At 45.4% G+C, this 57283-nt stretch carries 58 protein-coding genes (1 of these 58 cut by a window edge); 36 read left to right on the top strand and 22 right to left on the bottom strand.

Translation table 11 applies throughout. The annotated features are described in order from the left end of the window. The first annotated feature begins 417 nt into the window (after window positions 1-417). The 3 genes from licT to AB1K91_RS11095 all read left to right on the top strand — a co-directional run bounded on the left by licT (window position 418) and on the right by AB1K91_RS11095 (window position 4842). A complete protein-coding gene (gene licT / locus AB1K91_RS11085) occupies window positions 418-1275 on the top strand; it encodes a BglG family transcription antiterminator LicT (RefSeq protein ID WP_413089900.1) in 858 nt (285 codons plus the stop codon). A gap of 183 nt (window positions 1276-1458) precedes the next feature. Then, a complete protein-coding gene (locus AB1K91_RS11090) occupies window positions 1459-3375 on the top strand; it encodes a beta-glucoside-specific PTS transporter subunit IIABC (protein ID WP_413089901.1) in 1917 nt (638 codons plus the stop codon). Window positions 3376-3411: 36 nt separating this feature from the next. Next, window positions 3412-4842, top strand: a complete 1431-nt coding sequence (locus tag AB1K91_RS11095) for a 6-phospho-beta-glucosidase (RefSeq protein WP_413089902.1) — start codon at window positions 3412-3414, stop codon at window positions 4840-4842. A gap of 183 nt (window positions 4843-5025) precedes the next feature. Here AB1K91_RS11095 and AB1K91_RS11100 read toward each other — a convergent pair whose 3' ends face one another. Further along, window positions 5026-5568 (bottom strand): PepSY domain-containing protein, encoded by a 543-nt coding sequence (locus AB1K91_RS11100; protein ID WP_413089903.1) that lies wholly within the window; start codon window positions 5566-5568, stop codon window positions 5026-5028. Window positions 5569-5748: 180 nt separating this feature from the next. On the opposite strand from AB1K91_RS11100, the gene AB1K91_RS11105 reads away from it, so the two are divergent. Together AB1K91_RS11105 and AB1K91_RS11110 are read left to right on the top strand one after the other, a co-directional pair. Further along, window positions 5749-7206, top strand: a complete 1458-nt coding sequence (locus AB1K91_RS11105; RefSeq protein ID WP_413089904.1) for an aldehyde dehydrogenase family protein — start codon at window positions 5749-5751, stop codon at window positions 7204-7206. A 19-nt stretch (window positions 7207-7225) separates the two neighbouring features. After that, the gene (locus AB1K91_RS11110) at window positions 7226-7870 is read left to right on the top strand and encodes an SDR family oxidoreductase (protein ID WP_413089905.1); all 645 of its coding nucleotides are present in this window, start codon (window positions 7226-7228) and stop codon (window positions 7868-7870) included. A 444-nt stretch (window positions 7871-8314) separates the two neighbouring features. Here AB1K91_RS11110 and AB1K91_RS11115 read toward each other — a convergent pair whose 3' ends face one another. The 4 genes from AB1K91_RS11115 to AB1K91_RS11130 form a co-directional block, all read right to left on the bottom strand. Next, window positions 8315-9301: an LLM class flavin-dependent oxidoreductase gene (locus tag AB1K91_RS11115; protein ID WP_413089906.1), complete on the bottom strand. Its 987-nt coding sequence runs from the start codon at window positions 9299-9301 to the stop codon at window positions 8315-8317. Window positions 9302-9328: 27 nt separating this feature from the next. Further along, window positions 9329-10075 (bottom strand): NADPH-dependent oxidoreductase, encoded by a 747-nt coding sequence (locus AB1K91_RS11120; protein ID WP_413089907.1) that lies wholly within the window; start codon window positions 10073-10075, stop codon window positions 9329-9331. Between the two features lie 124 nt (window positions 10076-10199). Next, window positions 10200-10499 carry a spore coat protein gene (locus AB1K91_RS11125; protein WP_413089908.1) on the bottom strand — a complete coding sequence of 100 codons (300 nt, stop codon included), beginning with the start codon at window positions 10497-10499 and terminating at the stop codon, window positions 10200-10202. Further along, entirely contained in the window at window positions 10492-10695 is a 204-nt protein-coding gene (locus tag AB1K91_RS11130; RefSeq protein ID WP_413089909.1) for a hypothetical protein, read from the bottom strand. The genes AB1K91_RS11125 and AB1K91_RS11130 overlap by 8 nt, the downstream gene beginning before the upstream one ends. 104 nt (window positions 10696-10799) lie before the next feature. Here AB1K91_RS11130 and AB1K91_RS11135 point away from each other — a divergent pair, with 104 nt between their 5' ends. From AB1K91_RS11135 to AB1K91_RS11145, 3 genes are read left to right on the top strand one after another with little or no spacing between them, the layout of a single operon-like run. After that, window positions 10800-11030 (top strand): spore coat protein, encoded by a 231-nt coding sequence (locus tag AB1K91_RS11135; RefSeq protein ID WP_413089910.1) that lies wholly within the window; start codon window positions 10800-10802, stop codon window positions 11028-11030. Continuing rightward, window positions 11023-11406: a spore coat protein gene (locus AB1K91_RS11140; protein ID WP_413089911.1), complete on the top strand. Its 384-nt coding sequence runs from the start codon at window positions 11023-11025 to the stop codon at window positions 11404-11406. The genes AB1K91_RS11135 and AB1K91_RS11140 overlap by 8 nt, the downstream gene beginning before the upstream one ends. Beyond that, on the top strand, window positions 11403-12539 hold the full coding sequence (locus tag AB1K91_RS11145; RefSeq protein WP_413089912.1) for a zinc-dependent alcohol dehydrogenase: 1137 nt from the start codon (window positions 11403-11405) through the stop codon (window positions 12537-12539). Before AB1K91_RS11140 ends, AB1K91_RS11145 begins: the two co-directional genes overlap by 4 nt. 26 nt (window positions 12540-12565) lie before the next feature. Here AB1K91_RS11145 and AB1K91_RS11150 read toward each other — a convergent pair whose 3' ends face one another. Beyond that, window positions 12566-14290 (bottom strand): ABC transporter substrate-binding protein, encoded by a 1725-nt coding sequence (locus AB1K91_RS11150; RefSeq protein ID WP_413089913.1) that lies wholly within the window; start codon window positions 14288-14290, stop codon window positions 12566-12568. A gap of 99 nt (window positions 14291-14389) precedes the next feature. Here AB1K91_RS11150 and AB1K91_RS11155 point away from each other — a divergent pair, with 99 nt between their 5' ends. The 4 genes from AB1K91_RS11155 to AB1K91_RS11170 all read left to right on the top strand — a co-directional run bounded on the left by AB1K91_RS11155 (window position 14390) and on the right by AB1K91_RS11170 (window position 17836). After that, window positions 14390-15661, top strand: a complete 1272-nt coding sequence (locus tag AB1K91_RS11155) for an MDR family MFS transporter (protein WP_413089914.1) — start codon at window positions 14390-14392, stop codon at window positions 15659-15661. Window positions 15662-15728: 67 nt separating this feature from the next. Beyond that, the gene (locus tag AB1K91_RS11160; RefSeq protein WP_413089915.1) at window positions 15729-16235 is read left to right on the top strand and encodes an LURP-one-related/scramblase family protein; all 507 of its coding nucleotides are present in this window, start codon (window positions 15729-15731) and stop codon (window positions 16233-16235) included. An 82-nt stretch (window positions 16236-16317) separates the two neighbouring features. Beyond that, window positions 16318-17235, top strand: coding sequence for a helix-turn-helix transcriptional regulator (locus tag AB1K91_RS11165; RefSeq protein ID WP_413089916.1), 918 nt, complete (start codon window positions 16318-16320; stop codon window positions 17233-17235). Between the two features lie 79 nt (window positions 17236-17314). After that, a complete protein-coding gene (locus AB1K91_RS11170; protein WP_413089917.1) occupies window positions 17315-17836 on the top strand; it encodes a DinB family protein in 522 nt (173 codons plus the stop codon). A 59-nt stretch (window positions 17837-17895) separates the two neighbouring features. Here AB1K91_RS11170 and AB1K91_RS11175 read toward each other — a convergent pair whose 3' ends face one another. Further along, entirely contained in the window at window positions 17896-19353 is a 1458-nt protein-coding gene (locus AB1K91_RS11175) for an NAD(P)H-binding protein (protein WP_413089918.1), read from the bottom strand. Between the two features lie 93 nt (window positions 19354-19446). Further along, window positions 19447-21333 (bottom strand): FUSC family protein, encoded by a 1887-nt coding sequence (locus tag AB1K91_RS11180; protein WP_413089919.1) that lies wholly within the window; start codon window positions 21331-21333, stop codon window positions 19447-19449. A gap of 209 nt (window positions 21334-21542) precedes the next feature. Between AB1K91_RS11180 and AB1K91_RS11185 the strand changes: the two genes are divergently transcribed. Both AB1K91_RS11185 and AB1K91_RS11190 read left to right on the top strand, forming a co-directional pair. Further along, the gene (locus AB1K91_RS11185; protein WP_413089920.1) at window positions 21543-22226 is read left to right on the top strand and encodes a DsbA family protein; all 684 of its coding nucleotides are present in this window, start codon (window positions 21543-21545) and stop codon (window positions 22224-22226) included. Further along, complete coding sequence (locus tag AB1K91_RS11190) at window positions 22226-22630, top strand: disulfide oxidoreductase (protein ID WP_413089921.1); 405 nt, start codon at window positions 22226-22228, stop codon at window positions 22628-22630. Before AB1K91_RS11185 ends, AB1K91_RS11190 begins: the two co-directional genes overlap by 1 nt. 35 nt (window positions 22631-22665) lie before the next feature. Here AB1K91_RS11190 and AB1K91_RS11195 read toward each other — a convergent pair whose 3' ends face one another. From AB1K91_RS11195 to AB1K91_RS11205, 3 genes are all read right to left on the bottom strand, one after another. Further along, window positions 22666-23370, bottom strand: a complete 705-nt coding sequence (locus tag AB1K91_RS11195; RefSeq protein WP_413089922.1) for an LrgB family protein — start codon at window positions 23368-23370, stop codon at window positions 22666-22668. Beyond that, the gene (locus AB1K91_RS11200) at window positions 23367-23747 is read right to left on the bottom strand and encodes a CidA/LrgA family protein (RefSeq protein ID WP_170829670.1); all 381 of its coding nucleotides are present in this window, start codon (window positions 23745-23747) and stop codon (window positions 23367-23369) included. Before AB1K91_RS11200 ends, AB1K91_RS11195 begins: the two co-directional genes overlap by 4 nt. 116 nt (window positions 23748-23863) lie before the next feature. Beyond that, window positions 23864-24730 carry a LysR family transcriptional regulator gene (locus AB1K91_RS11205; RefSeq protein ID WP_413089923.1) on the bottom strand — a complete coding sequence of 289 codons (867 nt, stop codon included), beginning with the start codon at window positions 24728-24730 and terminating at the stop codon, window positions 23864-23866. Window positions 24731-24827: 97 nt separating this feature from the next. Here AB1K91_RS11205 and AB1K91_RS11210 point away from each other — a divergent pair, with 97 nt between their 5' ends. Beyond that, a complete protein-coding gene (locus tag AB1K91_RS11210) occupies window positions 24828-25298 on the top strand; it encodes a GNAT family N-acetyltransferase (RefSeq protein ID WP_413089924.1) in 471 nt (156 codons plus the stop codon). Between the two features lie 13 nt (window positions 25299-25311). Here AB1K91_RS11210 and AB1K91_RS11215 read toward each other — a convergent pair whose 3' ends face one another. Further along, complete coding sequence (locus tag AB1K91_RS11215) at window positions 25312-26421, bottom strand: NAD(P)/FAD-dependent oxidoreductase (protein ID WP_413089925.1); 1110 nt, start codon at window positions 26419-26421, stop codon at window positions 25312-25314. A gap of 132 nt (window positions 26422-26553) precedes the next feature. Here AB1K91_RS11215 and AB1K91_RS11220 point away from each other — a divergent pair, with 132 nt between their 5' ends. From AB1K91_RS11220 to AB1K91_RS11230, 3 genes are all read left to right on the top strand, one after another. Then, window positions 26554-27912 carry a TrkH family potassium uptake protein gene (locus AB1K91_RS11220; protein ID WP_413089926.1) on the top strand — a complete coding sequence of 453 codons (1359 nt, stop codon included), beginning with the start codon at window positions 26554-26556 and terminating at the stop codon, window positions 27910-27912. An 89-nt stretch (window positions 27913-28001) separates the two neighbouring features. Continuing rightward, complete coding sequence (locus tag AB1K91_RS11225) at window positions 28002-28499, top strand: Lrp/AsnC family transcriptional regulator (protein WP_413089927.1); 498 nt, start codon at window positions 28002-28004, stop codon at window positions 28497-28499. Next, window positions 28496-29671, top strand: coding sequence for an aminotransferase (locus tag AB1K91_RS11230; protein WP_413089928.1), 1176 nt, complete (start codon window positions 28496-28498; stop codon window positions 29669-29671). The genes AB1K91_RS11225 and AB1K91_RS11230 overlap by 4 nt, the downstream gene beginning before the upstream one ends. A gap of 32 nt (window positions 29672-29703) precedes the next feature. Here AB1K91_RS11230 and AB1K91_RS11235 read toward each other — a convergent pair whose 3' ends face one another. Both AB1K91_RS11235 and AB1K91_RS11240 read right to left on the bottom strand, forming a co-directional pair. Beyond that, window positions 29704-30054, bottom strand: coding sequence for a DUF3846 domain-containing protein (locus AB1K91_RS11235; protein WP_413089929.1), 351 nt, complete (start codon window positions 30052-30054; stop codon window positions 29704-29706). Window positions 30055-30113: 59 nt separating this feature from the next. Continuing rightward, window positions 30114-31223, bottom strand: a complete 1110-nt coding sequence (locus tag AB1K91_RS11240; protein WP_413089930.1) for an NADH-dependent flavin oxidoreductase — start codon at window positions 31221-31223, stop codon at window positions 30114-30116. 167 nt (window positions 31224-31390) lie between these two features. On the opposite strand from AB1K91_RS11240, the gene AB1K91_RS11245 reads away from it, so the two are divergent. The 3 genes from AB1K91_RS11245 to ptsG all read left to right on the top strand — a co-directional run bounded on the left by AB1K91_RS11245 (window position 31391) and on the right by ptsG (window position 35104). Next, the gene (locus AB1K91_RS11245; RefSeq protein WP_413089931.1) at window positions 31391-31885 is read left to right on the top strand and encodes a hypothetical protein; all 495 of its coding nucleotides are present in this window, start codon (window positions 31391-31393) and stop codon (window positions 31883-31885) included. A 125-nt stretch (window positions 31886-32010) separates the two neighbouring features. After that, the gene (gene glcT / locus AB1K91_RS11250) at window positions 32011-32853 is read left to right on the top strand and encodes a glucose PTS transporter transcription antiterminator GlcT (protein WP_413089932.1); all 843 of its coding nucleotides are present in this window, start codon (window positions 32011-32013) and stop codon (window positions 32851-32853) included. 160 nt (window positions 32854-33013) lie between these two features. Beyond that, the gene (gene ptsG, locus AB1K91_RS11255) at window positions 33014-35104 is read left to right on the top strand and encodes a glucose-specific PTS transporter subunit IIBC (protein ID WP_413089933.1); all 2091 of its coding nucleotides are present in this window, start codon (window positions 33014-33016) and stop codon (window positions 35102-35104) included. 36 nt (window positions 35105-35140) lie between these two features. Here the strand turns inward: ptsG and AB1K91_RS11260 are convergent, their stop codons facing one another. Continuing rightward, window positions 35141-35500 carry a winged helix-turn-helix transcriptional regulator gene (locus AB1K91_RS11260; protein WP_413089934.1) on the bottom strand — a complete coding sequence of 120 codons (360 nt, stop codon included), beginning with the start codon at window positions 35498-35500 and terminating at the stop codon, window positions 35141-35143. Window positions 35501-35635: 135 nt separating this feature from the next. Between AB1K91_RS11260 and AB1K91_RS11265 the strand changes: the two genes are divergently transcribed. Together AB1K91_RS11265 and AB1K91_RS11270 are read left to right on the top strand one after the other, a co-directional pair. Continuing rightward, a complete protein-coding gene (locus tag AB1K91_RS11265; protein ID WP_413089935.1) occupies window positions 35636-36832 on the top strand; it encodes an MFS transporter in 1197 nt (398 codons plus the stop codon). Then, window positions 36813-37640, top strand: a complete 828-nt coding sequence (locus AB1K91_RS11270; RefSeq protein WP_413089936.1) for an aldo/keto reductase — start codon at window positions 36813-36815, stop codon at window positions 37638-37640. The genes AB1K91_RS11265 and AB1K91_RS11270 overlap by 20 nt, the downstream gene beginning before the upstream one ends. A gap of 42 nt (window positions 37641-37682) precedes the next feature. Here AB1K91_RS11270 and AB1K91_RS11275 read toward each other — a convergent pair whose 3' ends face one another. Next, entirely contained in the window at window positions 37683-41126 is a 3444-nt protein-coding gene (locus tag AB1K91_RS11275) for a hypothetical protein (RefSeq protein WP_413089937.1), read from the bottom strand. Window positions 41127-41283: 157 nt separating this feature from the next. Here AB1K91_RS11275 and fabI point away from each other — a divergent pair, with 157 nt between their 5' ends. The 10 genes from fabI (at window position 41284) to AB1K91_RS11325 (ending at window position 50509) form a co-directional block, all read left to right on the top strand. Then, the gene (fabI, locus tag AB1K91_RS11280) at window positions 41284-42066 is read left to right on the top strand and encodes an enoyl-ACP reductase FabI (RefSeq protein ID WP_413089938.1); all 783 of its coding nucleotides are present in this window, start codon (window positions 41284-41286) and stop codon (window positions 42064-42066) included. A gap of 242 nt (window positions 42067-42308) precedes the next feature. Then, window positions 42309-42692, top strand: a complete 384-nt coding sequence (locus AB1K91_RS11285) for a GntR family transcriptional regulator (protein ID WP_413089939.1) — start codon at window positions 42309-42311, stop codon at window positions 42690-42692. Next, a complete protein-coding gene (locus AB1K91_RS11290) occupies window positions 42689-43585 on the top strand; it encodes an ABC transporter ATP-binding protein (protein ID WP_413089940.1) in 897 nt (298 codons plus the stop codon). Before AB1K91_RS11285 ends, AB1K91_RS11290 begins: the two co-directional genes overlap by 4 nt. Continuing rightward, window positions 43560-45491, top strand: coding sequence for a DUF6449 domain-containing protein (locus AB1K91_RS11295; protein WP_413089941.1), 1932 nt, complete (start codon window positions 43560-43562; stop codon window positions 45489-45491). Before AB1K91_RS11290 ends, AB1K91_RS11295 begins: the two co-directional genes overlap by 26 nt. A 3-nt stretch (window positions 45492-45494) precedes the next feature. Next, complete coding sequence (locus tag AB1K91_RS11300; protein WP_093727439.1) at window positions 45495-46040, top strand: RNA polymerase sigma factor; 546 nt, start codon at window positions 45495-45497, stop codon at window positions 46038-46040. Between the two features lie 129 nt (window positions 46041-46169). After that, window positions 46170-47102 carry a nucleoside hydrolase gene (locus tag AB1K91_RS11305; protein WP_413089942.1) on the top strand — a complete coding sequence of 311 codons (933 nt, stop codon included), beginning with the start codon at window positions 46170-46172 and terminating at the stop codon, window positions 47100-47102. Window positions 47103-47256: 154 nt separating this feature from the next. After that, window positions 47257-48102: an STAS domain-containing protein gene (locus AB1K91_RS11310; RefSeq protein WP_413089943.1), complete on the top strand. Its 846-nt coding sequence runs from the start codon at window positions 47257-47259 to the stop codon at window positions 48100-48102. A 21-nt stretch (window positions 48103-48123) separates the two neighbouring features. Beyond that, the gene (locus AB1K91_RS11315) at window positions 48124-49023 is read left to right on the top strand and encodes an alpha/beta fold hydrolase (protein ID WP_413089944.1); all 900 of its coding nucleotides are present in this window, start codon (window positions 48124-48126) and stop codon (window positions 49021-49023) included. Beyond that, window positions 49020-49829 carry a histidinol-phosphatase gene (locus AB1K91_RS11320; protein ID WP_413089945.1) on the top strand — a complete coding sequence of 270 codons (810 nt, stop codon included), beginning with the start codon at window positions 49020-49022 and terminating at the stop codon, window positions 49827-49829. The genes AB1K91_RS11315 and AB1K91_RS11320 overlap by 4 nt, the downstream gene beginning before the upstream one ends. Window positions 49830-49912: 83 nt before the next feature. Next, entirely contained in the window at window positions 49913-50509 is a 597-nt protein-coding gene (locus tag AB1K91_RS11325) for a hypothetical protein (RefSeq protein WP_413089946.1), read from the top strand. A 30-nt stretch (window positions 50510-50539) separates the two neighbouring features. Here AB1K91_RS11325 and AB1K91_RS11330 read toward each other — a convergent pair whose 3' ends face one another. Together AB1K91_RS11330 and AB1K91_RS11335 are read right to left on the bottom strand one after the other, a co-directional pair. Beyond that, window positions 50540-51367, bottom strand: coding sequence for a methyl-accepting chemotaxis protein (locus AB1K91_RS11330; RefSeq protein WP_413089947.1), 828 nt, complete (start codon window positions 51365-51367; stop codon window positions 50540-50542). 16 nt (window positions 51368-51383) lie between these two features. After that, window positions 51384-52223: a methyl-accepting chemotaxis protein gene (locus tag AB1K91_RS11335; protein WP_413089948.1), complete on the bottom strand. Its 840-nt coding sequence runs from the start codon at window positions 52221-52223 to the stop codon at window positions 51384-51386. A gap of 165 nt (window positions 52224-52388) precedes the next feature. On the opposite strand from AB1K91_RS11335, the gene AB1K91_RS11340 reads away from it, so the two are divergent. Together AB1K91_RS11340 and AB1K91_RS11345 are read left to right on the top strand one after the other, a co-directional pair. Beyond that, on the top strand, window positions 52389-53162 hold the full coding sequence (locus AB1K91_RS11340) for a glucose 1-dehydrogenase (RefSeq protein ID WP_413089949.1): 774 nt from the start codon (window positions 52389-52391) through the stop codon (window positions 53160-53162). Window positions 53163-53271: 109 nt separating this feature from the next. Further along, entirely contained in the window at window positions 53272-53460 is a 189-nt protein-coding gene (locus AB1K91_RS11345) for a hypothetical protein (protein WP_413089950.1), read from the top strand. Between the two features lie 35 nt (window positions 53461-53495). Here the strand turns inward: AB1K91_RS11345 and AB1K91_RS11350 are convergent, their stop codons facing one another. The 3 genes from AB1K91_RS11350 to AB1K91_RS11360 form a co-directional block, all read right to left on the bottom strand. Next, window positions 53496-53762, bottom strand: a complete 267-nt coding sequence (locus tag AB1K91_RS11350) for a hypothetical protein (protein WP_413089951.1) — start codon at window positions 53760-53762, stop codon at window positions 53496-53498. A 279-nt stretch (window positions 53763-54041) separates the two neighbouring features. Then, window positions 54042-54563 carry a M15 family metallopeptidase gene (locus tag AB1K91_RS11355; protein WP_413089952.1) on the bottom strand — a complete coding sequence of 174 codons (522 nt, stop codon included), beginning with the start codon at window positions 54561-54563 and terminating at the stop codon, window positions 54042-54044. A 134-nt stretch (window positions 54564-54697) separates the two neighbouring features. Next, window positions 54698-55228 carry an HD domain-containing protein gene (locus AB1K91_RS11360; RefSeq protein ID WP_413089953.1) on the bottom strand — a complete coding sequence of 177 codons (531 nt, stop codon included), beginning with the start codon at window positions 55226-55228 and terminating at the stop codon, window positions 54698-54700. Window positions 55229-55469: 241 nt separating this feature from the next. On the opposite strand from AB1K91_RS11360, the gene AB1K91_RS11365 reads away from it, so the two are divergent. Further along, complete coding sequence (locus tag AB1K91_RS11365) at window positions 55470-56429, top strand: cation diffusion facilitator family transporter (RefSeq protein WP_413089954.1); 960 nt, start codon at window positions 55470-55472, stop codon at window positions 56427-56429. A 31-nt stretch (window positions 56430-56460) separates the two neighbouring features. On the opposite strand, the gene AB1K91_RS11370 is transcribed toward AB1K91_RS11365, so the two are convergent. Beyond that, window positions 56461-57283, bottom strand: the 3' portion of a protein-coding gene (locus AB1K91_RS11370; RefSeq protein WP_413089955.1) for an SDR family oxidoreductase. 47 nt of this gene lie beyond the right edge of the window; the window shows 823 of its 870 coding nt (coding positions 48-870); its start codon lies off the right edge, out of view; the stop codon is at window positions 56461-56463.

Consider the following 57283-nt stretch of genomic DNA (forward strand, 5'->3'; position numbering starts at 1 on the left):
GAACGGGGATCTTCGACTTCATTGTCAGTTTCCCTTTATTTTCACGGTGTATTTTCAATGCATCTTCTCGTAGATTGCTCATCCTCTTACATCCCTTCTGTATATGTAAATATCTAATAGTAGATTTCTATACCAGCTTTGATTATACCTTTCTGCAGAGTAGGAAAGCGATTAATTGGCTTGTAATTCCCATTTTATAATTAAAATAATCGTTAGTTTAAATAAAGAAAGTGAAGCCGGACTTTACTTCCTTAGATTGACAGGGAAATTCTGCTGTGATATTTTCAGTGTAAAGCGTTTACAAACTGAGCGAGGATTGTTACCGCATTGCGGGCAAAACCTGAATTTGCACAAGCAGACAGCTGTTATGTGTAAATTTGGGTTTTTTTCATTCTGCTATGGAAATGGGGGAAATCGATGAAGATCGATAAGATTTTGAACAATAGTGTTGTGGTTACAAGGAATGATGCTAATCAAGAGCTGGTTGTGATGGGAAAAGGTTTGGCTTTCAAGAAGAAAATCGGGGATTCCATCGATGTATACCAGATTGAGAAAAAATTCATCTTGGAAAAGTCAGGTATGACCGATAAATTAGAGACATTATTGCGGGATGTTTCTCCAGTTTATCTTAATATTGCTGCCAAAATAGTGGAATATGCACGTGGCCATCTCCCGTACGACTTGGATGAATATCTTTATGTCGCATTGACTGATCACCTCAGTTTTGCCATCAGCAGAGAGAAACAAGGAATCACCTTGAAGAACCCGCTTGTTTGGGAGATACGGAAATATTATAAACAAGAATATAAGATTGCATGGAAAGCGCTGGACATAATCGAGGAGGATACAGGCCATCATCTGGGAGAGGATGAAGCCGCATCCATCGCATTGCATTTGGTCAACAGTCAGCTGACAGGCGAGCACGTGATGACAGCCGTACAAGTGACGGAAATGGTCAGTAACCTGCTGAATATTGTTACGTATCATGTAAAAGGAAACCTGGATGAGAGTTCGGTCAATTATGAGCGGTTCCTGACACACTTGCGATTTTTTGCTGTGCGTTTCCTGCGTGATGAAAGATTGCCTGAATTAGCAGAATCATTCCTTTATGATCAAGTACGGCTGAAGTACAAGCATGCATTTCAATGTACAGAAAGAATGGACTTCTATTTGAGGGAAAAATTTGATTCTGGACTTACGCAGGATGAACAATTGTATCTTACTGTTCATATACATCGTCTGACTAAACAATCGAATCAGCATAAAAGTAAATGAATTGTAAATGTAAGCGTTGACATTTTGGAGTGAAGGTGATACATTTTAACCATCAGCTGAATATCCTTCGAAGGAATGTTACCTTAATAGGGCATAACCTGATTAGTTTGGCCGCACAGCATTTGTGCGCCAGAACTAATCAGGTTTTTTATTTGCCAAATTCCAATAAAAGGTGGGATTAAGATGAAGTATGAACAATTGGCCAAAGATATCATCGAGCATGTCGGCGGCCGGGAGAATGTCAACAGTGTTGTCCATTGTATCACCCGTTTGAGGTTCAAATTGAAAGATGAAGATAAAGCAAACACCGATGCACTCAAGAACATGGACGATGTCGTCACCGTCCTGAAAAGCGGAGGGCAGTATCAGGTTGTCATTGGTAACCATGTGCCTGACGTCTATAAAGCAGTAACGCATGTCGGGGGCTTTACCGGCAACGAACAATCAGCACAGGAAGACGATAAAGATGCGAATCCTTTCAATAAATTCATCGATATCATCTCAAGCATTTTTACGCCAGTACTTGGGGTTTTGGCTGCAACAGGTATGATCAAAGGTTTCAATGCCATGTTCCTGGCCTTTAAATGGATTGAAGAAGATTCCGGAACCTATCAAATCCTTAATGCTATTGGCGATTCCTTGTTCTACTTCTTTCCTATTTTCTTAGGTTATACCGCAATGAAGAAATTTGGCGGCAGTCATTTTATCGGAATGGCTATCGGTGCGGCACTTGTTTATCCGACATTATCGGGACTTACAACGGGCGATCCGCTGTATACATTATTCAGTGGTACGCTGTTTGAATCTCCTGTGCATATTACTTTCTTAGGGATGCCGGTAATCTTGATGACGTATTCATCGTCCGTTATACCGATTATTTTGGCAACGTTCTTTGCAGCGAAAGTGGAAAGAGGCTTTGCTAGGATTGTACCTAGCGTCATCAAAACCTTTGTTGTACCGTTTTTGACACTGCTGGTGGTTGTGCCATTGACATTCTTGATCATTGGTCCGATTGCTACGTGGGCAGGACAGCTTATCGGGCAAGCAACCCTTAGCATCTATGACTTAAGTCCAATCATTGCTGGTTTGTTCCTTGGTGCCTTCTGGCAGATATTCGTTATCTTCGGATTGCATTGGGGACTTGTACCGATCTCGATAAATAACTTATCTGTTTACGGAGGAGACCCTATACTAGCACTTATCTTTGGTGCTTCCTTCGCACAGATTGGTGCGGTATTGGCTGTTTGGATCCGCATCAAACAAAGAAAACTTAAGACATTAAGCATCCCTGCCTTTATCTCTGGAATTTTTGGTGTAACGGAGCCGGCAATTTACGGTATTACATTGCCACTTAAACGCCCATTTATCATTAGTTGTATCGGCGGAGCATTAGGAGGTGTCGTTTTAGGTATAACGAAAACAACAGGATATATGACAGGTGGGCTTGGCATCTTCGCAATTCCTACATTCATCGGGCCAAACGGTTTTGATTTGGGATTCTGGGGATCATTCATCTCGATAGGGGTGGCGTTTGCGAGTGCATTCGTACTGACAATGCTATTTGGATTCACAAAGGAAAACAATAAGCCGGATACTGTAGGAGAGCCTGCAACTCCGATTCAAAAGGAAGAGAAGCTGGCTATTGGCAATGATGTTATTGCTAGCCCATTCCAAGGTTCTGTAGTTCCTTTATCTGAAATCAAGGATGAAGCATTTGCGACAGGCGCACTCGGCAAGGGTGTGGCAATCATTCCATCAGAAGGAAAACTGTACGCTCCTGCTTCTGGCGTTGTGTCGGTTTTATTCCCAACAAAACATGCCATCGGAATCACAACGGATAACGGAGCCGAAATTCTCATCCATATCGGTATGGATACAGTTCAGCTGGATGGGAAATTCTTTGAGGCTCAAGTAAAGCAAGGGGACCGTGTGGAAAAAGGGCAGCTGTTAATAGAGTTCGATTTGGAAAGTGTCCAGAATGCGGGCTTCGATATCACGACACCAGTTGTAGTCACGGATGTAAAGGGTTACAATCTGGTTGCGGCAACAGAGGAAAAGCAAGTGAAATGGGGCGAGCCGTTGCTTACCCTGAATATCTAATGCTTGATAGTGGATTGAATGAGAGGAGCAGTGTACATGAGTATTTTTCCGAAAGGATTTTTATGGGGCGGTGCTGTTGCAGCCAACCAAGTAGAAGGTGCCTATCGTGAGGGCGGGAAAGGACTGACGACAGTCGATCTGCTGCCGATAGGTGCGAATAGATTTTCCATCATGCAAGGTAATATTGAAACACTTGAGCCAGTTGCCGGGGCGTATTACCCATCACATGAGGCGATTGATTTTTACCACAGCTACAAAGAGGATATTGCTTTATTTGCAGAGATGGGGTTCAAGGCACTGCGGGTTTCCATTGCTTGGGCCCGTATCTTCCCGCAGGGGGATGACGAACAGCCGAATGAAGAAGGATTGCAGTTCTATGATGATTTGTTTGATGAATTGCTTAAATATGAAATTGAGCCAGTGGTTACAATGGCGCATTTCGATGTACCAGTCCATCTTGTACAGAAATATGGAAGCTGGCGGAACCGGGCACTTGTCTCCTTCTTTGAAAACTATGCCAGAACCATTTTCACCAGATACAAAGATAAAGTGAAGTACTGGATGACATTCAATGAAATCAATATGCTTTTGCATCTGCCATTTGTCGGTGCTGGACTGGTCTTCCGTGAGGGAGATGACAAAAAGCAAATCCAGTACCAGGCAGCTCATCACCAGTTGATTGCAAGTGCACTGGCAGTGAAGCTGTGCCACGAAATCATTCCTGGAGCAAAGATTGGCTGTATGCTGGCTGCCGGTACAACTTATCCGTATTCGGCAAATCCGGCTGATTATCTTGATGCGATGGAGCGGGACAGAGATTCCTTTTTCTTTATCGACGTACAGGCTCGCGGTGCCTACCCAGGGTATGCGAAACGCTTTTTCAAAGATAATGATATTGTCATCGATATGGAACCAGGCGATGAAGAAATACTGCGCCATACTGTCGATTATATTGGTTTCAGCTACTACGCCAGCCGCACGACAAGCACGGATCCGGAAGTGCTCGGCAAGACCACTGCCGGAAATGTATTTGGATCGGTGGAAAATCCATATTTGCCAAAATCGGAATGGGGTTGGACAATAGACCCGACAGGCTTCCGTATTACAGCGAATCAGCTTTATGATCGCTACCAAAAACCGTTGTTTGTAGTGGAAAATGGCTTGGGTGCAGTGGATACGGTCAATGAAGAGGGGAAAGTGGAAGATTCCTATCGGATTGACTATCTTCAAAAACATTTGGAACAATTGCGCGAAGCAATTGAGGATGGCGTGGAAATCCTTGGCTACACAAGCTGGGGACCGATCGATCTCGTCAGCGCGAGTACTGGGGAAATGAAGAAGCGATATGGCTATATCTACGTGGATAAGGATAACGATGGAAATGGTTCTCTTAAAAGAATGAAAAAGAGCAGCTTCCATTGGTATAAAAAGGTCATCGAAACAAATGGCGGAAGCTTGAGCGATTAACGAAAATAGCACCTCCCGGAATCAGCCGGAGAGGTGCTGTTCCATTGTTATCCGCTTTTCTGTTTTGTCGGACGGATGAGCAGTTCATTGGCTGCTTCGGATATCAGATTCCACCTACTAATAACCTGTTTGGAGAATATGAAACATAAAAAAAGAGCCTCCTTAAGGAGACTCGGGTTTTGATCAGTCATCATCACCATCATCATTGATGGATTCTTTTTCTGTATATGTCACGTCGCCGGATTCTGCGTCAACAGTCACTTCGATTTCATCCTTATCTGTACGAAGTTCCACATCATATTCCAGTCTGCCATCGTCTTCATCTAGGGAGATATCAGTCAGTACAGCACCTTTTTCTTGTGCCAGAGCTGTTTTGGCTGCTGCTTTGATATCTACTTTTGGCTGCGTTACTTGATTATCATCATCATCGTCATCTTTCCGAGACTCGACTGATCCATCATCTGCATTTACGCGAAGATCATATTCTGCTTTATCATCATTAATATCCACTTCGTAATAAGCCTGCCCATTTCGTGCAGTATCCAGCTCGACGCTAGTGACTGTTCCTGCTTGTTCTTTGCTTGCATTATCAATTGCTTGATCCAAATTCACTTTCGCATCAGTTGGAACTTTATCATCGTCCGCACTTACGTGGTGGAAACCGAAGCCTAATCCTGCTGCCAAAGTCACTGCTAAACCGCTTGCTATTAGATTTTTTCTTTTCATAGTAATCCATCTCCTTGTTCGTTGTTATGGTACTACTATATCCAACGCATCTTAGAGCAGCATGAAGTGAAAATTAGAAAACGCTGAGAAAAAGGGAAGGTGTTTCACAGATGTTTTGTTTAATCCCATTCAGAGCGGGAACTATCTCTAAGTCGAGGCAATTCCTAAGGAGGCGTTATCATGCAAAAGCAGTTCGATGTACTTTATATAGACGGTGAATGGCGTAAAGGAAACAGTGAAGAGTCATTTGAGAATATCAATCCATATACAGGCGAGACTTTGCTTACGATTCAAGGAGCAAATGAAGAGGACTTGGATGAAGCATACAAAGCAGCAGCCAGAGCGCAGAAAGAATGGGCAAAGCAGCCGCCGCAAGTGAAGCGGGAGCTGACCGAGAAGGCAATTCAGATCATCGAGCGGGACAAAGATCTGTTCATCGAATGGCTGATCAAGGAAGCAGGCAGTACGTATCGGAAGGCTTTGGGTGAAATCGCGACTGCGGTCAATTTCATGAAGGAAGCTGCTTCCTATCCGAATCGGATGAAAGGGGAAGTATTCCTTTCCCATGTTCCCGGCAAGGTGAATAAAGTTTACCAGGAACCGCTTGGGGTAGTCGGTGTCATCAGTCCATGGAACTTCCCGCTTCATTTGACGATGCGTTCTGTTGCAGCGGCCTTGGCTACAGGTAACAGCGTGGTCATCAAACCTTCCAAGGATACTACTGTGACTGCGGGTTCGCTCGTGGCAGCATTGTACGAGGAGGCCGGTGCGCCGAAAGGCCTGATCAACCTTGTCAGCGGTAAGAGCTCCGAAATCGGTGATAGTTTTGTGACGCATCCGATCCCGCGGCTGATATCCTTTACTGGATCCACAGGAGTCGGTAAGCATATCGCATCCCTTGCTGCTGGCGAACTGAAAAGTACAGCTTTGGAACTGGGCGGGAATAATGTCCTTATCGTGATGGAAGATGCCAATATCGATGCGGCAGTGGAATCTGCTGTTTATGGCAAATTCTATCACCAAGGTCAGGTTTGTATCGCACTGAACCGCATCCTCGTCCAAGCCTCCGTGGCAGAGGAATTCACGAGCAAGTTCGTTGCAAAAGTCAAAGAATTGCGATACGGTGACCCTGCAGATAAAAACACACAAGTAGGCCCGATTATAAATGAGCAGCAAGTGGACAGCATAAAAGAGCAGCTGCAGCGTGCAATTGATGCTGGTGCAAACATTTTGACTGGCGGCAATTGGAATGGCAATGTGCTGGAACCTACTGTCGTCAACCAAGTGGACAACCAGTCACCGCTTGCAGCCGAAGAGATTTTTGGACCAATCGCACCGATCATTACATTTGAAACAGAGGATGAAGCAGTCGGGATGGCGAATGAGCATCCATACGGTCTTTCCGGTGCCGTACATTCTACAGTGGGGCATGGTGAGTTGATTGCCAAACGGATTGAAACAGGAATGGTACATGTCAACGATCAGAGTATCAATGATGAGCCGCAAGCCCCATTCGGCGGTGTGAAGCAATCCGGGCTTGGCCGTTTCAATGGCAAATGGGCATTGGAGGAATTCACCGAAACGAAATGGATCGGTGTCCAGAATGAGCGCACGGATTATGACAGCTTTTTGAAATAAACAGAAATGAGGGATGAACATGAGCAAAGTATTCATTATCGGAGCAAACGGTAAAGTAGGGAAAAACCTGGTTAACGAACTGAATGAGAAGAAAGAGCACGAAGTATCCGTCGGATTGCGGAAGGAAGAACAATTCGGATATTTCGAAGAGAAAGGCGTAAAACCGGTCTTCTTGAACTTGGAGGATAATGTGGACGCGATTACAGACGCAATTCAAGGCTCCGATGTTGTTGTATTTACAGCAGGATCAGGCGGCAGCACTGGAGCAGATAAGACACTTGCCATCGACTTGGATGGAGCGGCAAAATCCGTGGAAGCAGCTGAGAGAATCGGAGCAAAACAGTACATCATGGTAAGTGCCATCCATGCAGATTCTCCCGAGGAATGGAGTGAAGGCATGAAGCCCTATTATATCGCCAAGCACTATGCCGATAAGATAGTCCGAGGCAGCAAGCTGAATTACACCATCCTGCGCCCGGGCGGATTATCAGATGAAGCAGGAACTGGGAAAGTGACAACCGATCCATCCGGATTCAAGACAACTCAAATTCCGCGAGAAGATGTTGCACGTGCCATCGTTGCTGCGATCGGGAATGAGAAGGCAGAAGGTAAGATTGTTTCTTTGCTGGCGGGAGATACGCCAGTTAAGGAAGTTTATAATTAAAGAAAAAAGGAAGAAGGCCGCTATTTTTGCGGTCTTTTTTATTGCCCTATATTATATTTGATATGTAAAAATTTACATTCTGCATTTCTCTATCATTCAAGTAGACTTACTATATGAAAGAGTTACTTTTGTTTTATCTGTAGTGATACTGCTGGGTGCTCGACCTGAAATAAAGGATGCAAATTGAGGAAAAGAAAGAAGGATTCGTTTACGAACCGATGGATGAAAATTAAGGTAAATAGTAACAAGAAGCATATTCTCAGCGGTAAGGATGAGAGGGCATATAGTTTACTCCGGTGAGTTATTTGCTGTAATTTCCTTTGCGATTCTTAGTGTGCTTTTTCATAATAACTACCAAGTTTGAAACTGAAACGCTATTCTCTTTGTCATTTTCGGTAAATAACAGGAAGAAAGAACCTCTGGGATGAGGTTCTTTCTTCTTAATTACTTCCATAGCTCAGAAAGCAATGTATAGCTATTTCTGCGTTTTTCTTGGTCATGGATGTCTGCTGAAACGATCAATTCATCAAACTGTGTTTTGGCATGGAAGGCTTCCAGTTCGCTGGCTACTTTTTCTTTGTCTCCGACGAAGGAGTAAGTCAGCGTGTTGGTGACATGCAGTTTTTCATGCTCATTCCAGATATGGTCCATGCTTTCAACCGGTGCTGTGGAGGCACCGGAGCGGCCGCGGATGATGCTGAGGAATTTCAGCTTCAGTGTCGTGGACAGGAATTCTGCTTCTTCATTCGTATCCGCAACGATTCCATTTACGGTCACCATCGCATATGGTTTGTCCAGATACACAGATGGCTGGAATCTTTCACGGTATAACCGCAATGCATTATGCAGCTCGGCTGGTGCGAAGTGGCTGGCAAATGCAAAAGGCAAACCGAGCATGGCAGCGAGCTGGGCGCTGAAGGTGCTGGAGCCTAATAAATAAACCGGCACGTTTGTTCCATGTCCAGGATATGCTTTGATTGGCGTATTCGCATCACCCAAATACTGCAGCAGCTCCTGGACGTCTTCCGGGAAGTTTTCTGCACTTGTATGTGCGTCACGACGTAATGCGCGGCTTGTCATATAATCTGTACCAGGTGCGCGTCCGAGTCCCAAGTCGATTCGGTCAGGGTACATCGTTGCCAGTGTTCCGAACTGTTCAGCTATGACTAGCGGAGAGTGGTTCGGCAGCATGACGCCGCCGGAGCCGACACGGATGGTCGAGCTATGGCCAGCGAGGTATCCGATCAGTACGGAAGTGGCGGAGCTGGCGATACTTGGCATATTGTGATGCTCGGCGACCCAATAGCGTTTATAACCCAGTTTTTCTGTATGCTGGATCAGCTGCTTGCTGTTCTCGAAAGCTTGTTTTGGGGTTTTATTATCTGGTACAGGTGATAGGTCCAAAACCGATAAAGGTGTTCTGGTCATCATTCATTCTTCCTTTCTCCTTGGATCCTCTTATTTATAATCGTATCCGCTCTGTTTCAGAACGTCTGTTACTTTTTCGTATTCCTTAAACCGTTCGGAATAGAAGGCGGCAATCCGTTCCGACCAAGGATATGCTTTTGTTTCACCAGTGCGGGATTTGATTGCTGCTTGCTGCGTTCTATCCATTTCTTTGACAGCTTCCTGCTGGTTGTGTGCATAAGTCTCCTTATGATAGAAAGCTTCCAATGGAATCCGCGGACTTTGTGGTGGCAGCGGTTCGGACGGATAGCCGATGGCAAGGCCGGAAATCGGGAAAGCAAGCTCCGGCAATCCGAGCAGCTCTGAGATTTCTGCTGGGCTTCTGCGGACGCCGCCGATTGGTACGGTGCCCAGACCCATGGATTCTGCAGCTGCAACAGCAGTGCCAAGTGCAATACCGACATCGGTGGAGCCGACTAGCACAGACTCGATATCATGCATGACTTCGAGCTTCTTATCGTGTATATCCATTACGTATTTAGCGCGGCTGTAATCCATGCAGAAGACGAGAAAAGCAGCTGCGTCATCGACATGTTTCTGATTACCGCACAGCTCTGCTAGCTGGCGCTTTCTCTCTTCGTCAGTCACGACAACAACAGAAACTTGCTGGCCGTTGATCCAGTTCGGTGCCTGGATAGCTGCTTTCATGATGCTATCCAGCTGTTCCTCTGTCATTTTTTTATCAGTGAATGTCCGTACAGAACGGTGATTGTGTAATTGGTTGATGAAGTCGTTCATAATAGCCTCCCATTCGTCATGCGACTTACATGCTCTACGGAATATTATACGTAGGTGAAAGAAAAGAAAGCAAAAGAACAGCTTACAAGTAAAAAGCACGAGCGACTCGGCTCATGCTTTTCCCTTAATCCCTGTTCAATGTAAGCACGGTTTCAGCGGTCTCATTCAATACACGCAGCTGCTGAGTCGGACCCTGCGGATAATAATAGCCATGCTCCATCATATAGCTGAATACACGCTCATGTTGATCGATATGCTCATGCAGCTTTCGTTTTAAATCTGTACGCAACTGCTCATTGCCTGTTTCATTGATTGCCTTGGCGGTATTGATGATCGCCGTCTTGACGGTTACCAGCAAATCGGTCACGATCACTTGATCTGTTATTTCCCGGGCAGATCCTAGTATTTCAAAGAGCTTATCCATGCGACTCCTCCTGATTCAGGAAACGCTGCAGCATATGGATGTGGCGCTTGTCCGCATCGGATTGGACTTTCAGCAGCGTCTTTAGCCCATCGTCTTTAGCCAAGAAGCGCATACTTGAGGACTTTGTCAGTGAAAGGCATGCTGTATTCAATAATTCCATCGCTTCCATGGTTTCGTGGATACCGGATTGGTGCATATCAGAGCGCCTCCTTTTTACAGCTAGCTTGTGAGGAACAAGCTTCTTTATACATAAAATCGTGTCTTGGGGAAAAGCTGTAACAAAGATAAGGGGGATGGATGATGAGTGATAATCAGCGATTGGCTCCGCATGAAACGATGGATGTCCATGAACTGCTGAATTTTAAGACAACAGCGGTCATGAAAGCGAAATTCCTGCAAGGTGTCGTGTTCGATCAGAAGATCAAGCAGCTGATGGAGAGAGATGTGGAAATCTCAGCACGTCAAATACGGGAGTTGGAGGAGTTGTACAGCAGATCGATGCTAATAAAGGAAGGTGGAGCTGATGCGTGATTACTTGGATCCGGAAAATGCCAAAGGAATGCCCGACCTGATGGATTCGGCTATTTGTACCGAATTGCTCATCACGGCGAAATCGGCTGTGAACAATTACGCAATTGCAGTCACCGAGGCTGTGAATCCGGATCTTCGTCAAACATTGGTACGCCATTTGGATGAAGCCATCGAGATGCAGGGTGCTATTTCTGCTTTGATGGCACAGCATAATTGGCTGTTTCCAGCTGACCCGAAAGCACAGTTTCCATTTGATCGCAAAGCTGCCAATACAGCGATCGATGTCGTCAGTATGGATTTATTCCCATATGATACCGACCGTCTAGGTATGTTTGCCACACCGACGAATACCGAATCGAAGGAGAATCAGCAATGAAGGCCGTGACGTATCAAGGGATAAAGGATGTCCGCGTAAAGGAAGTGAAGACACCTTCGATCAAGAAACCTGATGATATCATCGTGAAGCTGACTGCCACAGCAATATGCGGATCTGATTTGCATTTGATCCATGGGATGATCCCGAATATGCCGGAGAATTATATCATCGGCCATGAGCCGATGGGGATCGTCGAAGAGGTCGGACCGGAAGTGACAAAGGTAAAAAAGGGCGATCGCGTCGTCATTCCGTTCAACGTAAGCTGCGGGGAATGCTTCTTCTGTCAAAATCAACTGGAAAGCCAGTGTGATAATAGCAATGAAAATGGCCAAGTGGGTGCTTATTTCGGCTACTCGGATAATAATGGCGGCTACCCAGGCGGCCAAGCAGAATACATGCGTGTGCCATACGGTAATTTTGTGCCTTTCAAAATACCGGAAAACTCAGAGGTTGCGGATGAGCAGTTGATTATGCTGGCAGATGCAGGATCGACAGCGTTTTGGTCCGTCGATAATGGGGGCGTGAAGCCAGGGGATACGGTTATCATTTTTGGCTGTGGTCCTGTGGGTCTGCTGACACAGAAATTCGCATGGCTAAAAGGTGCCAGCCGAGTCATCGCTGTCGATTACATCGATTATCGGCTGGAGCATGCCAAGCGAACCAATAATGTGGAAATAGTCAATTTCGAACAGCATGAAAATACCGGGGAATATTTGAAAGAAATCACCAAAGGTGGTGCGGATGTTGTCATCGATGCAGTCGGCATGGACGGGAAGATGACGCCGATGGAGTTCATCGGCAGCGGGCTGAAGCTCCAGGGTGGAGCATTAGGTGCATTCGTCATGGCTGCGCAATGTGTGCGCAAGGGTGGCAATATCCAAGTGACAGGGGCATATGGCGGTCGTTATAATGCCTTTCCATTCGGCGACATCTTCCAGCGCAATATCACGATCAAGAGCGGTCAAGCGCCTGTCATCCATACAATGCCTTATTTACACGGTCTGCTGCAGGAGCGGAAAGTCGATCTTGCTGACATCATCACGCATATCCTGCCGCTTGATCAAGCGAAGGAAGGCTATGAAAAATTCGACACGAAAACGGATGGCTGTATCAAGGTCATCTTGAAACCTTAAAAGCACCCTGAGCGAGGGTGCTTTTCCTATGCCAATTTATCAATCCACAGTTTACGGAAATTCGGGTGGCCGAATCCGGTCAGCTCCAAATCCTGTAGAAAAGAAGTATGGGTTCGTTCTTTGATCGGATGGTTTTGAAAGATGATAAGTCTTTCCATATGAAGATAAGCTTCGATTTTTTCAGCAATACTGCTGCGTTCGTCCTTGGTCTGTCCTTGTTGATAGCGATCTAATTGTGCGTCGATTTCCTTTAAATGGGGACCGAAATAAGTTCGAAACAGCAAAGCTTCATTCTTGAAGGCGCCGATAAAGGAAAGTTCCCGATCACTGTTCGCCACTTCTCCCATAAAAGCCATATCAAATCCAAGCATTTCCTCATTATTATAAATGCTGTCCAAGTTATATTCGCATAGTTCGAGCATGATGTTGTATTTAGCTGCTTCCTCTACGAGCCACTCGGCCTGCACAAAGGCTGATTTATGACGGAGAACGCCGACCTTCAGCGCTTCCCCTTGATATGCTGATTTAGCCAGGGCTCGCTGCATTTCCTCTACACTTTTCCGGGGAGGGAAAGAGTTTTCGGGAAAGTAGCTGCTCGCATGCTTCAGCTTACCAAACTGCTGCTCCAGATTTAATTCAGTGAAAATTCTCTCCGTATCTACCAAGTGATACATTGCTTCCCGGAAATATCTGTCCTGGATAATGGAATCACTATGAAAGTTGAATGCAAGGAATCGGAACCCTTGCTCGATTTCATAATGGGATTGGGTCGGCCCCTTTTGATCAGGCAGGCTGTAATTCACTTCTTTTTCGCCTGGTTTGATGCGCCACATTTCAATCCGGTCGAGGAAGGGGCGCATATGAAAGTAGGAAGGGAAGACTTCTAGTACAATTCTTTGATCAGTCCGTTCTTTCAGTTGATAAGGGCCGGTAGCTACCCATTCATTTTCATCGAAAGGTACATCATGCGGCAGGATGGCCATATGAGCACTTGCTATGTATCGCAGGAAAAACGGATTCGGTTTGGCTAATTTGAACCGGATGATATAGCGATCCATCACTTCGGACTGTGAAATATCCCTGACTAGCCAATGAAAAGGGGTACCGACAGTAAATCGTTCCACTGTATAAGCGATGTCTGCAGCAGTCATCTCACGTAAATGATGGAAGAGTACGCCTTTGCGTAAATAAAAAATCCACTCGGTGCAATCCTCATTGGTTTTCCAGTGATGAGCAAGATGAGGGTGTACACTATCTGTTTCTTGTTCATAAATGACAAGTGTATCGCTGAGTTGTTCGATTAGATGGCTTTCGAAAGTGACTGAGCTTTTGCAAGGATCAAGCGTCGTAATCTGCCGGTTAAAGACAGTGCGAAGGGTATCCTGTCCTTCCTGCTGCTGGTATCCGAAAAGCTGCTCCAGCTCCGTCATATGCGCATACCAGTGACGAGGGATCGGCAGCTGCAAGACCTGGAAAAGAATAGTTGGCTTGTCCTCGCGAATACAATGGGACAGACAGTTTTCGACCTCTTCCCGGAAATCGGTCAAAAACGTGAGGACAGAGCTGTGTCCTCTGCCGCGCCCTGGCTGATAACGAAGCTTACCGAGCTCCTCCAGCTTTTTCAGCTTGCGGATGACATGCCTTCTAGTGCATTGCCAAATAGCCTCGATTTCCAGCAGTGTACATGAAACTTGTTGGTTCTGTTCTTTCCCGTATAAATGAGCTCGTAAAAGGTAGTAACTGATATCCAACTTCCCCCCCCCTAAAAGGTGACATCTTTAATAGAATTATACACTTTTTACCTCTTTTTAACTTCTACATAATGGAAAAAAGAGAGAGGGGGAGCAGAAATGTTCAAAAGCCTGCATCCAAATATACGGATAAGAATTTATACATCTTTCATGAGCCGGATGATCGGTTCGATGATTTTCCCATTCATGGCGGTCTATTTCGTTCGGGAAATGAATGCTACGATTGCTGGAGTGCTGATGATGATCAATGTCATCATCCAGTTCCTTGCGAGCCTATATGGCGGGCACTTAGCCGACCGGATCGGAAGGAAGCGGATGATGGTGCTTGGAGAAGCGGCGAAAATGATCGCATTCATCGGAATGGTACTTGCTAATATGCCGGGCTTCACTTCCGCGATCATTACTTTTGCCATGCTGATGGTGATCAGCGTTGCCAGCGGGATGATCATGCCGGCGCAAGAGGCGATGCTGATAGATGTGAGTACACAGGAAACGCGAGCATATATGTATGCCATCAACTATTGGGCTAATAATTTGGCCATGATGATCGGTCTCACGATTGGTGGCTGGCTGTTCCAGGATTATATGTTCCAGCTGCTTATCGGATTGGCCGTCATGTCACTTGCAACGCTGACAGTCACTGCAGGATTCATCCAGGAAACATATACTATCAGCTCGATGTCCGGGGAAAAGAACGGATTGGGATTGAAATCTTTATTCGAGAGCTATCGCAGCGTGAGCAAAGATACGGCATTTCTGCTGTTCGTTCTAGGTGGAATCGCTATTCTGTCGCTTGAATTTCAGCGCAGCAATTATTTGACAGTCCGAATGGAGGAGGACATTTCCGAAATGGGGTTATCCTTATTTGGTTTCAGTTTTTCCATTGACGGTTTGCGATTGGTCAGTCTCCTGACGGTGGAGAATACGCTTTTGATCGTGTTGTTCACAGGGGTGGTAACCAAATTGATCAAAGGACATAATGAACGTCTGGTCATGTATGCAGGCTTTATTCTGTTCGGAGCGGGATTCATCATCATGGCTGTCAGCAATAACCCATTCATACTGGCGGCAGCGGTACTGATCCTATCCATTGGAGAACTGATGTATGTGCCAACCCGACAAAGCATGCTCGCTGATATGGTCGATGATACAAGACGAGGGACATACATGGCCTTCCACGGTTTTGTGTTCCAATTCGGGAAGCTGATTGGTGCAGGGGGCATCATCATGGGAGAAGCAATTGGTAAATACGGCATGGGCCTTAGCTATATTGTGCTTACCTTGCTTGGCATCTTGTTTTGCGAAATGGCAAGGAGGCAGCGTCAAGCTTCTATTATGCCTATATCAGCAAAAGAAAAAGAACTTATCTAGAAGTTGGAACAAAAGCCTCCATCTCTTCGTATGCAGGGAATAGAGATATTAGCGGAGGTGCGGCAATATGGGGACTTATTATATCAAGCAAAAAGTATTCAGCTTCAAGGATAGCTTTTCAGTATTTGATGAAAAGGAGCAGGAGGTTTACCGCGTCAAAAGTAAACTGTTCTCCTTTCAGGATCGGCTGACAATCACCGATTTGGATGATCAGCCGCTAGTTGCGATCAAGCAGCAACTATCCTTTTGGAAGCCAAAATATATCATTGAAGAAAATGGCAGGCAGGTAGCTGAAGTGACCAAGAATTTCACCTTTTTTAAAGCCAATTTCTCGTTGAAGCCGCAAAACTGGACACTGGATGGCGATGTGTGGTCTCACAAGTACACACTGTCGGATGAGAATGGACCGCTGATGCATGTAACGAAGAAGTGGTTCACCTGGGGTGACACATATGAGCTGCAGATAGAGGATGAATCCCATCTGCTTACCTATATCGCTGTCATGATCGTATTGGATATGGTCTTACACAATAATAATGGCTCCTTCTCAGTGGATGGAGGCGGAGGGGAATGAATAAGGGCAGCACGTGATGTGCAGCACCATATCTAGAGAGATACGTTTTAAGAACTCAATCAGGATAAAGGGTGGGACACATATGAAATTGGAGCGTTTGATCTCTATAATCTACAAACTTTTGAACCACGAAGTTCTGTCTGCATCTATGCTCGCTGAAGAGTTCGACGTTTCCCCAAGAACTATCTACCGGGATATTGATGTGATCTCAGCTGCGGGTATCCCAGTTATATCGTATCAGGGAAATAAGGGTGGCTATGGCATAATGGACGGATACAAGATGGACAGAAGTTTGCTCGGTTCATACGATGTGGATTCCTTGATCACGGTGCTCAAAAGCCTTGCAACTGTGTTTGAAGATGAGCGTGCACAGGGAACCATTGAGCGGCTGCAAACAATTGGGGAGAAGCATCAGAATCAGAATCTCTCGGTGGACTTTGAAAGCTATCGGACAGAGCCGGAAGCACTTCGCCAATTACGCTCTGGCATCACGGAGCGAAAGGTTGTCCGCTTTGATTATATTAATGCAGAGAATGAACGTACCACCCGTGATGTGGAACCATTGCAGCTTCATTATAAGTATAGCAATTGGTACATTAATGGATTTTGCCGAAAACGACAGGATTATAGGGAATTCCGATTGTCGCGGATGCTGAGGTTGTCTTTGACACAGGAAACGTTTCAGCCACATGATGAAATGCCGAAAGAAGATCTTACTTCCGATAATGTATGGCGGAATAAGGTGTCTGATGTGGTAATAAAGGTTAGGAAGGAGGCATTGGCGGAAGCGCTAGATCAGTTTCACCAGGTGGATAAGCAATTTCAAGATGATGGTAGCATGACGATGAGAATCCCTGTTTATGAGCCTTTAAAAGCGCGATGGTTATGGTCGATTCTGCTGGGTTTCAGCAGCGGAGCTGAAGTTGTCGAGCCACTTGCCTTGCGAGTCATTCTAAAAGAGAAGCTGCAAAACACAATTAAACTTTATGAAGAAGTATGACAGACTGCTGTCATACTTCTTTTTTTATAATGTGATCAGAAACAACTCAATACAATTATCTCAAAAGGAGACGATACGAATGAATCATCCTGAACAAATGTTTAACTACCACTCTTGGGCCAATCAAGTCCTCTTGAATCGGATCAAGGAGCTCCCATCCGCTGTGCTGCGCGAAGAAGTGAACACCTCGTTTCCGACAATAGCCCAAGCTTTTGGCCATATCTATGCAGTGGAAAGTGTCTGGTATCGTGTTTTAAATGGTGTCCATATGCAGGAGGCTCTGGAGATGTGCATGCCTCTTGAAAAGGAGACCCTGCTGCATTCTGCAGATCATTTCGCAAATGACTTCGCACAGTTAGCGGAACAATACAGAGAATGGTTTCGAAGGCAGGACGATTTGGACCGGACTATCCTGCTCGAGAACCCATATGCTGGAACGAGGGAAACTCGTTTATCGGAAATTGTACTGCATGTAGTCAATCACGGTACCTATCACCGGGGCAATATTTCTGCAATGCTGCGCCAGTTGGGTCACGCTTCTACAATGAACGATTATTCACTCTTTTGGTATCAAGGAGCCGGAAACTCAACTGATCTTTGACATAGTAACTTTATGGTTGATGCACGCTGAAAGAAACCTTTTTGATCTTTGGCAGCCCATTAGGAGCTGCTTTTTTCCAATGCTATGCGCGAATTTGGCTGCTTATTGCGGATCAGTCGCTTAAGATGTATCCGATACAGGAACATGACAAGCATATGAATTGGTGCTTGGGTATATTTGTAGACAATCCATGGCAAGGACGGCAAATACTCGTGGATTGCCACGATCATCTCCTCTTTCCCGGGTATTTGCCGGAATTCGATCCGACCGTTCTGTGTTTCTTTGACATTTGCGAATAAGCCGCCAGTAATATAATAAAGCGCACGATGAGGGGTGCTTCTTTCTTTGGCGTAAGAAAGGATCAATAAGGCTTTCTTCATAAACGTCAGATAGATTTTGCAATTATGGTTCTCATCAACTTCTGTCCGAACAAAAGGCCAGAGCGATTCGGATACCCAGCTCATATAATGCTTGGCTGCCCAATCTGCATCTTTACTATCGGGAAGCGGCATTCGCTGAACAGATCGTACATCCTGACGAGATGGGAGGGAAGGGAGCTTCGTATTTTTGCTATGCTTGGTGCCTTTATTTTGCTGCTCCTCTTCCAGGGCTGCCCGGGCAGCTTCCTCAAAGGAAATCTTGCCATCACTGATACCCTCTACATAGTGGGATGGCTGTGCTACCATCAGATGGGACAAGCTTTCGATAAGAGGATAGACGGTCTCTTTTGGCATACCGCTGATTAATTTCAACCATAGGCGTGAAAGCCGGACTATCGGAAATGGTATATGGAAACGGCGGAATTTCTTCCCGATCACATGTGCAATGTGCTTCAGCATTTCTTGATATGTCATGATCTCTGGCCCGCCAACATCAATTGCTTTATCAGCAACATCTTTGTTGCCGACACTCTTTTGCAAAGCATTCAGTACATCAGCAAGCACAATCGGGTGTGCCTTCGTCCTTGTCCAGCTCGGAAGGACCATGAAAGGCAAGCGTTTGACCAATTTTTCGGCTATTGGGGAGGAAGAGCCTTCCGGGCTGACAATAAGTCCAGCGCGGACAGTCGTGACTGGCACGCCATACGATCCAAGGATTTTTTCCACTTCCAATCTGCTGCGAAGATGGCGGGATAGTTTCTCCCCTGTAGGCATGATGCCGCTTAAATATACGATTTGCTTCACACCATTTTTCTTGGCAGCCTGGGCGAAATTATCGGCCAAGATGACATCCATATCCTCGAATCTGGCTTGGGTAAGCTTGGCGGAAGGGCGCATGGAATGGACAAGGTAGACAGCAATGTCAGCCCCGTTCAGTCCTTTATCGGTATCGATTTGAGAAAATAGATCACATGACCGCCATGTAACATGTTCTGTGTTTTTTCGCTTATCACCGCGGCGGGATAGGGCGATGATATCAAATCGCTTCTTCAATTTATCCAATAAATGATTGCCGATATAGCCGCTTGCACCTGTCAAAGCGACGACCGGACGTTTTTTCTGTTCTGTCTGCATCATTCATAACGCTCCTGTCAGCTAGTTTCTGGTGTTTAAACGTACCTACTTTCAGATGACTGTAACACGAAAAAACCTTCTCTGGAACAGAGAAGGTCAATTCGGTACAAGCTTGGCTGCATCATTTCTTGTATAAAGCTGTGCAAGTGCGGATTGCAACTGATTGAGTTCCTGTTGCACATCGAGTTCATCGTATCTCTCAAAGGAAACAGGCTGTCGTGTTGTAAGGCAGGTCATGATAACACCGAGCTGATTTTGAATTGCATCGTATCGGGATTCCGTCAACATATCTTTTTGTTTGCGCAAGGACATGAGCAGGTAGCCTGCATGCTGGGCATGCATGATGGCCGGCCATAGAATTTCTGCTCGCTGCTGGGAAGCCGAGAGGTCACCCAAGCTTCTCTCATAGGCTGCACGTAATTCGATTAGATTGTTCATCAGTTTTTTCGTGTGTTTCTTTTCCTGTTCTCCCGAGTGGATTGCACGGAGCAGCTCCTGCATATGCAGGATTGTCTCTTTCAGTATGATTGGCACGAAACGGGAATGGATACTGCGCCATAAAAGCAACACAGCCAAGATGGCTATTACGCTTCCGACAATTGTATCCATGACTCTGGCTGTAACGAAATAGCTGACGGTATTGCCTGGATTCATTGTTTCTACCAGTACAAGCACGAGAGGTGCAATGAACATATTAGCAAAAACGTAGTTGCGTACAATCACCAGTTCCACACAAAGCTGCAGCAGACCGACAACAAGAATAAGATAAAAGCCGGACGGTTCCAGTGACAAGATCAATCCTCCTATCAGGGTACCGACAATGGTGCCAAGTGAACGCTGAATTGCCCGGTGGATGGTCAAGGTCATGTTGGCCCCGATAAGAACAGCGGCACAGGTGATAGGCACCCAATATGGCCTGTTGAAGCCTAACCCATGTGCCAGCAAGGAAGCAATCATGATAAAAAGACCGTAGAACAAGGCGTGGCGAACAGCGATGTTCGTTCGCGAAATGCCGTTTCGAAGCACATTCCAAGCGGATTCTGTTTCGACTTGGATAGGTTCCTCGATCTGTCGCTGGGAAGCGATGTTATAAGCCTGTTCCAGCTCGGATTGGAGCGTTTTTAATAATGGCAGTTCAGATGCAGCATAGGCTGGCCAATTGCCTTTTGCATCTTCGAGTGCATCGATGATAGCGGAAAGCTGATCTTCCAGCGGCTTTCTTATATCTCTTGGGAGATCATTGTTCTTGAGCTGTGTCAACGTTTGGAAAATGTCAGCTGCCTGTTCGTGTAGACGAAGTGTTGCAGGCTGCCTTTTGGCCGCATAGATGATTCGATCAGCTTGCTTCAAGGTCAAGATAGTAAGATGCTGCATCTGATAGAATGATGGTGAACCGATGGACTGCAGCATCGCCAGCAGCTGCCTGTAAGATTTGATAAGCATCTGCTTTTCGTGATTTCTTTTAGTCCAAAGCCAGCTTGACATGGCAAGCAGCCAGGAGAGCGCACCTCCGAGCAGAACGTAAAATCCTCTTTCCCAGGCACTCTGCGGGTCCAAGGGAAGCCCTGTAGCCATACAGAATATCAAAACGAAGAATACTGGACCAGGGATGAGAAGCTGTAAGGTGTTCAGTACATAAAAAGCAATGACACCGATAATGCCTGCAACAACAGAGAGTAAAATTGTGTAAGGAGCTAGCAAGCTTCCGAGCACCATGGCTGCGGCGAGGCAGATAGCGACCGCGGCGAGTTTTTTGGCCCGTTGTTTATACGTTTCCGCTCCTATATATAAGAATGTGAAAGCGCCAAGTGCGGCCGAGAATCCATGGATGATGTCGCCAAGCAGAAAACCGATCAATATCGGCAGGCAAGTAGCAAGACCAGACCCGATTGCGCGATTCCAAGGATAGGCTGCGGATCTGACACGCAATGCATCCCGCAGACTGAGTCGCGCCGGCGCCTGTGGTAAATGATAATCCTTCAAGTAAAATCCCTTCTTTTCTTTCCGTGATACCCATAAAAAAAGGGCCTAATCAGAACTATTATATTGTAATGCAATTCACAAACTAATTCAATTGAGTGAAGTATTAACCTGTAATCAAATTTGTTGCAAGGCATCCATTTTTACTTTTTAATGTTATGATGAGATGTGAAAGATGAAATCTATTAATTCTGTAATAAAGGAGCGATTAGATGGCAAAGAAGAAATCCGCAGGCAACACATCACAGGCTGCTTCCAAAGCCTCGAAGGTCATCGTTTGGGTAGTCTTGGCGATTGTTCTTTTAGTTGTGGCGCTGGTCCTTATCAATTCCTATTCCGGCAGCGATGAGGCACAGGACATCGACTACAGCAATCAGCCATTCCTCGGTGATGAAAATGCCCCGGTTAAAATAGTTGAATTCGGCGATTACAAATGCATCCACTGCCAGGAGTTCCATCATAATAATTTCCCGGTGATCGATCAGGAACTAATCGAAACAGGTAAAGCTAGTTTTTATTTCATGAATATGCCGATCATCAATGCTGACTCAGAGAAGGGTGCACGTTTCAGCGAGGCAGTCTATCAAGTCCTTGGAGATGATGGGTTCTGGAAATTCCATGATGTACTCTTTGCTGAAGACTTGAACACGAGTTTCACCGACGATTTCCTGATGGACAAGCTGCGTGAAGTGGTCAGCGATGAAGAAGCCGAAGAAGTACTGCAAGTGTATCAGGATAATGGCACTGATGATGCCGTTTCAACGGATACAGAGCTTGCAGATGATCTTGGAGTCCAAGGTACACCTACCATCTTCGTCAATGGAAAGCTATTCGAAGGTGAAGATATGAACGACCTGATCGAGATGGTGGATGAGGAAACACAGGAGGCGAACTGATGAATAAGAGCCTGTTATTTGCCTGGATAACAGCAGTGGTTGCTATGCTGGGGAGCCTCTATTTCAGTGAAATCATGAAGTTCGTTCCATGCACGCTCTGCTGGTACCAGCGGATCCTTATGTACCCGCTTGCCATCATACTTGGCATCGCATTTTACAAGAACGATGTGCGAATCCATAAATATGTGCTGCCGCTCAGTATTCTTGGCATAATCATTTCAGGTTATCATTACCTGCATCAGAAAGTGCCCGCATTGCAAGGGGCGAGTCTATGCTCGGGCGGTGTGCCATGCTCTGGTTATTATATCAACTGGTTCGGATTCATCACGATTCCGCTGCTTGCCTTCACTGCGTTCGTCATCATTACAGTAAGCATGTTCATTCTTCATAAAAAACATGCATAAGAAAAAGCATTTGCCATCTTAGGCAAATGCTTTTTTCATAGGATGGTGATCTGCAGCAGGGAAGGGATGAGCAAGCCTGCCCAAATCAATGTCATACCAGCTGCCATGATCATGCCGATCGTGGAGAATGTCCCTTCTTGCTCACCATACTCCATCGCTTTGTTGGTGCCGACTCCGTGGGCACCCATACCAAGCGCCAAACCACGAGCCACGGGGGATTTAAGTGCCATCAGACGAATGACGTAAGGGCCGATGATACCGCCAGTGACACCAGTGACGATAACGAAAACGGTCGTCAATGTCGGTAAGCCGCCGATTGTCTTCGATACTTCGATAGCAATTGGTGTTGTAATCGACCGAGGCAGGATACTGATCAGTAAATCGCCATTGAATCGCATGACAAGACTTAACAGCAGTGATGAACCGATTGCAACCAATGTCCCGGCTGCAATACTTGTCAAAATGATCATGATATTTTTGCGTAGCAAGTGAGCGTGTTTATAGATGGGGATTGCAAAGGCTACAGTCGCCGGTCCAAGCATATGTGTCCACAAGCTCGAAGATAAGGCGTATTCGCCAGGATCTAAATGAGATAATTGAATGATTGCAATCAGAATAAGCGGACACAGCAGCAATGGGTGAAAGAACGGCAGCGGCCATTTTTTATACACGACTTTGGAAGCGCGGTAAATGACATAAGTAACGATGGTGCCGATCAAAATGATGAGTGCAGTAGTCATGATGTGTGTCCTCCTTTTCTTTTTCGTCTATACAGTTTCTCAGCAGTGAATCCAGTAGCGGCCATCACGATGAAGGTACTGATCAGGATGAGCAGGACGGTCTCCAGCCCTTGCCAATTCAGTATTTCCTTATAATTCAGGATGCCGACGGCGGAGGGGACAAAGAAAAGCAGAAGTTCAGCTAACAGCCAGCCTCCTGCTTTCTCGATCCATTCCAGTTTGACGATGCCTGCAAATAAGCTTAGTAATAACAAGACCAGACCTACAATCGAGCCTGGTACCGGAAGTGATAGTATATGTGCTAAGCCGACACCGGCAAAATAAAAAACGTGAATGAGCGCTAGCTGAGAAAGTATGGTAATCGTTTTTAATACCATATTTCTTCCTCCTAACGGAAAGTTATCTTTTATTGATAACTCCATCATACAGCGTCCCTCACGTATTCGTAAAATACATATATTTCATATTATATATAACTTATAGTTATATCCAGTCAGAGGAAAAATTCTATGAATCGTCTGCCGGCATAAGAGATATATCTGTCTTTTTTTGTGATGATTGCCAAGTTCCATGGGATGGAAGGCGTTAAGTCGATGATCCGGATGTCAGCATTATAGGTTCGATTACAGATTGACTCAGGCAGCAGGCTGACACCAAGGTTAGCGGCTACCATTTCACTGATGAAGTCCCATTGCGCACTTTTGAAGAGGATATGCGGTTCGAAACCTTCTTCTATGCATCGTTTCCGCATGATATCGTGCAAAGCAAATTCTTCATTATAGAAAATGAAATCTTCATTCTTCAGTTCCTTGAGCTCGACCAATTCCCGATTTGCCAGCGGATGATCGCGATGCACCATCAGTTTCATGTCTTCCTCGACAATCGGATAATAGTTGAACTCTGTTTCATCAAGAGGAAGTACTGCCACCCCAAGCTCGAATTCGCCTTCATTTACCGCTTTGACGACACGAGCAGCCCCATATTCGGTGATGTTGATCGTGACATTCGGATAGGTTTGGTGAAAGCGTGCCATCACTTTCGGGAAAAAAAGACTGCCGATGATTGGTGGTATTCCGATTGTGACTGCCCCTTGCTTCAAGTCGGTAAGATCTTGAAGTGTTGTCTGCATTTCATCCAATTGAGCAAGTACCTGCTGGGCGTAGGTATGTACGACCTTCCCGGCATCAGTCAAGGTGGTTGATTTGTTAGTTCGATTGAATAAGGTGATGCCGAGTTCCTCTTCCAGACTCTTGATCGTCTTGCTGAGAGCTGGTTGGGATACATGCAGGTTCTCGGCTGCTTTGGTCAACCTTTTCTGTTTCACGATTTCGACCAGATATCGCAGCTGCCGTAATTCCATAAACGTTACCGTCCTTTCTTATATTCAAGTATACCCATTTCTCAGTGAATGAGAAATGCTATAATACAAGCAATAAGTGATAGAAGGAGTCCTATTGATGGGATATGAGATAAAATCTTTAACTGCTGATGATGCGTATACAATATTACATTGGCGTTATGCCCCTCCTTACAATCTTTATAACCTCACCTATACGGAAGGTGCCGTCATGATGCTCATGGTCGGTGACTATTGTGGGGTATATGAAAATGGGATCCTGCTTGGGTACTTCTGTGTCGGAGAAGATGCTCGTGTTCCTGGCGGTGACTATAGTGACCATAGCTATTTGGATATCGGAGTCGGAATGGTACCTGAAAAGACTGGGCAAGGGAGAGGTTTGCAGTTTTTTACTGAAATTTTGAACTGGATCAAAAAAAATATCCAGCACGATCAATATCGGCTAACGGTAGCAGCTTTCAATGAACGTGCTATCCATCTTTATGAAAAGGCTGGGTTCCGGGAAGTAAATCGTTTTAACCGAGAGTCCGATGGCTTGTTGTTCCTAATTATGACAAAGAGCCCATGCTGAACATGGGCTTACTTTATACTAACGCACCATCCGGATTATAAGCAGAAATGTCGATATCGGTTTCTTGTCCTAATATCAGCTTCGTGAGCTGAGATGCGACATACGGCCCCATTGTAAGACCAGACGCACCTAATCCATTCATCACATAAAGATTCCGATGCTGTGGCATACGGCCGAATACCGGAAGAAAGCCAGGTGTAAATGGTCGGAAGCCAACCCGCGTCTCAGTCAACACAGCTTCTGCCAATTCAGGCGCAAGCTGCATGGCCTTGTTTAGCACTTCATGTACGCCGCCAGCGGTGATTGTAGTATTCATTTCTGTGTCATTCTCATGCGTGGCGCCAGCTACCATCCTGCCGTCAGGGAAAGAGAGCAGGTATTGATCGTTAGGCGGTATAATAACAGGCCAGTCTTCTGTTTTAGCAGCCTCCAGCTGCAAATGACAAATCTGTGCTTTCTGGAAGCTGACTTGCATGTGATAGCCTAACGGCTCTAACAGCTCCTTGGCCCAGGCTCCGGCTGTGACTACAACCTGATCGGGTATCCATTCTTCATCGCCGGCCGTTATGACGATTTGCTCGGCTTTCATCGAAAGGCGAGCTTCGGCTGAAACGAAACGAGCATTGTATTTCTTGGCTGCCCGATGCAAACTATCGCGTAAAGCCCGGCCATCGACACGAGCAGCTCCGCTGACGTGCACGGCACCATACCCTTCCGCAAGTAATGGGAACAACTGCCGTGCTTCGTTTTCTTCAAGGCGGGTGATTTCACCCATTTCCGGAGCATCCGTTTTGCGTTTTTCAGCTCGTTTCAGCATGGCTTCTAATTTATTGGAATCCTGATGCAAGGTCAAGGCACCTACACGGGCATAGCCTGTTTCCTCTTCACCATCAAGCCGAAGTTCTTCAATAATTTCCGGGTAATAGCGAGCACCGCCTTTGGCCAGCTGATACCAATCTTTGTTGCGCCGCTGGGAGAGCCAAGGACAGACAATTCCTGCTGCTGCATCCGTCGCTTGCCCTTTATCAAAACGATCGATCACGGTTACCTGCATGCCTGCTTTGGCAAGTTTATATGCGGTAACAGATCCTGCTATTCCTGCGCCAATAATTGCTATATGCATGTCGAACATCCTTTTCCTCAATTTAGCTACAATATACCATAGCATATTCAACCTTTTTTCAGTATTATAATCGAATGATATATAGTAGAAGTGGGATGTATAATAAATTATCACAAAAGGACTTGTATAGACATGGCGACTAGAAGTAGAAAGCTGTTTCACCGTATAAAAATCAATCCGCCGCAATTTTTTGCGCTGGGATTTCTTCTATTGATCGCATTGGGTACGTTTCTTCTGATGCTTCCGATGGCGACAGCGGATCGGCACCATCTCTCTTTTATCGATGCGCTTTTCGAAGCAACTTCAGCTGTTTGTGTAACAGGGCTGGTAGTGGTCGATACACAGACTACCTTTACTTTATTCGGACAAATTGTACTGCTGTGTCTTATTCAGATAGGCGGATTAGGATTTATGACGCTCACGGTATTCATCGCATTGCTGCTGCGCCGCAATATAAGCTTTGAGGAGCGGCATCTAGTCAAAGAATCACTCAATCAGGATTCGTACGAAGGTATTGTCCGGATGGTACGGTTTGTTCTCTTATTCACTGTAATTTGTGAGGTGATTGGAACGATAATCCTCGGTATTCACTGGGGGGATGAGTTTGGCTATCCGAAATCTTTTTACTACGGACTCTTTCATTCGATATCTGCATTCAATAATGCCGGATTTGATATTATGGGGAATTTCAGCAGCGTGACTGCTTATGTTGGTGATCCGATCGTCAATCTTACGCTGACAAGTCTGCTGATATTAGGAGGAATCGGCTTCATTGTCGTAGCAGATATCGTCCAGAAGGGAAAAACAAGAAAACGGCTGATGCTTCATACGAAAGTTGTGCTATGGATGTCTGCTGTACTTGTCATTAGCGGAACAATATTGATTTTTCTATTGGAGTATGGTAATCCAGCCGCTATCGGAAATCTGTCATGGAATGATAAACTATTGGCTTCCTATTTCCACGGTGTAGTTCCGCGGACTGCTGGTTTCAACTCGCTGAATACAGCTGATCTGACATTGGGATCACAGCTGGTAACAATGGCGCTAATGTTTATCGGCGGCGGAACCGGAGGAACGGCAGGGGGCATTAAAGTCACTACATTTGCCATATTGCTGTTTGCAGTATGGGCACTGATAAAAGGGAAGCAGGAAGTGAATATCAGCAATCGGCGGATACCAGGAGATTTAGTGTTCCGGGCATTTTCGATCACGACATATTCTGTCCTTCTTGTATCGCTATTCGTATTTTTGCTTTCTATAACAGAAGAAGGCGCTGCACTCAATTATATTGCGTTCGAAGTGCTTTCTGCTTTCGGGACAGTTGGGATGACGCTGGGACTGACACCGGAGCTGTCAGAACCGGGTAAGATACTTCTTTCCTTCCTCATGTTCATGGGCCGTGTTGGACCGATTACTATCGCATTTGCACTAGCTTTCCGAATCAGGAAAACTGCCGTGCGGAATCCGGAAGAACGGATCATCATCGGCTGATATCGTGGTGTATCCGTTTGCGGTTTCTCAATTCTTTGTTTTCAGATAAAATAGAACTACATCATTAAGGTATTAGAGGAGTGACAGACTTGGATAAGAAAGAAATAGAGATATTAGAGCTTTTAGAGAAAAATGGCAGGATGGATGTACATATGATAGCGCGGATGGTAGAGATGTCTGCTGAGGAAGTGGAATCGGCCATCAGCAAATTCGAGGAGATGCAGATCGTTCAAGGCTATTCAACGTTGATCGATTGGACGGACGTACGCGGTTATGAAGGGGTGACCGCTATGATAGATGTAAAGGTGACACCTATACGAGGCAAGGGATTCAACGATGTAGCAGAGCGGATTTATCGTTTCCCGGAAGTGAAAGCTGTCTACTTGATGTCAGGTGCATATGATCTGTCCGTTTCAGTGGAAGGAAAAACAATGTCACAGGTTGCACGCTTTGTATCCGAAAAGCTGTCCACTCTGGACACAGTCATTTCGACGACAACACATTTCATCCTGAAAAAGTATAAACATGATGGCATCATTTTCGGTGAGGATGACAATAACGACCGCAGAATGCCGGTGAGCCCATGAGTCCCGATACAAGCCGTTTCATTGCGGAACATGTAGAGGCATTGAAACCATCCGGAATCCGGCGTTTCTTCGATCTGGCTTCGACTATGGATAATGTCATCTCACTGGGTGTTGGCGAACCGGATTTCGTCACGCCGTGGAATGTAATCGAAGCGAGCTATCATTCACTCGAGCAAGGTTATACGGCTTATACTGCCAATGCCGGGTTGATGGAACTGAGGGAATTGATAGCTGATTATCTTAAAACGACTTATTCCGTATCTTATTGTCCTGCAGATCAAGTGATCGTGACAGTAGGAGCCAGCCAGGCCATCGATATTGCCTTGCGGGCAATCCTCAACCCTGGTGATGAGGTTATCATCGTCGAACCGTGCTTTGTGGCCTATGCTTCGGCTGTGACATTGGCAGGCGGTGTGCCGATTTCTGTCGGTACGAAGGCGGAGAATGGCTTCAAACTGCAGCCAGAAGAGCTGGAGAATGCCCTTACGTCGAAAACCAAGGCAATCATCCTATGTAATCCGAACAATCCGACAGGCACGATGCTGAATCGGGAGGAACTGCTGCCGATTGCAGAGCTTGTGGAGGCACACGATTTACTTGTCCTATCCGATGAGATATATGCAGAACTTAGCTATGAAGCTGATTATGTCAGCTTTTCCAGTTTGCCTGGTATGCAGGAACGCACAATCCTCATCTCTGGATTCTCCAAGTCATTTGCGATGACAGGCTGGCGTCTCGGCTATGCCGCAGGACCTGCTGAACTAATCCAAGCAATGACGAAAATTCATCAGTACACGATCATGTGCGCACCGACCATGGCTCAATACGGTGCAGTCGAAGCGTTGCGCAGCGGGTCTGCAAGTGTGGAGCATATGAAGAAAAGCTATCGGCAACGGCGGAATTTCGTCACTTCATCCTTAGACGAAATGGGTTTGATGACGAACAGACCTGGGGGAGCTTTCTATATATTCCCGTCTATCAAGGAAACCGGAATGAGCTCGGAAGCCTTTGCGGAAGCCTTGCTGATGGAAGAAAAGGTTGCTGTTGTACCCGGAAGTGTATTCGGGGAAAGCGGGGAAGGCTATATCCGCTGTTCATATGCAACTTCCATGAAGCAGCTGACCGAAGCGATGAAACGGATGAAGCGATTTGTTGACAAACGGCTTGCATGATAAAACCCCTCTCATATGAGAGGGGTTTTTGGCTATTCATTCAATAAAAGTTTATCCCGGCCGAATTGGAACCAGTCCTTAACCGTCTGCTTCTGTTCCTTGTCGAGACTAGTCAGTCCTTTATCGGATTCTGCTGCAAAAACAGCATCGCCATAGAGCTTGCCCAATTCATGAACATGATCATTGTGGCGTTGGAAAATGGTGAAGTTCAATGGATCATTTTCTGTAGCATTTTCATTGCTGACAACAACAATACCATCAACCAATCTTGTCATGATCGGTGAGCCGCCGACATATTTTTGTATGCCTTGCGGGTCTGATGGTACAGACTTGGCAGTGAAATCTCTTTCTGGTTTAAGTACCAATGCTGATATTTTTGCCATATGGGCTCTCTCCTTCGTGCTTTTATTCCATTAAAGCATATTGCAGTATGCTTTTGCCATTACTCTGCTTTGGTCGGGACCCAACCTTTTGCCTGCAGGATGATATTCCAAAGCGGATCTGGAATGCCATGGCGATCTTCGCGCACAGGATCGATCAGACGGATGATTTCGTCTTCGCGCCCTTCTTTAAGCTTGGTGACGAATTCCGGATCGATTAGCAGTTCGCGTCCCATAGCAATCAGCGGAACACCAGTAGCTTTGGCTGCAGCTACGTCTTCAGCGGAATACAAGGAACCGACACCAATCAATGGAATTCTGTCATTGATCCGTTCTTTGATCAAATCGATACGTTTAGCATTCGTATCAGCGCCGCGTCGTGCTGTAGAGTGGAAGTCCATCAAAGATACATGCAGGTAATCCAATGGTTTTTCTACAAGAGCATCAATTAACTCGAACGTTTCTTTCATCGTCAATCCTGGTGTTTCCGGTTCCTCTGGAGAGAAACGATAACCAACGATGAAATCTTTTGAGCCATGTTTTTCTACTACTTCTGAAACTTTGTCGATAACAGCCAAGGGGAAACGCAGACGCTCGCCCCACTCATCATCACGACGATTAGAGAATGGGGAGAAGAATTGCTGAATAATATAGCCGTTTGCACCATGAATCTCTACGCCATCAAAGCCAGCTTCGATAGCGCGGCGAGCAGCTTCACCAAAATCGTCTACGATTTGCTGAACCTCTGCTGTTTCCAATGCGCGTGGAGTAGCCGCTCCTTCCTTTTCTACAGCGCTTGGAGCAACGATATCTCCATTAGGCACAAGGTCAGCAACTGCTTCGCGTCCGCCGTGGTGTATCTGGATGATCGCTTTTGCTCCTTCAGCCTTGATTGTGTCAGCCTGTTTCTTCAAGCCGGGGATGTCTGTGTCATGAGCAACGGAAGGTTGTCCAGGGAATGCTTTCCCACTATCAGATACATTGGATGCAGCAGTGATGACCAAGCCGATATCCTTGGAACGCTGGGCGATATATGGAAGCTCCTGATCGGAAATCGTACCATCAGGATTCGAAGAGTAATGTGTCATCGGGGCGAGTACGAAGCGGTTTTTCAACGTAACGCCATTCGGTAGTGTCAAGCTTTCGAAAAGAGAAGCGTATTTTTCATTCATAGGGAACTATTCCTCCTTTATATGAACTTTATTCTAGAGACTTGTGAAAAGGGCAGCAAACGAAATGCTCATTCGTAAGCAAGTTATCATTGGTAACAGACGTACCTGCAAAATATGTTGCTGTCATGCTATACTGTTCACACAACATAGACAGGAGCAACGATAGTATGCTGAACAAATATGATTATTATTATGGTGCCTTCCTCTCCAAACTTGTATCCATGCAGATTGTTCCTGCGCTGATCGAGGAAAGTAAGGAAAGGCGCGTCTACCAGCTTGAAACACGTTCGAATCGGATGAGAGTATACTCTAAATATGCGACAAGTACGACTAATACATGGAATTTTCGTTTTTCAGAAGAAGAAAGGGAACGGCTGCTGCAATGGTCTGACGAAGAACGTGACCAGCTTTTCGTGCTGATTTGCAGTAAAAAGGATCTTCTTGGGGGAGAAATCGCTATCCTGACCTTCGACCAGTTGCTTGCCTGTATGGATGTCCGGGAAAAATACAAGGAAGCAAGTTTAAGGGTTGCAATCAGGAAAAAGAAACACAGTCCGTTCCTTTATGCGTACGGTACTTCCCGAAGCTTGGATGATGCCTTGCCGATAACGCGTAATTTCGCGGATATATTATTGCATACATCGATACCAGAGCTAGTATAAAGAAGTGTATAGCATAAAATAGCTATGCATTTTTTCTATGTAGGAAAGAAAGCGGATTCAAAAAGATTACACAAAGGACTAAATATCTATTACAATGGCGGTATGAATAAAAAAGGAGAAAGTATATGGGGAAATCCTTTTCTGTCCAGAAGGTTTTGAATAATAATGTACTGATTGCCGAAAATGAGGAAGCAAAAGAAGTTGTGCTGATCGGTAAAGGCGTCGGTTTCGGGAAAAAAGCAGGCAGTAGACTGGAGGAGGGCGAATTTGAAAAGTTGTTCGTGCTTCAGGATGAAAAGGAGCAGAACAGCTACAAGCAGATGCTGGATCATATCGATGAAGAATTGGTTGCGGTGATGAATGATGTGATCCGTATGATTACAGAGCGGATGGAACAGCCGCTTAATGAGCATATCCACGTTGGATTGACAGATCATTTGGCTTTTGCGATGAAACGTCTGGAAGAAGGTTTGGGTATAAAGAACCCATTTGCAGTTGAAACAAAATTCATCTATCCGAAGGAATACAGCGTGGCAAGTGAGGCGGTTTCACTTTTGAATGAACGGCTCGGCATTCAGCTACCCGAAGGTGAGATCGGTTTCATCGCCCTGCATATTCACAGTGCTTGCATCAACCAGCCTGTAGGAGAACTTAGTCAAAATACAAGACTGATTGCACAGATGTTCCAAGTGATCGAGGGGAGTTTGGCTATTACAGTGGATCGGGAAAGCATAAATTATATAAGGCTTGTCCGTCATTTCCGTTTTGCAATCGACCGGATAAAACGGGGAGAGGAAGTTAGGGAGCCGGAAAAGATCATGAATTTATTGAAAACCGAATATCCACTGTGCTATAATACAGCTTGGAAGTTAGTCAAAATATTACAACATACGTTAAAGCGTCCAGTACAAGAAACAGAGGCAGTCTATCTCACTTTGCACTTGTACCGTTTGACCAATAAATTATAATGTGCATTGCATTTGTACGTGTAACTGATTTGATCAGGCATGAGGATAAAGGATGCGCAGAAAGAATTATATTCTTTTTGTGTTATTTTCTTTATTTCTCGTGCCTTTTTTATTGGTTGGGTTGTAACCGTTACCATAATTTGTGATGGAGATGAATAGGATGAAAAACGCTTTTGGAGTCTTGCAGAAAATTGGCCGGGCACTCATGCTTCCTGTGGCTATCCTTCCTGCTGCGGGTATTTTGCTCGCGTTGGGTGATGCGCTGCAGAACCCTGATTTGATAGGAAATATCGGATTCCTGAACAGTGCCTGGGTGCAGCTCATTGCTTCTGTCATGCAAAGTGCGGGGGATATCGTATTTGACAACTTGCCGCTGTTATTTGCAGTCGGCGTTGCTATCGGGCTCGCTAATGGTGATGGCGTGGCAGGTATTGCTGCAATCATTGGTTACCTTATCATGAATGCAACGATGAGTGCGGTACTCATCGCTAATGGAAGCATCCCGGCTGATGCTGTAGATCGGGCAGAATTCTTTGCAGGAAATAATCCCGCTTATACATCGATGCTCGGGATACCGACACTCGCCACGGGTGTATTCGGCGGTATCATTGTCGGAGTGCTGGCAGCTATCATGTTCAATAAGTTTTATAAAATCGAATTGCCACAGTATCTAGGTTTCTTCGCGGGTAAACGTTTTGTCCCGATTGTCACATCGCTTGCTGCTTTGGCTCTGGGTCTGATGATGCTCGTCGTCTGGCCGCCGATCCAAAATGCGCTGAATAGCTTCTCTAATGGTCTGTTATCTTCTAACATGACACTAACAGCTTTCATTTTCGGTGTCATCGAGCGAGCCTTGATTCCCTTTGGTTTGCATCATATCTTCTATTCACCGTTCTGGTATGAGTTTTTCAGCTACACGAATACCGCTGGTGAACTGATCCGCGGCGATCAGCGTATTTTCATGGCACAGATCAGAGACGGGGTTGAACTGACAGCAGGTACTTTCATGACTGGTAAATATCCGTTCATGATGTTCGGTTTGCCAGCTGCTGCTTTGGCTATTTATCACGAAGCAAGCCCAGCTAGGAAGAAAGTCGTTGCAGGTTTGATGGGTTCAGCAGCATTGACGTCTTTCCTGACTGGTATTACCGAACCGCTGGAGTTCTCCTTCTTGTTCGTAGCACCATTATTGTTTGCTGTACACTGTGTATTTGCTGGATTATCCTTCATGACGATGCACATTCTGAACGTCAAAATCGGGATGACTTTTTCCGGAGGATTCGTTGATTTCTTCCTTTATGGAATCCTGCCTAACCGGACGGATTGGTGGCTGGTCATTCCGGTGGGGTTGGCTATTGCAGTCATTTATTATCTTGGATTCCGATTCGCCATCCGTAAATTCAACCTCATGACGCCAGGCCGTGAAAAAGAGGTGGAAGAAGATGGAGGCGAAAGTGTACAGACAGGTCAATTGTCTTATCATGTGCTGGAAGCAATGGGGGATAAAGAAAACATCAAGCATTTGGACGCCTGTATCACACGTCTGCGTGTAACAGTGAACGATAAGAACAAAGTCGATAAAGATGCATTGAAGAAACTTGGTGCAGCAGGAGTACTGGAAGTCGGCAATAATATGCAGGCCATCTTTGGACCAATATCGGAGGGCCTGAAAGAACAGATACAGGATATCATGCTTGGGAAGATGCCAACCTCACGGACGGAAGCTGCTCCTGCTGCAGAAGTTGGCAAACAGGTTGATGTCATGGCGACCCCCTTTCAACATGACCCAAAAGCAAACGTCTTTGTCATCCCGATGACCGGAACGCTTCGTTACTTGGAGGATGTGCCTGATCATGTATTCTCGGAAAAGATGATGGGGGATGGGTTTGCCATCGAGCCGACTGATGGCACGGTTGTTTCTCCGGTGAATGGGAGGGTGATCAATGTTTTCCCAACCAAGCATGCGATTGGATTACTGGCCGACAACGGTCGCGAAATACTGATCCATATCGGCTTGGAAACAGTGAATTTGAAAGGGGCAGGTTTTAATGTCTTCGTGAAAGAGGGGGATCGGGTCACTGCGGGTCAGAAGCTTGTAGAAGCCGAATTTTCTAGTATACAGACACAAGTTCCCTCCTTGATGACACCGATTGTATTCACGAATCTGGGGGCTGCCGAAAGAGTTATCTTCCAGGAAGGGGAGCAAGTAAAAGCAGAGCAGGATAACAAAGTAAACATTGAGGCGTTCTAAGTAAAAACAGCTATAGCGTACATGCTATAGCTGTTTTTATTCGTTTAGATATGTTTTTTCGAGATAGTCCTCTTTATTACCATACACTCTGACGATATGCGATTCTCCCCAGTTGCATAAGGAGTCAAGAATTCCTTTCAAGCTCCAGCCATAGTCGCTCAGCTCATATTCGACACGTGGCGGCAGCTCATGGTATTGGATGCGATTGATGATTCCATCAGCCTCCAACTCCCGGAGCTGCTGGGTGAGCATTTTCTGGGAGATATTCGGCATTAGCCGCTTCAATTCGCTTGTTCTTCTCTTTCCGTGTGTCAGATGACATAGGATGACAGTTTTCCATTTCCCGCCGATCACTTCCAGTGTTGCTTCCACGGAAATATTGTATTTTTTCTTCAAGTTGATTCCTCCTTGATAGGTACTAAAAGGTGCCTATAGCACAAAAAAGTACGTACTGTTCAAGCTGTATCCCATACGACATAATATCATTACTCCAGCGAAAGCGGGAGATAAAAAAACGGAAAGGAAATCAGTATGAAAGGAAAACAAACCTTTGCCTTGATCGCTTTGGCTATTACGGCTTTTGCGATCGGCACAACAGAATTCATCAGTGTGGGTCTGTTGCCGCTGATAGCGGATGACTTTCGATCATCAGTGCAGGCGGCCGGACTTACCGTATCCCTATATGCCATCGGGGTCGTTGTCGGCGCTCCGATCCTGACACCGATGCTTTCCAGTATACCGAAGAAGAAGCTGCTTCTTTTGGTCATGCTTGTCTTTTTGATAGGTAATAGTATAGCCGCTGCCGCTCCGAGTATGTCCATTTTACTCATGGCGCGTTTTATATCAGCTTTGGCGCATGGTGTCTTCATGTCGATCGGTTCGACAATCGCTGCCAGTCTGGTTCCGCTCGATAAGCGAGCTGGAGCCATCAGCATCATGTTCACAGGACTGACAGTTGCGACCATCACTGGCGTTCCATTCGGTACGTTCATCGGGCAGCAGCTGGATTGGCGCATGGCGTTTCTATTTATTGTAGTGATTGGACTTCTCGCTGGGTTGGCTAATTTGGTGCTGCTGCCGAATACCCTTCCCAAAGGCGCGAAAGTTCATCTGAAAGATCAAGGAAGCCTTTTGCGATCGGTGCCTATCTTGCTAGTTCTTATCATCACGGCGCTTGGCTATGGCGGTACATTCGTCGTCTTTACTTATTTGTCGCCATTGCTCCAGCAAATAAGCGGATTCCAGCCAGAGACCGTGACGTGGCTGTTGCTTGTGTATGGTGTGGCGGTTGCCATCGGAAATATTGCTGGGGGTAAGCTTGCCAATAAACGGCCCGTCCATGCTTTATTTTATATGTTCGTCATACAAGCAGTCGTGCTGGCAGCTTTGTATATCACGCTGCCGGTCAAATGGGTCGGTTTGATCTTTATATTGCTGATGGGATTATTCGCGTTCATGAACGTTCCAGGCTTGCAATCCTATATCGTTGTGCTTGCGGAGCGGCTTGTACCGCAGGCAGTTGATGTTGCATCCGCTTGGAATATAGCTGCTTTCAATGCCGGTATTGCCCTTGGTTCTTATTTGGGTGGAGTAATCACTGATCAGTTCGATCTCCTCCATACAAGCTGGGTAGCGGCCATCATGGTTGCAGCAGCAGTTGGTTTAACGGCAATTTCGAGAAAACTAGAAAACAAAGGAGAAATAACTCATGAAATCAGTAAAGCTTAATAATGGCAATTCTATGCCGATGCTAGGTTACGGCGTCTTTCGTGTAGAAGATGGAAAGGAACTGGCTGATAAAGTTTATTTTGCCATTGAACAAGGCTATCGCAGCATTGATACAGCGGCGATTTATGGTAATGAAGCAAGTGTCGGGGAAGGGATCAACCGGGCCATTGAAGCAGGGGTTGTGAAAAGGGAAGAGTTGTTTGTCACCTCTAAAGTGTGGAATGCAGGTCTGACGTTCGAACAGACGAAAGCTGCTTATGCCGAAAGTTTGGAAAAGATGCAGCTGGACTATTTGGACCTTTATTTGATTCACTGGCCGGGAAAAGATAAGTTCAAAGAGCCTTATCGAGCACTGGAGGAACTTTACAAAGACGAGAAAGTGAAGGCAATCGGCGTCAGCAACTTCCAAGTACATCACTTGGAAGAATTGCTAAGTACCGCAGCTGTCGTGCCAGCAGTCAATCAGGTAGAATTCCATCCGCATTTGATTCAAGAAGAACTCCGGGTGTATACGGATGGTAAGGGAATACTTTTGGAAGCATGGTCTCCACTTATGAACGGTGAACTCCTTGCACATCCTTTGCTGCAAGAGCTATCCAGCAAATACGGCAAGTCTCCGGCACAAATCGTTCTGCGCTGGGATATCGAGCATGGTGTCATCACGATTCCTAAGTCCATGACAGATACAAGAATCATCGAAAACAAAGACATCTTCGATTTTGAGATTGAGCCAGCGGATATGGAGCGTTTGGATCAATTGGATGACGGTACGCGCAGCGGGCCGCATCCGGATGAATTTGATTTTTGATCAAAACGAAGGCAGCTGTCTGTAAGCGACAGCTGCCTTCGTTTATTTATATTGTTTGAACCATTGTTTCCATCTGGATTTGCCGGCTTTCAGCAAGGATTCAGTGGTTTTATCGTGTTTCTGCTTCTGGTATTCCATGTAGCTCGCAGAAGCGATCAGCAATAAACCGGCTCCGATGAGATAAAGCCACCACGGCGCACTGCCCCAAAGCATGCGCGTGTTGAAGAATAAATTAAATACAACGGTGATTGTCCCAGTCAGGAAATATGCACGATATTTTCGTAAAAATCCGATGACTGCTGCTGCCAAGGAGAGACTGCCGAGGGACAGTGCATCATAAATCGTCATGGTAGACAATCCATCTATCACCAGTACGCCAAAGCCGATGGATAACAAAACAAGCTCAATATGCGGCGTTACTTCAGGGTCGTAAAAGAACAACCGCAAAACGATCAGGACTAGCAAGGCAACCGGCACGACATGTAATTCTGCCGATAAATACGGACTGATATCTGCAATCTGGAGAGCAAGCAGATAAGGATACAAACAGGAAACAATGGCAGCTAACCGGACATAACGCTTCTCGGCTGCAGGTGCCGTATACATGCTGATTGCTGACAACAATGCTGGGATAGTCAAACCAAACAGTGTATCCGCCAAGCTGGATTCGTAGGCAATGACGCCGGCCAGACTGCCGATGCATGCATACACGATGGCTGAAATTCGGTAAACATCCACTCTGTTCCAAACAGGTTGCTTACCAGCTTCGGCAACAAAAGATTGGTAGTTGCTGAAGCTGGTAACAGCCAAGGCTATTGCTCCAGCAAGCAGCAGGTAAGCTGTCCGGACTTCCTCGCCGATTGTTCCATACAAAAGAATAATAGCTAAAAGCAGGAACAGGGTACTGGAAGATACGAGATCCAGCTCCCATTTATACTGCTGATAAACTGCGATAATCCCGACAATGATGGATAATAAAATGATTTGCCAAGAGAACGAAACAGTAAGTTCGGCCAGAGCGAACAGCAGCATCAAATGATAAACTGCCAGAAGGCTGAATCGCAGGAATTTGCGCCACACAGGCAGCAATGCATAAACACTGGCTGTACAGATTGCCGTCAGTGCTGTAGCCAACGTCATCAGATGGGTCAAATTTGTGTACTGATACAGATGCGTGATTGCCAGAATGAAGACCATGAAAATACTGACATTAGCAAAAATGAACTTTTCCACCGCTCTTGCTGCCCGGTGAGCGGAAAAAACGTACTGGGCGAGCGGAAGGAAGAGCCAGGCTGGCGGAACCAGATTGATACTTTGTGCAAAGAACACCCACATGACGGCGAAAGCAGCGACAGCATGACTGCACCAAAAGAAATAAATCGCGCCGATTTTGGTTTTGCTATGCATGAAGAAGCTTCCAGCAAACAAAAGCACACCGCATGCAAGGATATAAGCGGCAGTGGTATTTGGACCTTCGATACCAAATAAGTCCTTCATAGATGCATAAAACACAATCATGGAAGCAAGTACGGCTGCCCACAATGGATGCTTGCGGAATAATATAAGGGCCGCGAACTGAATACCGATGTTGACAAGGGTCACCGTAGTCACGGTGATGGCTGGCAGATTCCACGATAAGATAGCTATCAATGCAGACAAGCTCTGCAGTATCTGACCGGTCAAGAAAAATGATAGAAACAAAGGCTGATACCGGTATTTGCGGCATAGGAAGGCAATGGCCAAAGCTATGAGCGCAATCAAGGTTGCATGCCCGGAAATACCGAATTGCTGTTGATAAAATTCATTTTCAGCATATAGGCGGTAACCGCCAAGATACAGGGCGGCAATCAAACTGACAGGTGTAATGATCTTACTGATGAGCACGATATCTTTATTTTCTTTGCTGTAGCAGAAGAAGCCAGCTGCGGCCACTAATAAGAGAAGATAGCTATTTGCCTCATACAGACTGTAATGATGATTCACAAAAAATAGAGGAATGACCAGGCCGACTGCAACCCAGTTGATCGTTTTTTGGAAAGACTTCAATAAAGTCTTTCCCGGCCAAAGATAACAGTATGCCAACCCGATGAAGGCCAATGTCGCGAACGTGCTCGTACGCAGCCAAATCGGGGCATCGATCATATAAAGCAGCCAGTAAACGACTATTAGAAACAGCCCGACGCTTGGATAACTGTAATAGACATTGCGGGACGCTGCTGTCCAAATCGTATATTGGACGAGCAGGAGTGAGATTCCGATCAAGTACGCCCAGTCGAACACGAAATAATAGATAAGACTTGTGAAAATAAGGAAAATAAATCCGTTAATAGCATGAATCAAGCATTCATAGACTATTTGCATCCACCTTGGCAAATTCCATGTGAGCAAAACTAAGATGAAACCTAGGGACAGGAATTGACCAAGGAACATGTTGAAATAAGAATCGAACTCCAGTAGGAGCAGGATGCCTGAAATCAACGTAAAAGCCATGAAGCCGAAATGGTAAAGTTTGCTGAAATTCTTGGCAGCCAAAATCAATGCGTTTATTCCGATCAGCAGCAAAGTAAGGTCATAAGTAATGGCGCTGCTCATGAGAATGATGGTGATGATGGCCTCGGTGCCAAGCTTCATTTGCAGATAATAGGGCCAGTATTGCTGCAAAGCTGGCATTTTGGCAGAATGGCGGATTGTTCGCTCGAATAAAAGCAGCAACAAATTGGCCAGCTGCAAACAAAATAAAAATGCACTGTACGTAGTCGTCACGTAAAGCAAAGCAGAAATCAAGGTGGTCGACAAACCAACATAAGTCACCCAGATGAATGCTTTGGAACCTGTACGTGCTGCCACGGAGTAGTACAAAGCGGTGCAGCCCAATGCTGCAATTGTTCCTATCAAAGCGGCCCCATCGCCGCCGAAGGACAAATAACTGCCGAACAGCTGGTAATAAGAAGCTGAGAAAATGACGATTGGCACGAACAGGGCTGCCAGCATCAAGAAAGCAAAGGCGGTCTGCGGTATGGCCACTTTATAACTGATATAGCTCAAGCCTGCAAAAAGGAAAGGAATCAAACTGATTAAAAGCACTTTTCCTAAAGAAGAGAAATTCCCCCAGTTGGAAGTGCCAAGATACAATCCGCCGAAGAAAAGCATGATGATTCCGAGGACAAGGATGATAGTCAGATTACGCTCTCGGATTTGCTCGGGAGTCTTTTGTTTTTTTTGCTTTTGGTGGAAGTATGCATTTCCGGCCATAGCAGGATTTCGTGAAGCTTGCATATGCTCTGTGGCTGCAGCTGTTTGCGGCTCAGGGGGTGATGCTTTTTTAAGCTGTGTTTCCCTGAGTTTGGAGGCATCACCGACCAGTTTTGTCCGGTAACCTGTCAAGACACTTGCGTATGCTTCGTTAGATATGTAGCCTTGCGCAAATAAATCCCGAAGCTTCTGTTCAAATGGATCCTCGGATTTATTGGGAGGCGTATTAGCCATCTTTTCACCCCACGATGGATTGGTTTTAATTTCCACAGTCCATTATATAGAAGTGTGACTTGTCTGAAAAGACGTGTCATTCCTTTCATTACCGTTTTCTGTTATGATAGGCGGTAGAAAACGTGAACGAATCTGTTCATATAGAAGGAGAATGGATATGAAGGATTTTCTACAATTACAGGATAAGCACATCGTCATCATGGGTGTGGCGAATGATCGCAGTATTGCATGGGGTGTTGCACAATCCTTATATGCAGCAGGTGCGAAACTGATTTTTACATATCGTCAGGAGCGTTCTGCTAAAAAACTGAACAAGCTGTTGGAGAAGAATGAGATGGAAGCAGCAGTCATTCAATGTGATGTGAATGATGATGACAGCATCGCGTCTGCATTTGCTGAAATCAAGGAAAAATTCACAACTGTCCATGGCTTGGTACATTCCGTTGCCCATGCGCATAAAGAAGATCTGAACGGCGATTTCATCGATACTTCCCGTGATGGCTATGCATTTGCGCAAGATACGAGTGCTTACTCGCTGGTAGCTGTAGCGAAGGCAGTCCGCCCGCTGATGACAGAAGGCGGTTCGATCGTGACGATGAGCTATCTAGGAGCTGACCGAGTGCTTCAAGGCTACAATGTCATGGGTGTAGCGAAGGCTGCCTTGGAAGCAAGCGTACGCTACCTGGCAAATGACCTTGGTCCGGATAATATTCGTATCAACGCCATTTCTGCAGGTCCGATCCGCACATTGGCTGCAAAAGGTGTACCTTCTTTCAATGACATTCTGTCTAAAGTGGAAGAAACAGCACCGCTTCGCCGTAATGTGTCTGCCGAAGAAGTCGGCGACATGACTGTTGGCCTTTTGGGTGCATTATCCCGAGGCGTGACTGGTGAAATCGTTTATGTGGACGCTGGTTTCAACATTATCGGCATTGGCTGATTTATTCTTAAGCCCGTACTGATCCTTGATTGGTGCGGGTTTTTCATGTGCAAAAATGGGTATGATAACCTTTGCGTAAATGAATTACTAACTTATTGAGGAGCCTTATCAATATGATCTGGCTTCTTTTATTTTTGGAAAAAAGTACTTTTCATTTGGTAGACGTTGGTGTATACTTCAGTGTATCAAGTGTACTACTATAACTAATACGGTTAATACAGAAGCCTGAATGAGGTGAATTCATGTTTGAACTTGACTTGCGAAGCGGCAAGCCGATTTATGAACAAATCGTGGATAAGTTCAAGGAACTGATCATCAATCAGGTGCTGGATACAGACGAAAAGCTCCCTTCGGTACGGGAACTTGCCCAGCAGCTGACGATCAATCCGAATACAATCCAAAAAGCGTACCGTGAATTAGAGAATCAGGAATTGATTTATTCCGTAAAGGGACGGGGGAGTTTCGTGAACGCAATTAGTTCAAAAGTCGATCCGCATAAAGTGAAACAAATGGAGGAAGAACTGAAAAAGCTGCTGACCGAAGCGCTGTATATCGGGATGACATCAGAAGAGATTCGAGATGTAGTGGAGCAGCAGCTGCGTAATGGGGGAGGAAGCGATACATGATCAAAGCAGTGGAGATCAGTAAGAAATTTGACCGGAAGCAAGTACTGGATCAAGTCGGTTTCCAAGTGAGGAAAGGAACAATCTACGGCCTGCTAGGTTCGAATGGTGCTGGGAAGACAACCATCATGCGTATCCTTGCTGGTATCTTGAAGCAAGACAAAGGCAGCGTGCTGGTTGACGGCAAGTCTGTATTTGAAAATGTAAAGCTGAAACAGCGCATCATTTTCATGCCGGATATCCTTTACTTTTTCCCGCAATACACAGTGAAGCAAATGGGGCAGTATTATGCCGATATGTACGCCAATTGGGACCAGCAGCGATATGATCAGCTGATCAGCCAATTCAAGCTGGAGAATAAGAAAGTCACAACATTTTCCAAAGGTATGCAGCGGCAAGTGGCCTTTTGCCTGGCATTGGCAGCAAAGCCTGATTTTTTGATCATGGATGAACCGCTGGATGGGCTGGATGCTGTCGTGCGGCAGCGGATCAAAGGCTTGCTCATCCACGACGTAGCGGAGAGAGAGATGACCGTTCTTATTTCTTCCCATAATCTGCGGGAAATGGAAAACCTATGTGACGACGTCGGTATCGTACATAAAGGAAAGATGGTTTTGGAGCGCAATCTGGATGATATGAAGACAGAAGTACAGAAGGTTCAATTCGCATTGCGAAAAGGTCAGGATATGAGCTTCCTGGAAAAACTGAACATCCTGCATCAGGAAAAACGCGGCAGCATTCATCTGCTGATCGTGAAAGCGGATCGTCAGGAAGTGGAAGCGATACTTACAGCACAGAATCCAGTCGTGCTCGATATGCTCCCGCTTTCCCTGGAAGAGATTTTTATTTACGAAATGGGAGGTGCTGGCTATGCCATCGAAAACATCCTCGATTAAGAAACAGATCATTATGCACGACATCCGTCAGGGTGGCTGGCTTAGCGTGCTGTACTTTTTGGCTTTGTTGTTCATTTTGCCACTACAAATCATCATTCAGTACTCGGATCCACAATCGAGGAAGTATATGGAAAAAGGGAATCTATTCCTTTATTCTCCTGACCTCCAATGGCTTCTTTCTATAACAGTACCAGTGCTTTTGGGAATATTACTGCTGCGTTACTTGCATAAAAAACAAGTATCCGATTTCATCCATAGTATGCCTATTAAAAGGGTGTCCTTGTTCCATCATCATTTGATAGTGGGAATGGTACTGTTGATTATACCAATCTTGCTCAATGCACTGATTCTTTTTGGTTTACGTGCTTTTGGTAGTATAGGAGATTATTTCACTGCCATGCATGTTTTTTCCTGGCTGGGCATGCTGCTATTCCTGAATATCCTTATGCTGCTTGCCACGGTATTCACAGGGATGATAACAGGTATGTTTTCCATGCATTTCATACTCACTTATATCTTTATTTTGCTGCCAGCTGGTCTTGTCCTTTTAGTACTGGCAAACATGAGTATATTATTCGTCGGTTTTCCAGTTGATTATTATTTTGAATTGGCAATTCATAAATTTTCGCCAATCTCTTATTTCTTTGTTAACTTCACTGCTGACCTGAATTTATCTTGGGTTGTCATGTCAGCCTACGCAGTTGCGGGTATCCTCTTGTACTTGGCAGCATTATGGTTGTATATTCACCGCCGAATGGAAGCAACATCCCAAGCAATCGTGTATCCGTTTATGCGACCTGTCTTCCGATATGGCGTAACTTTCTGCTTCATGATGGCAGGAGGATTCTATTTTCATATATCGTCTTCTTCTTTCGCTTGGGTCATATTCGGCTATGTTGCAGGATCGTTGATTGGTTTTATCATCGCCGAAGCAATACTGAACAAAACATGGCGTATATACAACGGCTATAAATCATATTTGGTTTTCGTGATTTTCTTAGCCATTGTGATGATTGCGGCTAACCTTGCAAAAGGCAACTATGAAAATAAGATCCCTTCAGCTGATGCTGTAAAACAAGTTTATTTTGGAGATTTTTATAACTACACAGGAGACGTGGAAGATCCAAGCATCAAGCCATTATTCTTCACGGACAAAAAAGATATCGAATTGGTTCAGAAGTTACATGAACGAGCTATAGAAACTTCTGAAATAAATGGTTGGTATGAAGGGGATCTGCGTACCACGTTCATTGTATATGAGATGAAAAACGGAAGTAAGGTGAGCCGATCTTATACGTATGCACTTGATGAAGATCCGGAGCTGAAAAAATTGCAATACGAAATCGAGGGATTGAATGCGTATAAGCATGCGAATAATCCGGTCTTCAATATAGCGTCGAGTGAAGTGTATGGTGTGGATGTGCAGCCGAATAATATTAAACAAAGCAGCACTACCATATCAGATCGTGAATTGATCGATAGGCTTATAGAAGCTGTTAGAAAGGATATTGAGCTTGCGGATCCGCAAACTGATCTGGAAGAAGTACGTACTTATTCTATGGATCTATTGACAAATAAAGAGCAAGGTTACTATTATGTCGAATTTGATGATAGTTATAAGAATACCATCAGTGTATTGAAAGATGCGGGATTGTACGACGATTTACGTGTCTATCCAGAAGATATATCCAGTATCAAATTAGAGAATTTTGAACGAAACAATACCATGACGGTGGAGGAACAAGAAGATATCAAGCATATACTCGATCATGCTATTTACTACAGTGAAGAAGAAGATTCTTATTATGTAACGTTCAACCTCAACAGGGGACAAAGTATGCAGGATGAGCTGTCGATTGAATATGAAGATCTGCCAGAATCTATCAAAAAAAAATTGGAGGAATAAAACGTGGCAAGCGAATGTGTATATGTGATGGAGTCGTTGTTTCAGCATATCTATTCGCTCTACCATCAGCGAGTTTATCACGCAGCCCAGAAGGTGCTGCGTGATGCACAGCTGGCGGAGGATGCGGCGCAGGAAACGTTCATTAAAGCTTATCGGAATCTGGATAAGCTGGATGATATGGCAAAGGCGGGTGCATGGCTGGCAACAATTGCTTCCCGCACGGCAATCGATATGCTGCGTAAAGAAGGAAAGCGAAAGTTCATCAGTATGGAGCTTGCCAGCTGGGAACTGGAGCAGCACTATCTTGAGCATATCGTCATCGAGGAAGTCGAATTGCGGGAGACACAGCAAGAGCTTGAGCGGGACATTCGGGAATTGAAGCCGAAGCTTAGAGAAGTGCTGGCACTGCGCTATGTGAATGAAATGAAAGAGAGTGAAATTGCTGCCTCTTTATCCTTGCCCAAAGCAACGGTGAAGACAAGGCTGTACCGTGCGAAAGCAGCAGTTAAGCAAGCAAAGCTGCAGCGGGAACGAATAGAGTATGTGTAAAGGGTACAGATCAATCGACGATCTGTATCCTTTTTTGCCGAACTTTTCTTTTAATTATTTCAAATAATATGTATAATTTAATTGAAATTATGATTTTTAACAAAAAAATGTTCGTGTTTGGGGTGTTTTATGAGGAAAAAGCTGATTTTGGATGTGGATACAGGCATTGATGATGCCATTGGGATTCTCTTGGCTGTGCAGAGTGAAAAGTTAGAGCTTATCGGTATCACCACTGTCTGCGGAAATGTTTCGCTGGAAGCCGCAACAATGAATACATGTAAGGTGCTGGATCTAATTGATGCCCCGGCAATTCCCGTAGTCCAAGGAAGTGAAGCGCCGTTAAAACGCCAGCCGCATTATGAGCACAAGGTGCACGGAACGGATGGAATTGGCGGAGCCCTGCAGGATGTTGTCTCCATTCGAGAGATAGCAGAGGGGGATGCAGCTAGCTTTTTGATCGAGCAGACCATGGGGAATCCAGGGGATATCACAATTGTCTGCACTGGACCGCTTACCAACCTGGCTTTGGCCATTCAACAGGAACCAGCCATTGTAAACAATGTAAAAGAAGTCATCTACATGGGCGGAGCCATCAACGGAGTTGGAAATGTCACGCCGGTTGCAGAATTCAATATGTTTGCCGATCCGGAAGCTGCTGACATTGTTTTGGAAGCTGGTATACCGAAACTAACCCAAGTTGGGCTGGACGTCACAAAAAAGGCCTTACTTACAGAGAAGTATATCGGTGCAATTCAAGATCCGGTGCTGCATGATTTTGTGAAAACGAGTACAGCTACATATCGAGAAGCATTCCATGAACAGAATGGGATATGGGCTTGTGCCATGCATGATCCGCTGGCAGTTGGGGTGCTCATCGATCCAACCTTGGTTGAAAAGGCATCGTGTTCAGTTGCAGTGGAAACAAACAGTACATATTGTGATGGTCAGACTGTGTGGGACCGCCAAGGAAAATGGGATAAGCAAGAGAATGTCCAAGTATGTATGGAAGTCGAAGCAGATCGTTTTCTCGAATTATTGGTCGATGTGCTTAACCGTGCATAAAAGTTACTTGGGGGCATCCTTTTTCGTACGGGAGTTTATACATAGTTAGATGGAAGGAGTCTGCGTCTGCAGGCTCTTTTTATATGCTCATGATAGAAGCGTTTACCCTGTTTCGATATAATGAAAGAAAATCATGAAGATGAAGGTGAATCGCATGCTAGACATAAATGAAGCACTTTACGACTACATCATGGATAGCGCTCCTCAAATAACGGATCGGTGGGCCTCTTTGTTATATGATTACAAGAATTCGATTTATGCGGAGGATGCTGGTGATGAGATGCGTGCGAAACTCCGGAAACAGCACCGGATGACAATTGAGACTGTAGCCAGTGCGATCTTGGAAGATGAAGAGCAATACAATAAAAATGTGAAGGTATGGGTGGACAGAGTGGCGAATAGCCGCGAGAAGACGAATACGCCGATCCATGAAGTGCTGAAAGCGGTAGGGAAATCAGGAACGGTCATTTGGGAATTCATCGAAACGTTCACTGAATTGCATAGGCAGCATGTTACCCCTGCAATGGTCATCCATTGGTCGAAAAATCTCCACCGTGCATTAGATGAGGTTAACAATAAATTTACAAGATTTTATTATGAGCTGATCGACAGGAAAATCAAGAGCCAGCGCGAAGAGATTCATAAGACTAGTTCGCCTGTCATCCCGATAATGAAAGGTATCGGAGTTTTTCCCTTGGTTGGGCAAATCAGTGAAAGGCGGGCGGAGCTGATCATTCAATATATACCGCAAGTCTGCAAGGAGAAAGACATCGAAATGCTCTTCATAGACCTGTCCGGGACAAGTTTTACGGAGACATACGTTAGGGAAAAGCTCAGACAGATGGTGCAGATCCTGCATATGCTGGGAATTGATTGTGCAGTTTCCGGTCTCCGTCCTGATTCGGTGATGATTTTAGGAGGGAACAGGCAAGTGCAGGATATTCCTTTCTATAATTCCTTGCAGCAGGCATTGGCACATTATGGTTTGACCCGCAGTTAATACTTCAATAGGAGGATTCGAATGAGAGTCGAGCAATTGACAGTGAAAGCGAATGGAATAAATTTGCATATGGCTGCAGCCGGTCCGAATGATGGGGAGTTGGTGATACTCCTGCATGGTTTCCCGGAATTCTGGTATGGATGGAAGGAACAGATTGTGCCACTTGCGGAGCAGGGCTTCCGTGTACTGGCGTTGGATCAGCGGGGCTATAATCTAAGTGATAAACCAGAAGGCGCTGACAAGTATGTGCTCGACATGTTACGTGATGATGTACTTTCAGTCATACGCGTTTTCCAAAGGGAAAAAGCAATCATCATCGGGCATGATTGGGGAGGAGTTGTTGGCTGGCATTTGGCAGTGACGCGTCCCGAGCATGTGGAGAAATTCATTGTCATCAATATGCCGCATCCCGCTAGCATGCCGAAAATACTTGCAACCGAACCACTGCAATGGTTCAAGAGTTCCTATATGGCCTTTTTCCAAATGCAGGATGCACTTGAACGTTCTTTGGCAGCCAATGATTATCATCGCCTCGCAATGGCGCTGACGAAATTCAGTCAAGCAGGCGCGTTTTCCCAGTTGGATGTGGATCATTATAAAGAAGCATGGGCCAAGCCGGGTGCGCTGACAGGGATGCTGAATTGGTATCGAGCGTTGACGGAAAAGGACAATATCAGCATGTATGGCAAGAAGGATTCAGTCATGGTCCATGTTCCGACAAAGATCATCTGGGGAATCAAGGATCAATTCCTGTTGAAGAAATTAGCCCAGAAATCAACGGAATTTTGTACCGATTACGAGCTGGTGTACATCGATGATGCAACGCATTGGGTCCATCATGAACAGCCGGAAATCGTCAATCGACTGATAAAAGAATTCCTGGAAGATAAAAGCCAAGTGGCAGAAGGAGCAGGTGTATGACATTCGATTTGCATACACATCATTATCGATGTGGGCACGCAGAAGGCCAAATAGAAGACTACGTCAAAGCAGCGATAGAGAAAGGATTGGACTATATCGGAATCGCAGATCACTCTCCGTATTTCTATAGTGAGGAAGACCAGCTTTATCCTGGTATTGCGATGCCGATAAGCGGATTTGAAGCTTATGTACAGGAAGTGCTGCAACTGAAAGAAAAATATAAGGAGCAAATCCATGTCCTGTTAGGAATGGAGAGTGACTTCTTTCCGCAGCATGCTGCATTATATGCGGACTACTATCGAAAATATCCATTCGATTATGTTATCGGCTCGGTGCATTACGTGGATGAAGTGAATATCTTCAAGAAAGGCAGATGGGATGGCTTATCGGAAGCAGAGCATATCAGAGTGAAAGAAACCTATTATGATTTGATTCAGCAGTCGGCAAAAAGTGGCATATTCCAGGTGCTAGGTCATATTGACGCAATGAAGGGTTTCTATCCTGCTTTTTCCGATATTCCTGCTGATCATGCCATCGAACAGACATTGAAGGTGATCGGGGAAGCTGGCGTCGCCATTGAAGTAAATACATCGGGAAGTACAAAAGCAGTCGGTGGCTGGTACCCTTCCGACCGTATCCTTGAGCGGGCGCTGCATTATGGAGTGGATATTTCCTTCGGTTCCGATGCCCATACACCATCCCGAATCGGGGAGGATTTCGATAAAGTGAAAGAGCGGTTGAAGGATATCGGATTCAAAGAAATGGTCTACTTTGTCCAAAAACAAAAAAGGTCGCTGCCATTGTAATGCCCGTTTTTTTGTTTACTTTCATTGGGAAGGGGTATGTATACACCAATAGAGCAAACAAAAAAGTCTAAGGAGTGTTCATAATGGTACAAGCACAAACAGTAGACAAGCACGAAGTGAAAGAGCAGGCAAAAGCAGGCTCCAAACTATTGACTGGCGCAGTCGCTGGAGCTGTTACCGGAGCGGCAATCGTCTTACTCAACAAACAGACACGTCAGAAAGTATTCCAAAATGTCGGCATGGCAAAGGATACAGTTGTCAACTTTGTGAAAGAGACGAAACAAGATCCGCAGGGTACAAAAGAACAAGTGATGTCCAAAGTGCAGGATGCGACAGAGCTTGCCAAGGATGCGGCTAATGACGTCAAGAATGTCTATGACAAGGCGCAAAACGAAATCATGTCTTCTGTCAATGACGTTCAGGAAGACTCCAAATCCGCTCTTGGCACAGTGAAAGAAGTAAAAGACGATTTGAAAAATGCCGGCAGCAAAGCGAAGGAAGCTTCTAGTAAGCTGATGGAAGCAAAACCAGAAAGTGCACCGGATAATCCAATGACAAAGCCAAAGAATGAAGATAATGGTTCTTCGGATGAACCAAAGAACCAGCCGACCAGCAAGACAACTACAACACCCGTTACTAAAACAACACCAGCAACGCCAAACAATAAACAGTCTATCTGAAAAATCGCCTCCAATTTGGAGGCGATTTTTTTAATTGGTGATTTCTTTAATGTATTGTCCGATGTCATTGCTTTGTGAATCAAGGTTCTGAATATCTTCCATGAACTCCACCATCACACGGGATTGCTCTTCAGAGGCAGTGGATACCTCGCCGATACTTAATGTCAGGTTCTCCATATTAGTCCGTATCTCCTGGAGCGACTGCCCGATCGTTCCGACAGCTTCCTTCGTTCCAATGGAAAGTTTGCGTATCTCATCTGCCACCACACCAAAGCCTCTGCCGGCATCACCTGATCGGGCTGCTTCAATGGCTGCATTCAAGCCGAGCAAATTCGTCTGTGTAGAGATATCTTCAATTAACTGAACAACTTTGCTGATTTCCTGAGAGTTGGCATTCGCATGGGATGCTTGACTGTTGATATCGGTACTTGTAGCGGAGAGCTCTTCTGCTTGCGCTGCCACTTGCTGTACTTTTCCTTGCAGGCTGCTTACGATTGCGCGTAATTCATCCAGCTCTACATCTAAAATTTCTTCGTCTTTCAACGTTTTGGTGATCTGGATAACACCGACGACTTCTCCACTTTCGTCACGGATGGGATTGGCGGTGTTTTGCATACCGATGCCAAAGCGTTCTTTTGGAATATGTACTTGTACTTTTTCACCTTGCAACGCTTGAAGCAGCAGGTCATTTTCCTCTGTAAAGGCAAAATCGCCAACCTTGATGCCCAGATCCAAATCTTTAGAAGGAGAGAAATAAACGAATTTTTCCCTATCTGTTACTGTTACAACATTGTTTTCCCCGATATTCTTTTTGATTTCCGGTGCTAAGTGGACCATTGCTTGTACTGTAGGGTGCATGGTATTGATAACCTCCTTAATCTTGGTTCGTTACTTTTTTCATTGTTTCTATGATTTGTTTGCTCTTTTCATCCAAAGCCTGGATATCATCCATGAATTCAACCATGACGACGGACTGTTCCTCGGAGGAAGTGGATACTTCATTGATGCTTAGTGTGAGATTCTCAATGCTGGTACGGATTTCTGTTAGGGATTTACCGATCGTTTGGACGGCTTCCTTTGTGTTATCGGAAAGCTTGCGGATTTCATCTGCTACAACTCCGAAGCCTTTTCCTGCTTCACCTGACCGAGCTGCTTCAATGGCTGCATTCAATCCAAGAAGATTTGTCTGTGTGGATATTTGTTCAATAAGCTGAACCACTTCACCGATTTGGTGTGAATTTTGATTGGCACTGTTCGCTTGCGCATTGATGTCACTGCTTGTAGCGGAAAGCTCTTCTGCTTGGGCAGCTACATGCTGTACTTTTCCTTGAAGGGCATCAATCACTTCATTCAATTTGCTAAGCTCTTTATCCAGCTTAGCTTGATGCTCCAATGTACGGGATAAGGATAATAAGCCTACAATTTCATTAGTCTCCATATCGCGGATCGGAGTTATGGAAGTGACGACTGGTGCGCCAAGTTCTTCATAATCCTCGGTGATGGCAAATACGATTTGTTCCCCTTTGATTGCACGCAGATAAACGTCATGTTCATCCAGTCTTGATTTACCTACTTCAATGCCTAGTGTCAAGATTGTCGATGGGGCATAGTATACAAACTTCTCGGTATCCAGTACGCCCATAGCGGCTGTCGGGCCTAGTGTGTCCTTTATAATAGGGGCAATATTGACTACTGCCTGAATTGTAGAATTCATAAAGCGAGCTCCTCTGCACATGATTTCTCTTTATATCGGTAAGAAGTACCTGGAAGTGAAGCGCTTCACTGCAAAAAGTCCTATTTTGTCATATTTTGTAGAAAAGTTTCCTTGGAATGAATCAAGGGAAAAGCAGGGAAGAACATAATTCGGGAGGGTATCGACATGTACAATGACCTGGAAGGGAAGACTGCAATCGTCACTGGATCTTCCAAAGGAATCGGACGGGCAATTGCAGAACGTTTCGGACAAGAGGGCATGAATGTTGTTGTTAATTATCACGGGGATGAGGATGGTGCTAACCAAGCAGCTGAAAATATTCGTCAAGCAGGTGGGAAAGCAATCGTCATTCAAGCGGATGTATCCAGGAAAGTTGAGGTACAGCATTTGCTGGAGAGGGCATTGGAAGAATTCGGCGGAGTGGACATAATGGTGAACAACTCTGGTTTCAGTAAGCCGGAGCCGTTCCATGAAATGGATGAAGATACATGGAGAAGTGTCATTGATGTGAATCTTACGGGTACCTTCTTTGGCGGGCAAGCGGCCCTCCGTCACATGCTGGATCAGGATATTAAAGGCAGCATCATCAATATATCGAGTGTGCATCAGCAGATACCAAAACTGTCGGATAGTCATTACGCAGCATCAAAAGGAGGAATCAAACTTTTGACAGAGACAATGGCTCTTGAATATGCAGCCAATGGCATCCGTGTGAATGCCATTGCTCCAGGAACGATCGCCACAGAGCGAAACAAAGATACAAAACCCGAAAATGAAGTGAAACAGATGAAAAAGATACCGATGCAGTCCTTCGGTAAACCAGAGGAAATTGCAGCTGCAGCGGCATGGCTGGCTTCAGAGGAAGCAAGCTATGTAACAGGCACGACACTCTTCGTCGATGGCGGAATGACGCTGTATCCTTCTCAACTTGAATTGTGATAGGTGACAAAATCGTCACTTCCCTGCTCATAATGTTACCAAAATAACAGGAGTTCGTACTCGTTTCCTTCTATTATAAATGTAAGGAATAGAAAAGGAGAAGGTGGAAATGGAGCAGATCACTTTTGTTGGCGCTATGCTGATGCTGGGGATTACCTTTGTGCTTACGGCTGCCGCTATTTTGTCCAATGGATTGAAAGCATTGTTCGACCTGACAAGCAATTACATGCGAGTAGCTGTTTTCTGTTTTGCCATCTACGTTATCAGTTTTAGTGCCTATCTTGTTATTGCTAACTAAAAAAGCGCCGCCTGTAAGGGCGCTTTTTTAGGGCTTTAAAAATAGGATGCGTAGTATATGACTGTTGCAATCAAGCTGACTAGAGCAAATGAGATGACGCCAAGTATAATAGGAGATACTCGGAAGGTAAACAATCTTATTTCACCGGTCTTATAACCTAGATAACCTTTATTATGGGCATGTGACTGATTGCTCGCATTTCTGTGAACAGTGATAGCAGCCAGATAACGGCGAAAATCACTATGCTTGCCAGTAGTAAAATCTCCATCAATTCCATCTTGAAGATTATGGTTATAAGCCAAATCAATACGAACTCCAAAATGAGTGTCAGACAGATGGTAAGTAGTTTTTTCACTTAATCCCTCTTTCGTCGTATTTGTTTATAAGTTCAATAATCAGATATATAGCTGTTCGAGCTGTTTTAAGTGAGATAAAGCGATTTCATCCACGAGGAACCGTGAGGAATGGAAGGAGAGAAATGTATAGTTTTTTAATTTACTGCTTATTTTATGCTGTTCGTCGTTTAATTACAACTTTTACCTATTGTGATTGTTTTAAAAAAGCGCCTATAGGGGCGCTTTTCATTCGTCTATATGCATTTCCAGATGCGGGTAATCCTTGAAGCCCTGCCAATCCCCGCCCCATTCAAAGCCAAGGTCTTTGGCGATTTCGACTACTTCCATCCAATCGGATTTCCCGTTTTCATTCCCATCGTATTCCATATCCCAAATGACATTTCCCGGTTCCGGCTCCAAGGCGAAGTCGATGGCAAGTCCATAATTATGCATGGATTCTCCACCCTGGACATTGGTGACGATCTGTCCATCTGTTGTCCGTCCTTGGGCGTACAGCTTGTCTTGTTCTTCTTTGGAACGATAGTCATCTGTTATGATGATGGGAATTCCGATATCAGCAGATTTTTCGACTAGTTCATACATGTTTTTTTCCACTGTGGGATGGAGGCCGGTGATGCCTTTAGCATCCATGGAATCAGCAGGGGTGGATTGATTTGGCGGAAGCTGCTCTATATGCAAAAAGCCGAATAGGATCAACGCTGCAACTGTCATAAGCAAAGTAGTTACTATAATCCTTTTCCAGTGCAAATTCTATTCTCCTTTTGAAATCTCGTATACTATATTTCTAGCATAGCCCAACGGGGAGCGGATTGCACGTTTTGATGAGGATTTTTGATAGGAAAGATAGGAGATTTAAGGAAAGGGGGAGGAAGCGGTCATGATCAGCTTGTCTGGACTTGTCTCATCATGCGCTTCTCGATGCTTGCGTCCAATTTGCGGATACGTTTCAGTGCTTCCTGCTGAGCAATCGTCTTGTAATGATGTGCGCCGCCAGCTTCTTCATCGGCCGTATCTGCTTCGGCTACAACTTGCTGTAATGGATCAAGCTTCAAGTTATGCTCTGGCAAGTACGAGTCAGTATGCAAAAGGATAGCCAAGGAAATCGCTTTAGCTGCCTGCGGATCTTCACCTAAACGGATCAATAATTTGTGGGCGCGTGCAGCCCCCTTGATGGCATGGATATCATTTTGTTTATAAAGATCATAGTCCCATTTTCCATCACGATACCATTCGTAATGACCAATATCATGCAGCAATGCCGCTTTGACTGCCATGTCTGGATCGACTTGTTCCCTGTCACTGATGACCAAGGCTTTCTCTGCTACCGAGATTGCATGGGCCTGCCCGGAGCGTCCGAGGTATTTCAATGCGATAGGATGCGTGTAGATCTGTTCTAATGTTACTCTTCTCATTTTGTATCTCCTTCCTTTGTAAAAGTATATTGTTCAAGATATTAACACGTCGGGCTGAAGACTGCAAGTGAAAAAAGTTGAGTTCCATGTATATGGAATAACCGTTTGTACTAAAACTAAAACAAAATAGCTGAGCATATGTTGAGCATAAGGGGCTGTGTTGCATTCAATGTATGCTATGCTAAAATTATTGTTACCATAAACTACTACATATAAATATCACAAAGAAGGAAGAGACAGCATGAAAGAATATGTAAGTCTGTTACGTCAGGGAAGTAAATCAGCCGCATTGGCTGCAATGGTCAATCTGGTTATTGCTCTTGTAAAAGGAGGAGCTTTCCTGCTGACGGGGAATGTGGCAATGTTCGCGGAAACGATGCACAGTTTCGGTGATGCTGCTAACCAGCTATTCGTCTATGTTGGATCAGCGCTCAGCAAGAAAGCCCCGACGGAGCGGTTCCCGGGAGGGTTTGGCAGGGCAGTCAACTTAGTGCTCCTGGGAGCTGTCCTGATTGTCGGGATTCTTGCTTATGAAACGATCCGTGAGGGAATTACGCACCTGGCCCATCCATCGGAATCAGAAGGGCTATGGATCAGTATCACAGTACTCGCACTCGGCTGTATTCTTGAAGGATATGTACTGCTGAAAGCGATGCGTGAGATTGCCCATGAGAGCGAATCGGGTGCAAAGGGACTTGCAGTCATTCCTATGAGCTTTGTACATGTGAAACGAGCGAAACCTGCCACAAAGCTGGTTTTCATGGAAGACTTGGTAGCAACCAGCGGGGGATTGATCGCCATCGTCGCCATCCTGATTGCTGCGTATACACCGTTTTACCAAGCAGAAGGCATCGCTTCCATCATTATAGGTGCCATGATGTTTTTAGTGGTGGGACGTGTTTTCCTTGATAATGCTGCAGGTGTCATCGGGGAAGCTGACGAAGAGATGGCCGACAAAATAGGGAATATTCTTTTTGCAGATAAAGACGTGAAGGATGTCCAGGAAATGACCGTGGTAAAGGAAGGGGAGTCCTTCCACGTTGAAGCAAAACTGGAGATCGATCCGACGCTTACAGTAGCTGCTGCTGATGACATCAAGGACCGTCTGGAAGCTCAGTTAATGGGGCATAGAGGTGTCACGGATGTCATTATCGAATTTGATGAAGATGATAAAACACAAGCGTGGAAAAGCAAAGAATAAGGAAGCTGCATCTGCAGCTTCCTTATTTCATTTAAGATGACATATAGTCTCCGCCATTTACGTGGATGAATTGTCCGGTAATATAGGCTGCTTCATCAGAAGCGAGCAGCACATAGCTTCCGATTAGATCAACAGGCTGGCCGGGTCTGCCAAGGGGTGTCTGGGTACCGAAGCTTTCCAGGGTCTCTTGCGGCATGGTAGCCGGAATGAGCGGTGTCCAAATCGGTCCGGGAGCTACACCATTCACGCGTATTCCTTTGGAAGCCAAGCCTTTTGCAAGTGAGCGAGTAAATGCGACGATGGCTCCCTTGGTCGATGTATAATCGATCAATGTCGGATTGCCGATATACGGCGTGACGGATGATGTATTGATGATACAGTTGCCTTTGCCAAGATGCGGCAGAGCGGCTCGTGTCAGGTAGAAATAGCTGAAGAAATTGGTACGGAATGTACGCTCTAACTGTTCAGGCATAATATCGGTCAAATCATTCTGAACTTCCTGACGTGCAGCATTGTTTACGAGGATATCAAGCTTATTGAAGTCCTGTACAACATTATCAATCAGATTATCACAAAACACAGCATCGCTAATGTCTCCTGGATAGAGAACGCATTTGACACCTTCTTGCTCGATGCGTTTCTTTGCATAGTCCGCATCCTTTTGTTCATCTAAATAAGAAATCGCAATATCAGCACCTTCTTTTGCATACGCGATAGCAACAGCACGTCCGATACCGCTGTCTCCTCCTGTGATCAAAGCCACCTTGCCACGCAGTTTTCCGCTTCCCTTCCAGTGCTCGAATTCCTCAATCGGGAGGGGGTCCATTTCATGTTGGCTACCTGGCTGCCTGGTT

This window comes from Terribacillus jepli, assembly GCF_047228925.1.
Lineage (GTDB): Bacteria > Bacillota > Bacilli > Bacillales > Amphibacillaceae > Terribacillus.

Bases quoted from the DNA above. Each gene is read 5' to 3' on its own strand.
- licT (WP_413089900.1), top strand. From the start codon at position 418: ATGAAGATCGATAAGATTTTGAACAATAGTGTTGTGGTTACAAGGAAT.
- AB1K91_RS11090 (WP_413089901.1), top strand. From the start codon at position 1,459: ATGAAGTATGAACAATTGGCCAAAGATATCATCGAGCATGTCGGCGGC.
- AB1K91_RS11095 (WP_413089902.1), top strand. From the start codon at position 3,412: ATGAGTATTTTTCCGAAAGGATTTTTATGGGGCGGTGCTGTTGCAGCC.
- AB1K91_RS11100 (WP_413089903.1), bottom strand. From the start codon at position 5,568: ATGAAAAGAAAAAATCTAATAGCAAGCGGTTTAGCAGTGACTTTGGCA.
- AB1K91_RS11105 (WP_413089904.1), top strand. From the start codon at position 5,749: ATGCAAAAGCAGTTCGATGTACTTTATATAGACGGTGAATGGCGTAAA.
- AB1K91_RS11110 (WP_413089905.1), top strand. From the start codon at position 7,226: ATGAGCAAAGTATTCATTATCGGAGCAAACGGTAAAGTAGGGAAAAAC.
- AB1K91_RS11115 (WP_413089906.1), bottom strand. From the start codon at position 9,301: ATGATGACCAGAACACCTTTATCGGTTTTGGACCTATCACCTGTACCA.
- AB1K91_RS11120 (WP_413089907.1), bottom strand. From the start codon at position 10,075: ATGAACGACTTCATCAACCAATTACACAATCACCGTTCTGTACGGACA.
- AB1K91_RS11125 (WP_413089908.1), bottom strand. From the start codon at position 10,499: ATGGATAAGCTCTTTGAAATACTAGGATCTGCCCGGGAAATAACAGAT.
- AB1K91_RS11130 (WP_413089909.1), bottom strand. From the start codon at position 10,695: ATGCACCAATCCGGTATCCACGAAACCATGGAAGCGATGGAATTATTG.
- AB1K91_RS11135 (WP_413089910.1), top strand. From the start codon at position 10,800: ATGAGTGATAATCAGCGATTGGCTCCGCATGAAACGATGGATGTCCAT.
- AB1K91_RS11140 (WP_413089911.1), top strand. From the start codon at position 11,023: ATGCGTGATTACTTGGATCCGGAAAATGCCAAAGGAATGCCCGACCTG.
- AB1K91_RS11145 (WP_413089912.1), top strand. From the start codon at position 11,403: ATGAAGGCCGTGACGTATCAAGGGATAAAGGATGTCCGCGTAAAGGAA.
- AB1K91_RS11155 (WP_413089914.1), top strand. From the start codon at position 14,390: ATGTTCAAAAGCCTGCATCCAAATATACGGATAAGAATTTATACATCT.
- AB1K91_RS11160 (WP_413089915.1), top strand. From the start codon at position 15,729: ATGGGGACTTATTATATCAAGCAAAAAGTATTCAGCTTCAAGGATAGC.
- AB1K91_RS11165 (WP_413089916.1), top strand. From the start codon at position 16,318: ATGAAATTGGAGCGTTTGATCTCTATAATCTACAAACTTTTGAACCAC.
- AB1K91_RS11170 (WP_413089917.1), top strand. From the start codon at position 17,315: ATGAATCATCCTGAACAAATGTTTAACTACCACTCTTGGGCCAATCAA.
- AB1K91_RS11175 (WP_413089918.1), bottom strand. From the start codon at position 19,353: ATGATGCAGACAGAACAGAAAAAACGTCCGGTCGTCGCTTTGACAGGT.
- AB1K91_RS11185 (WP_413089920.1), top strand. From the start codon at position 21,543: ATGGCAAAGAAGAAATCCGCAGGCAACACATCACAGGCTGCTTCCAAA.
- AB1K91_RS11190 (WP_413089921.1), top strand. From the start codon at position 22,226: ATGAATAAGAGCCTGTTATTTGCCTGGATAACAGCAGTGGTTGCTATG.
- AB1K91_RS11195 (WP_413089922.1), bottom strand. From the start codon at position 23,370: ATGACTACTGCACTCATCATTTTGATCGGCACCATCGTTACTTATGTC.
- AB1K91_RS11200 (WP_170829670.1), bottom strand. From the start codon at position 23,747: ATGGTATTAAAAACGATTACCATACTTTCTCAGCTAGCGCTCATTCAC.
- AB1K91_RS11205 (WP_413089923.1), bottom strand. From the start codon at position 24,730: ATGGAATTACGGCAGCTGCGATATCTGGTCGAAATCGTGAAACAGAAA.
- AB1K91_RS11210 (WP_413089924.1), top strand. From the start codon at position 24,828: ATGGGATATGAGATAAAATCTTTAACTGCTGATGATGCGTATACAATA.
- AB1K91_RS11215 (WP_413089925.1), bottom strand. From the start codon at position 26,421: ATGCATATAGCAATTATTGGCGCAGGAATAGCAGGATCTGTTACCGCA.
- AB1K91_RS11220 (WP_413089926.1), top strand. From the start codon at position 26,554: ATGGCGACTAGAAGTAGAAAGCTGTTTCACCGTATAAAAATCAATCCG.
- AB1K91_RS11230 (WP_413089928.1), top strand. From the start codon at position 28,496: ATGAGTCCCGATACAAGCCGTTTCATTGCGGAACATGTAGAGGCATTG.
- AB1K91_RS11235 (WP_413089929.1), bottom strand. From the start codon at position 30,054: ATGGCAAAAATATCAGCATTGGTACTTAAACCAGAAAGAGATTTCACT.
- AB1K91_RS11240 (WP_413089930.1), bottom strand. From the start codon at position 31,223: ATGAATGAAAAATACGCTTCTCTTTTCGAAAGCTTGACACTACCGAAT.
- AB1K91_RS11245 (WP_413089931.1), top strand. From the start codon at position 31,391: ATGCTGAACAAATATGATTATTATTATGGTGCCTTCCTCTCCAAACTT.
- glcT (WP_413089932.1), top strand. From the start codon at position 32,011: ATGGGGAAATCCTTTTCTGTCCAGAAGGTTTTGAATAATAATGTACTG.
- ptsG (WP_413089933.1), top strand. From the start codon at position 33,014: ATGAAAAACGCTTTTGGAGTCTTGCAGAAAATTGGCCGGGCACTCATG.
- AB1K91_RS11265 (WP_413089935.1), top strand. From the start codon at position 35,636: ATGAAAGGAAAACAAACCTTTGCCTTGATCGCTTTGGCTATTACGGCT.
- AB1K91_RS11270 (WP_413089936.1), top strand. From the start codon at position 36,813: ATGAAATCAGTAAAGCTTAATAATGGCAATTCTATGCCGATGCTAGGT.
- AB1K91_RS11275 (WP_413089937.1), bottom strand. From the start codon at position 41,126: ATGGCTAATACGCCTCCCAATAAATCCGAGGATCCATTTGAACAGAAG.
- fabI (WP_413089938.1), top strand. From the start codon at position 41,284: ATGAAGGATTTTCTACAATTACAGGATAAGCACATCGTCATCATGGGT.
- AB1K91_RS11285 (WP_413089939.1), top strand. From the start codon at position 42,309: ATGTTTGAACTTGACTTGCGAAGCGGCAAGCCGATTTATGAACAAATC.
- AB1K91_RS11290 (WP_413089940.1), top strand. From the start codon at position 42,689: ATGATCAAAGCAGTGGAGATCAGTAAGAAATTTGACCGGAAGCAAGTA.
- AB1K91_RS11295 (WP_413089941.1), top strand. From the start codon at position 43,560: ATGCCATCGAAAACATCCTCGATTAAGAAACAGATCATTATGCACGAC.
- AB1K91_RS11305 (WP_413089942.1), top strand. From the start codon at position 46,170: ATGAGGAAAAAGCTGATTTTGGATGTGGATACAGGCATTGATGATGCC.
- AB1K91_RS11310 (WP_413089943.1), top strand. From the start codon at position 47,257: ATGCTAGACATAAATGAAGCACTTTACGACTACATCATGGATAGCGCT.
- AB1K91_RS11315 (WP_413089944.1), top strand. From the start codon at position 48,124: ATGAGAGTCGAGCAATTGACAGTGAAAGCGAATGGAATAAATTTGCAT.
- AB1K91_RS11320 (WP_413089945.1), top strand. From the start codon at position 49,020: ATGACATTCGATTTGCATACACATCATTATCGATGTGGGCACGCAGAA.
- AB1K91_RS11325 (WP_413089946.1), top strand. From the start codon at position 49,913: ATGGTACAAGCACAAACAGTAGACAAGCACGAAGTGAAAGAGCAGGCA.
- AB1K91_RS11330 (WP_413089947.1), bottom strand. From the start codon at position 51,367: ATGCACCCTACAGTACAAGCAATGGTCCACTTAGCACCGGAAATCAAA.
- AB1K91_RS11335 (WP_413089948.1), bottom strand. From the start codon at position 52,223: ATGAATTCTACAATTCAGGCAGTAGTCAATATTGCCCCTATTATAAAG.
- AB1K91_RS11340 (WP_413089949.1), top strand. From the start codon at position 52,389: ATGTACAATGACCTGGAAGGGAAGACTGCAATCGTCACTGGATCTTCC.
- AB1K91_RS11345 (WP_413089950.1), top strand. From the start codon at position 53,272: ATGGAGCAGATCACTTTTGTTGGCGCTATGCTGATGCTGGGGATTACC.
- AB1K91_RS11360 (WP_413089953.1), bottom strand. From the start codon at position 55,228: ATGAGAAGAGTAACATTAGAACAGATCTACACGCATCCTATCGCATTG.
- AB1K91_RS11365 (WP_413089954.1), top strand. From the start codon at position 55,470: ATGAAAGAATATGTAAGTCTGTTACGTCAGGGAAGTAAATCAGCCGCA.